Origin of the sequence: Campylobacter concisus (genome assembly GCF_002913545.1) — a bacterium.
GTDB classification, from domain to species: domain Bacteria; phylum Campylobacterota; class Campylobacteria; order Campylobacterales; family Campylobacteraceae; genus Campylobacter_A; species Campylobacter_A concisus_AV.
Genome location: NZ_PPBR01000012.1, coordinates 1 through 57671, shown reverse-complemented (window position 1 = coordinate 57671; position 57671 = coordinate 1). Strand labels below are relative to the sequence as shown.

The window sequence follows — 57671 nt, the reverse complement described above, 5'->3', positions numbered from 1 at the left end:
TACGCATATTGCAAATAGAGCTGTTTCGCTTCAGGATGCTGAAATTTGCGAGGATGGAGCGATATTATTAAATGGGGAAAAGGTATATTCGTTAAGATGAGCGAGATAATAACAATAGCTAACCAAAAAGGCGGCGTTGGCAAGACCACAACGGCCGTAAATTTAGCCGCATCACTGGCGGTTGCTGAGAAAAAAGTATTATTAATAGACATCGATCCACAGGCAAACGCGACGACTGGACTTGGTTTTAGCAGAAGCGATTATGAGTTTAACATCTATCACGTCTTAACAGATAGGAAAAAGCTCTCACAAATAGTGTTAAAAACTGAAATCCCAACGCTTTTTCTAGCTCCGTCAAACATCGGACTTGTCGGCATCGAGCAAGAATTTAACGATCAAAGCAAAGACTATAAACTAATCCTTAAAAACAAAATTTCAGAAGTTGTAGATGACTATGATTTTATCATCATCGATAGTCCTCCAGCGCTTGGTAGCATCACGATAAATGCTCTTAGTGCAAGCGATAGTGTGATCATCCCGATCCAGTGCGAATTTTACGCACTTGAGGGCTTGGCGCAGATCTTAAACACAGTTAAGATCATCAAAAAAACGATAAATCCAAAGCTAAATATAAAGGGCTTTTTGCCAACTATGTTTAGCTCGCAAAACAATCTCTCAAAAGAGACTATTGCAAATTTAAAGCAGCATTTTGAAAATAAGCTCTTTAAGAGCAAGGACGGCAAAGAGGAATTTGTAGTCGTTCCAAGAAACGTAAAACTTGCTGAAAGTCCAAGTTTTGGCAAGCCGGTTATACTTTATGATATAAAATCACCAGGCTCGATCGCATATCAAAATTTGGCGTATTGCATTTTAAACTAAAAAATAAGGAAAAAAATGGCGAAAAAAGGTGGATTAGGGCGCGGACTTAGCGCGATACTTGAAGATGTAGAGCAGGCCTACAGCAAAGAGATCGCAAATTTAAACAACTCTGAGATAGTCGAAGAGATAAACATAGATGAAATTTTACCAAACCCTTACCAGCCAAGGACGCATTTTGACGAAGAGGCTTTAAAAGAGCTAAGTGCCAGCATCAAAAGGCACGGTCTCATACAACCAATAATCGTCATCAAAAAAGATGACGGCTATATGCTAATAGCTGGTGAGCGTAGATACCGCGCCACAAAGATGCTCGGAGCAAGCAAGATAAAGGCGATCATCGCTGATATCAAGTCTCAAAATTTAAGAGAGCTTGCGCTTATCGAAAATATACAACGCGAAAATTTAAATCCAATTGAACTTGCAAAGTCATATAAAGAGCTCATAAATGAGTATAGGATCACACAAGATGGCTTAGCAAACATCATCCATAAGAGCAGAACCCAGATAACAAATACAATGAGGCTCTTGCTGCTTAGCGACTACACACAAAGACTTTTGCAAGAAGACAAGCTCACGCAAGGCCACGCTAAAGTCATCGTAGGACTTAGTAGCGAAGAAGAAAAAATGGTCGTTGATACGATCATCGGACAAAAACTAAGTGTTAGAGATACAGAAATTTTAGTAAAAAAGATAAAAAATAAAGAAGAAGTAAAAGAGCCAAAACCTCAAATTTCAGAGGAAATGAGCAAAAAATTGTCAAATTTACAAGAAATTTTTAAAAATTTAAAGATAAAGACGAAGGTAAAATCTAAAAATTTAATATTAGAATTTAGCGATATTTCACAGGTAGAAGAATTTATAGCTAAGCTAAAATAGAATTACAAATTTATTTTTATTTTTAGTATTTTATTGTAAAATCAGACTTTGATTTGAATATTAAACAAAACTTAATAACAAAATAAGGAGAGTGGATGTTAGAAATAGATGTGCCATTGATGCTTTTAACGGCTATCGTTTTCTTTGTCTTGATCGCCATTTTAAATCCTTTGCTATACAAGCCAATGCTTAAATTTATAGATGACAGAAATGCCTCTATAAAAAATGACGAAGAGAGCACTAGCAAAAATGCAAGCGACTTAAGCGTTCATGAAAAAGAGATCGAAGAGATCATACAAAATGCAAGATCTGAGGCTAACAAAATAAGACAAGAAGCCTTAAATTTGGCAAAAGAAGAGTCTTTAAAAGAGATAAATGCGGTAAAAAGTAGTTTAGAGGCTGATTATAATGAGTTTTTAAACGCTTTAAGCTCTCAAAAAGATAGCCTAAAGGCAGATCTATCAGCTAAACTACCTGAACTTAGAGCAGCTTTAAACGCTAAGCTCTCTAAAATTTAAAGGAAATTTATGAAGATAAAAATTTTATTTTTTCTAGCACTTCCATTTCTAGCATACGCTAGCGAGCATGGCGGAACAAACTACGACATAGTCGAGAGAACGCTAAACTTCTTACTTTTCTTTGCTATTTTGGTCTATTTTGCTGCCAAGCCACTAAAAGCTCTTTATCAAAGCAGGATCGATAGAATCGCAAATAAGCTTGAGAGTATCCAAGAGAAGCTTCGTGAGTCAAAAGCTAAAAAAGATGACGTTTTAAAGCGTGTAGAAGAGGCTAAGCAAAATGCAAATGCTCTAATCGAAACTGCGAAAAAAGAGGCTGTAAATTTAGCTGCTAAAGTTAAAAAAGAGGCTCAAAACGATATTGCAAATATCGAAAAAGGCTACAAAGAGCAAAAAGAATTTGAAGAGCGCAAGATGACAAAAGGCGTTGTAAATGAAATTTTGAGCGACATTTTCTCAAGTGATAGCCTAAAAGTCGATCAAAAAGAGCTTGTAAATATCATACTTAAAAAGGTTAGCTAATGAATGAAGTAGTAGCTAAAAAATACGTAAAGGCGATCTTAAGCGACGTAAAGTCTAATGAACTTAATGCATTTGTTGAAAATTTATCAGAGCTAGCTGCTGCTTTTGCTAGCGATAAATTTAAAAGCATTATAAGTTTGCCGACATTAAAGGCTTCACAAAAGGTTGAATTTGTACTATCTTTGGTTAAAAATCAAGATGTTAAATTTGCAAATTTTATAAAGCTTCTTGGTGCAAACAAAAGGCTAGAGCTTATACCTGCGATACTAGACGAGATGAAGATAGAGCAATCTTTGCTTGAAAATACATATCGCGGAGAGGTTGTTGGAAATTTTGATCTAAGCGCTGAGCAACTAAAAGCTTTGGAAGAGAATTTCTCTAAGAAATTTAACTCTAAGATCAAGCTTGATGGCTCAAAGAGCGATTACAACGGTGTAAAAGTTGAGTTAGACGATTTAGGTGTCGAGGTAAATTTCTCTATCGACAGACTAAAAAGTCAAATGAGTGAATATATATTAAAAGCAATTTAAAAAGGAGTGAAAGCGTGAGTGCAAAAATTAAAGCTGACGAAATTAGCACGATAATCAAAGAGCGTATTGAAAATTTTGATTTAAGTGTTGATGTAGAAGAGACCGGTAAAGTCATCTCAGTCGCTGATGGCGTTGCTAACGTTTATGGTTTGAAAAACGTTATGGCTGGTGAGATGGTTGAGTTTGAAAGCGGCGAAAAGGGTATGGCTCTTAACCTTGAAGAGAGCAGTGTTGGTATAGTTATCCTTGGAAAAACTAGCGGTATCACAGAAGGAAGCTCTGTAAAAAGACTTAAAAAACTTCTACGTGTGCCAGTTGGCGACGCATTGATCGGCCGTGTTGTAAATTCACTTGGTGAGCCAATCGACGCAAAAGGTCCAATCGAAGCTACCGAATCTCGCTTTGTCGAAGAAAAAGCAAAAGGTATCATGGCTAGAAAAAGCGTTCATGAGCCACTTCAAACAGGCATTAAAGCTATCGACGCACTTGTGCCAATCGGTAGAGGCCAAAGAGAGCTAATCATCGGCGACCGCCAAACTGGTAAAACAACAGTTGCTATCGATACTATCATCAACCAAAAAGGTCAAGATGTCATTTGTATCTATGTAGCTATCGGTCAAAAACAATCAACCGTTGCTCAAGTCGTTAAAAAACTCGAAGAGTACGGCGCTATGGACTACACAATAGTTGTAAACGCTGGTGCTAGTGACGCAGCTGCGCTTCAATACCTTGCACCATACGCTGGTGTAACAATGGGTGAATACTTTAGAGATAACTCTCGCCACGCGTTAATCATCTATGATGACTTGTCAAAACACGCGGTTGCTTACCGTGAGATGTCTTTGATCTTAAGAAGACCACCAGGTCGTGAAGCTTACCCAGGTGATGTTTTCTACCTTCACTCAAGACTTCTAGAAAGAGCAAGTAAGCTAAATGACGCACTAGGTGCTGGATCTTTAACAGCTCTGCCTATTATCGAGACACAAGCAGGCGACGTTTCAGCTTATATTCCAACAAACGTTATTTCTATTACAGATGGTCAAATTTTCCTTGAAAGTGACCTATTTAACTCAGGTATCCGCCCAGCGATCAACGTTGGTCTTTCTGTATCTCGTGTCGGTGGTGCAGCTCAGATAAAAGCTATCAAACAAGTATCTGGCACGCTAAGACTAGACCTTGCTCAGTACCGCGAACTACAAGCATTTGCTCAGTTTGCAAGTGACCTTGACGAGAGCTCAAGAAAACAACTAGAGCGCGGTCAAAAGATGGTTGAAGTACTAAAACAACCTCCATATTCTCCGCTTCCAGTTGAGAATCAAGTAGTTATTATATTTGCTGGTGCTAAGGGTTATTTAGATGACGTTGCAACTGCAAATGTAACAAAATTTGAAGCAGAGCTATATCCATATATCGAGGCAAAATACCCTGAAATTTTTGAGCAGATCAGAACTAAAAAAGTTCTTGATAAAGAAGTAGAAGAAATTTTACATAAAGCGTTGAAAGATTTTAAAGCGACTTTTGCCGCTAACTAGGGCTAAGATATGTCAAATTTAAAAGATATAAAACGAAAGATCAAGAGCGTCCAAAACACTCAAAAGACGACGCGCGCGATGAAGCTTGTCTCAACAGCAAAGCTTCGCAAAGCTGAAGAGGCTGCACGCTACTCTAGAGTTTACGCACTTAAGATCAATGAGGTTTTATCGGAGATAGCTTATAAGATCAATCAATACGCTTCAGTTATGACTGAGAGTAAATTTTTTAACACAACAAAGAGTGTAGAAAAGGTTGATATTATATTTGTTACCGCTGATAAAGGGCTTTGCGGTGGCTTTAATGTCCAGACTATAAAGACAGTTAGGCGCATGATCGATGAGCTAAAAGCCAAAAAGATCAAAGTTAGACTAAGAGCTGTTGGTAAAAAAGGCATTGAATTTTTCAATTTCCAAGGTGTTGAACTACTTGAGACTTATGTCGGAGCTAGCTCTTCTCCTACTTATGAAAAAGCTCAAAAGATCATAAAAGACGCTATTGATGATTTTACAAACGGCATAACAGATAAGGTTGTGCTAATACACAATGGCTATAAAAATATGATTTCTCAAGAGATTAGAATAAATGATATTGTGCCTATAGAGCCGTCTAAGATAGTTGCGGTTGAGACAAATTCTTTGATGGAATTTGAGCCAGAGGACAACTATACTAAGATTATGGATGAATTGCTCAATAAATATTTTGAGTATAGTATGTATTATGCTTTAGTTGACTCTTTAGCGGCTGAGCACAGCGCTAGAATGCAAGCTATGGATAATGCAACAAACAATGCTAAACAACGTGTCAAACAGTTAAATCTTGCTTACAACAAAGCAAGACAAGAGTCTATTACCACTGAGCTTATCGAGATCATCAGTGGTGTTGAATCAATGAAATAAAAGGAGTATGAATGAAGGGTGTTATTAGTCAAGTTATGGGCCCTGTGGTCGATGTTGACTTTAATGACTACTTGCCGAAGATCAATGAAGCTATCGAAGTTTTCTTTGAGGTTGAGGGCAAGAAACATAAACTAATATTAGAAGTTGCTGCTCACCTAGGTGATAATAGAGTTAGAACGATCGCTATGGATATGAGCGAGGGTCTGACTCGTGGCTTAGAGGCTAAAGCGCTTGGTGCACCTATAAGTGTGCCAGTTGGCGAAAAAGTTTTGGGTAGAATTTTTAACGTAGTTGGCGATTTGATCGACGAGGGCGAGGGTATAAATTTTGATAAGCACTGGTCTATCCACCGCGATCCTCCTCCATTTGAAGAGCAAAGTACAAAGAGTGAAATTTTCGAAACTGGTATCAAGGTAGTTGATCTTCTAGCTCCTTATGCAAAGGGTGGTAAAGTTGGTCTATTTGGTGGTGCTGGTGTTGGTAAAACGGTTATTATTATGGAGCTTATCCACAACGTTGCGTTTAAACATAGCGGTTACTCTGTATTTGCAGGCGTTGGTGAGAGAACTCGTGAAGGAAACGACCTTTATCACGAAATGAAAGAAAGTAACGTTTTGGATAAAGTTGCCTTGTGCTATGGTCAAATGAACGAGCCACCAGGAGCAAGAAACCGTATCGCTCTAACTGGTCTTACAATGGCTGAGTACTTCCGTGATGAGATGGGACTTGACGTTTTGATGTTTATCGATAACATCTTCCGTTTTTCTCAATCAGGTGCAGAGATGTCAGCTCTACTTGGACGTATCCCATCAGCTGTTGGTTATCAGCCAACTCTTGCAAGTGAGATGGGTAAATTCCAAGAAAGGATCACATCAACCAAAAAAGGTTCGATTACCTCTGTTCAAGCTGTTTATGTTCCAGCTGACGACCTTACAGACCCAGCTCCTGCAACTGTTTTTGCTCACCTTGACGCTACGACAGTTCTTAACAGATCGATTGCAGAAAAAGGTATCTATCCAGCTGTTGATCCACTTGATTCAACATCAAGAATGCTCGATCCTCAAATTTTAGGAGCAGATCACTATAAGGTAGCTCGCGGCGTTCAAGCTGTGCTTCAAAAATATAAAGATCTTCAAGATATCATCGCTATCCTTGGTATGGACGAGCTTAGCGAAGAAGATAAGCTAACAGTTGATAGAGCAAGAAAGATAGAAAGATTCTTGTCTCAACCATTCTTCGTTGCTGAAGTATTTACAGGCAGCCCTGGTAAATATGTAAGTCTTGACGAAAATATCGCTGGCTTTAAGGGAATTTTAGAAGGTAAATATGATCATTTGCCAGAAGCAGCATTTTATATGGTTGGAAATATAGATGAGGCTTTAGCTAAAGCTGAGAAACTTAAGGCTTAAATTTAAAAAGGAAGCGTAATGGATAAATTACATTTAGAGATCGTAACTCCTCAAGGTCAGATATTTAATGATGACGTGAGTAGTGTAGTGCTTCCAGGTAACGAGGGTGAGTTTGGTGTTTTGCCAAACCACGCCTCATTAATATCTCTTTTAAAAGCAGGTATTATAGATATAGAAGATAAGCATAAAAAGCATGATGTAGTTGCTATTAACTGGGGCTATGCAAAGATCGACGAAGGCAAAGTAGTTATACTAGCTGACGGTGCGGTCTATGTCTCTGGCAATAGCGAAAGTGAGCTTGCAAATTCATTAGAAGCTGCTAGAAATTTGATAGAGAGTATGAGCAGTGATACAAATGCTTTTGCAGCAACTATATCAAAAATGGAAAATGTAGTGAGAGCAAGATAAGTGGGCGGAATAGATATATTTTTAAATTACATTCAAAGAAGTAGTTTTATTACAATTATAGTTTTAACTTGGTTGTCAATATATTTTATAGTTAGTTTTACAATTCTTTTTTCAAGAATGGCTGGCATAGGGGCTTGGCAAAAACGCGAGCAAAATGCACTTGAAGCACTACTTATGGGCGCTAAAAATATACCAAATGACTCATCTTTAAAGAAGTGTGCAAGTGGTAGAATTTCGAAAGAAAAGCTAAATGTTTGCATAAGCATTGCCGAAAAGAATGCTACAAGTGGGCTTACATGGCTTAGCGTAATAGCTTCTACTTCTCCATTTATCGGTCTTTTTGGAACAGTCGTATCTATCTTGGAGACATTTTCACAGCTAGGAAATGGTGCAGGTTCATCTCTTGGAGTTATAGCCCCAGCTATTTCAGAAGCGCTTGTTGCGACAGGTTGTGGAATTTTTGTTGCGATCCCAGCATATACATTTAACTTGCTTATAAAAAGAAAAGCTTACGAATTAATGAGCGTTATCGAGCGTCAAGCTGACGTTATGATAGCACTTAAAAAAGATGACGAGACGTTATAGATGGCTCTTAAATTTGACGACGAAACACCAGAGTTAAACATAACGCCTCTTGTTGATATCATGCTTGTTTTGTTGGCTATTTTAATGGTTACAATGCCAACTATAACATATCAAGAAGATATAACATTGCCAGATGGCTCAAAGGCAAAAACATCTACGTCTAAACAAAAAGATCTTATAGTGTCTATAAATGCACAAGGACAAGTTAGAATAGATCAAAGTACAATGAGTCTTGCTGAACTTCCAGATAACATTGCACTAATGAGTGCAAAATATGACAAAACCTCGCCTATATACATAAAGGCTGATAAAAATTTAAAATACGATGATGTTATGTTTGTATTAAAGACTTTAAAAGGTGCTGGTTTTAATAAAGTAGCTTTAGAGACAAACGGTTAAGATGCCTAATAAAGTTAAATTTCCAACGCTTAGTTCATTTTTTGTAGCGTTTTGCATTTACATTATCATTGTGCTTGCTTTGTTTATAAAGCTTACTTTTTTTAGCGAACCCCCTAAAAAATATACCGATGACAAAGATGCTATTATGGATGTAGTTATGGTTGATAGAGAAGTTGATCAAACCATAAAAGCGCCAAAACAAGCAAAAGAGGTCGTAAAAGAGACAAAACCAGAACCTAAAAAAGAGTCAGAAGAAGATAAACAAGAGACTACAAATAAACCTGTTGTGCCAGATGAGCCACTGCCAACTCCAAGCTTGCCAACTCCTCCAAAAGAAGAGCCAAAGCCTGAGCCTAAAAAACCAGAACCAAAGCCTGAAATCCCAAAACCTAGTGAAGAGCCTAAAGAGGATGTTAAGCCAGAGCCAAAACCTGAGCCTAAACCTACGCCAAAGCCAGTTGAAAAGCCAAAACCAAAAGAGCCAAATATAAAAGATCTCTTTAGTGATATAGACTCGACTAAGCTTAAAAAAGATGATGGTATAAAAAAGGCTGAGAATAAAGTACAAAGCCGCAAAAAAAGCGAGGCTTCTAGCTCAAAAGCTGCAAAAGAGGCTAGCGACATCATCAAGAGCCTAAAGATAGATCAAAATCCAACAGCTCCAAAGTCACAAATGACAGGCACTTATGATCCGTTGATGGGAGCCATAACAAAGCAAATTCAAAGAAGATGGCAAAGCTATAAAGCTGACTCTGCAAATCTTGCCAAAGTAAAAGTCATGATAGATCAGAGTGGAAATTTTAGCTATGAAATTTTAGAGCTATCATATAATGAAGAGTTTAATGCAAAGGTTAGAGAGTGCCTGGAAAAGCTTACTGCAGAGAAATTTCCATTTAATCCAGACAAAAGTACTACTTTTAATTTAAATTTAGAAGATAAAATAAACTAAAATTTATAAATTTACGGAGTAGAGATGAAGAAAATTTTTCTTTTTTTGTGCGTTGCTCTAGGGCTTTATGCTGCTGATGCGACGATATCTGTTATAAACCAAGGTGTTGCTTTGCCAAAGATAGCTTTGCAAGATGCAACTACAGCTGTTAGTGATGCGGGCTTTAAAGATAAATTCTTTAAGATCATGCTAGGTGACTTGAAAGTTAGCTCTGACTTTGAGGTTATCGAAGATCACGTGCCTTCAACCTACGAGGGAACAGCAGCTACAAATACAATGAGCGACAAAGGTGTTGAGCTTATCTTTAGATATGCTCTTGAGGGTTCTATGGGCTCACCTCTTACTTTAAGAGTAAAACTCATCGATGCTAAAACAGCAACTACAAGGTATGAGAAAGTTTATACTATGCCAGATGGCGCAAAGTATCCGTTTTTGGCGCACAAAAGTATAGTTGAGCTAACAAATGAGCTAAATTTACCACCAGTTGGCTGGATGGAGAAATTTATCATCCTAGCAAAATACACTTCAGCTCGCCAAAGCTCTATTATAGTGGCTGATTACACACTTACATATCAAAAGACAATCGTAAGCGGTGGTCTAAACATCTTCCCTAAATGGGCAGGCGCTGATCAAAGTAAATTTTACTATACATCTTATGTAAATAACAGGCCAACTTTGTTTAGATATGATCTAAATTCAGGCACTAAAACAAAGATAATAGATAGTATGGGTATGCTTATAGCATCTGATGTTAGCAAAGATGGAAGTAAAATTCTATTAACTATGGCTCCAAAAGATCAACCAGATATTTTTATCTATAATACAGGTAGCAAAAAATTAACTCAGATCACAAACTATCCAGGCATTGATGTAAATGGAAATTTTGTAGATAATGACAGCAGAATAGTTTTTGTTTCAGATAGACTCGGATATCCAAACATCTTTGCAACACCTGCAACTTCAGGCGGAAGCGTTGAGCAAATGGTGTTTCACGGCAAAAATAACAACTCAGTAAGCACTTTCGAAAACTATGTAGTTTATTCAAGTAGAGAGGCTAGTGGTGGCTTTAATATCTATCTAATCTCAACTCAAACAGATTTTATTCGCCAACTTACAGCAAATGGTAAAAATAACTATCCAAGATTTTCAAGCGATGGTCAAAGTGTTGTTTTTATCAAAGAACTTGGCGGTCAAAGCTCGCTTGGCGTTGTTAGATTAAATGAGAACAGAAGTTTCCAATTTCCACTAAAAGTAGGTAAAATTCAATCTATTGATTGGTAATATTCTGGCAATATTTAAAAAAAATATGTTATAATTCGACCAAATTTTTCAAAAAGGATATGGAATGAAAAAAGTAGTTCTAGCAAGTGTTGCAGTTGCAACTTTATTGTTGAGCGGTTGTAGCTCTAAAAACCCTGAAGTTGATATGAATGCAAATTCAAATCAATCTGCAGATAACTCAGGTAGCATGAGTGATGCTGATAGATTAGCAGCTCTTATCGCTAACATCGAGAGCCAAGTTAAAAGTGTATACTTTGACTTTGATAAATTTAATATCAAAGCTGACCAACAAGGTGTTGTTAGCTCAAATGCATCAGTATTCAACCAAGCTGACGCTCAAGCTCTTTCTATAAAAGTAGAAGGTAACTGCGACGAGTGGGGTACAGATGAGTATAACTATGCTCTTGGTCTAAAACGTGCTAAAAGTGCTAAAGACGCTCTTGTAAGAAATGGCGTTAGCGCTGATAGAATCGCTGTAGTAAGCTTTGGCGAAAGCAACCCAGTTTGTACAGACAAAACAAAAGCTTGCGACGCTCAAAACAGACGTGCAGATTTCAAAGTACTTCCTTAATCTGTAAGTAATAATGAATAAAAAAATAATCATTGCGGCTCTTCTTGGAGCCGCTTTCTCTATAAGTTCAGCTCAAGAAGTTTCAGCATTTGATGCAGGCAATATGGATAGCGCAAATCCATATGGACTAACAGATGATGAAAAAGCAACTCTAAACAACAAAAGAAGTGTTCAAAATATCGAAGAAAATATGGATAATGTTTCAGAACAACTTCAAGGTTTGCAAAGCTTGATCGAGAGCATGAGTGCTAGGATGAATAAACTCGAGCAAAGAATGAACGATATCGAAACCAAAGTCAATGGCGGGATAAGCGATTCTGGTGTAAGTTTGACATCATTAAAAGCTTATATTGATGAGACTAGGGATATACAAGATAAAAACTATAAAAATATTACTGCTGCCTTAAATAAATTAGGCGCGATAATGGATAAAAACGCTGCTCAACCAAAGCAAAATGCAAATCCAAAACAACAAAATAAGCCAACTTCAAATTTTAGTGGCAAAAGCGACAAAGACATTTTAGCTGATGGCATTAAACTTTTAAATTCTGGCAATAGCACAGAAGCAGCTGAATATTTTGAATATTTAAATAAAAAAGGCTATAAAACTGGTGCTTCAAATTATTATCTAGGTGAAGTTGCTTATAGTCAAAAATCATACAGTACAGCCATACAATACTATAAAAAAAGTATACAAAGTGAAGATAAAGCTGATTACACTCCAAAACTTTTGTATCACACAGCTATAAGCTTTGATAAGATCGGTGATACTCAAAGTGCAAATAGGTTTTATAAGGCTTTAAAAGTAGGCTATCCAGATAGCAAAGAAGCTAAAGCCGCTCCTAACAGAAACTAAAATTTACTCTTTTTTAGATATAATCTCACATTAATCAAAACTAAATTCCAAGGAGATTATTGTGAGTAAAGATCAAGTTATAACAATGTTTTATGAGCTAAAAGACGCTAATACTGGCGAAATTTTAGAGTCAAATATGCAAGAAGGTGGTCAAATTTCTTTTATTACAGGACATGGCCACATTATAGAAAAGCTTGAAGAAGAAGTTAGCAAATTAAAATCAGGCGATAAAGCTACTATAAATATCAAAGCAGCTGAAGGTTGTGGCGAATACAATAAAGATGCCATCCAATCACTTCCAAAAGAGCAATTTGCTGGTATAGACCTACATGAAGGCATGGAGCTTTTTGGTCAAAATGAAGATGGCTCAAGCGTTCGCGTCATTGTTAAAGAGATCAAAGATGACGAAGTAACAGTTGATTTTAACCACCCATACGCTGGCAAAGACTTGCTATTTAATGTTGAAATTTTAGAAGTTAGAGACGCAACTGAAGATGAAAAAGCAACTGGCATGGTAGCAGGCGCTCACACTTGCGGTTGTGGAGGACATAATCATGATCACGAGCATGAGTGCTGCGGTGGCCATGGACATGGCGAAGGTGGTTGCGGTTGCGGTGGTCACGGACATCACCACCACTAAGAAGCCAAAATGAAAAAATTTGCTTTTATTTTTGCGGGTCAAGGCTCGCAAAGTGTTGGCATGGGGAAAGATTTTTATGAAAATTTCTCTTCGGCAAAACTTCTATTAAATGACGCTTGCAACGACACAGGCATTGATTTTGAAGAGCTTTTATTTACGCAAAATGACAAGCTAGATAAGACAGAATTTACTCAGCCTGCCATCGTTTTAAACTCGCTTATGAGCTATCTAGCTTTTAGTGAGCGCATAAAAGCTAAGCCAGAATTTAGCTTAGGTCACTCGCTAGGAGAATTTACAGCCCTTGCGGTTAGTGGCGCATTTAGCTTTGTTGAAGCGATTAGACTTGTAAATTTACGTGGTAAATTTATGCAAGAAGCCTGCATTGGCAAAGATGCTGGCATGATGGTAGTGCTAGGTCTTAGCGATGAAGTCGTTGAGGGGATTTGTAAGGAAGCGCAGAAAGAGGGCTTGCAAATTTACGCTGCGAACTACAATTGCGATGGTCAGATAGTTGTAGCTGGCGTGAGGGCCGACCTTGCTAAATACGAAGCAAAATTTAAAGAAGCAGGTGCAAAAAGAGCGATGCTTTTAAATATGTCGGTAGCTAGCCACTGCCCGATACTTGAGCCAGCTAGTGTTAAACTAGCAAACGAGCTTGAGGGCGTTTTGGCTGCGAATTTTGCCCCAGTCGTTTCAAATGTAAATGCAAAAATTTACACTGATAAAAACGAAGCGTTAGTGCTTTTAAAAGAGCAGCTAACGCATCCAGTTCGCTATAAGCAAAGCATCAAAAACTATGAAAACGAGGTTGATTGCTTTATCGAGCTAGGTGCTGCGACACTAAAAGGCATAAACAAAAAGATCACAGAAAAACCGACATACAGCGTCACTGACATGGCGAGCCTTGAAGAGGTTGTGAAGATTTTGGAGGAGAGATGATAGCGATACTTGGAGCGATGCAAGAGGAGATAACGCCGATCCTTGAGATGGTTGGCGAGTATAAAACAACCGAATATGCAAATAATAAATTTTATGAGGCAAACTACAAAGGCAAGGACCTAGTCATCGCCTACTCGAAGATCGGTAAGGTAAATGCGGCGATCACTGCGACCTTGATGATAGAGAAATTTAAGGCTTCAAAACTGCTTTTTACTGGTGTTGCTGGCTCACTTGATGAGAGCTTAAAGATAGGCGATATGCTATATGCCACTAGCCTTGTGCAGCACGACCTTGACATCACGGCTTTTGGACATCCATACGGCTTTGTGCCAGGGACAAGCATCTTTGTAAAAAGCGATGAGAGCCTAAATGAGCTAGCTAAAAATGTCGCTAGCAAAAAGGGCATGAGCCTAAATTCAGGTATCATCGCAACTGGCGATCAGTTCATCTGTGATAACGAGAAAAAAGAGTGGATCAAAAAGATATTTAACGCGAGTGCTACCGAGATGGAGGGTGCGAGCGTTGCGCTAGTTTGCGAGACGCTTGGCGTGCCATTTTTCATCCTTAGAGCCATCAGCGACGGAGCTGGCAATGAGGCTGAATTTGACTTTGATAAATTCTTACAAGACTCAGCAAACGTCAGCGCTAAATTTATCCTAGAAATGGTGGAGAGCTTATGATAGAGCTTAGCAAGAGACTGCTTAGGCAAGTTGGCCAGACAAATGCTAGATACAAGATGATAGAGGGCGGAGATAAGATATTGCTTGGCCTTAGCGGTGGCAAAGATAGTCTCGCGCTCGCTCACGTGCTAAAGCACATCCAAAATGTCACGCCTGAGAAATTTGAGTTTAAGGCGGTGACGCTAAGCTACGGCATGGGCGAGGACTACGCGTATCTTACCAAGCACTGCAACGAGCATGGCATAGAGCACGAGGTGATCGATAGCTCGATATTTGAGATATCAAAGGAGAAGATCCGCAAAAATTCTAGCTTTTGCAGTTTTTTCTCGCGCATGAGAAGGGGTTATCTCTACACCTACGCGCTAAAGCATGGCTTTAACAAGCTTGCGATCGCTCACCACTTGGATGACGCGGCAGAGAGCTTTTTTATGAATTTCACCTACAATGGCGCGCTAAGGACGCTTGCTCCAAAATACAAAGCAAAAAATGGCATCGTCGTGATCAGGCCATTTATCTTTGTGCGTGAGAGACAGCTTCGCGAAAATGCGATCAAAAATGAGCTAAGAGTTGTTGGTGATGAGGCGTGTCCTGCGATGAGATTTGACGTGAAGATGCCACACGCTAGATATGAGACCAAGCAACTTCTAGCAAATTTAGAAAAAGAAAATCCAAAGCTCTTTACATCGCTTAAAGCAGCATTTGAAAACATCCACACAGATACATTTTTTGGCATCAACGAAGGCAGTGAAGAGTAAATTTAACTCTTCATTTTTGCCATTAAAGCTAAATTTAAAACCAAATTTCTTACAACCACTCAAAAGCCACAACTCATTTTGAAGCTGGAACACTCCTTGCTTACTAAATATAAATTTGATAAGCAAGGATGAAAAATGAGCATTTTTAGTGTTAGCACGCAAAAGTATAGCTCAGTAGCTACTGAGGCAAAAGCAAGGAAACTTCAAAAAGAGCAGGCTGAAAGTGCCAAATTTCAAAACGCTCTTGCAAATAATGAAAAAACAAAAGACATTGCACAAAATTTACAAAGACTTGAGCTTACAAAAGATACACAGCAAAGCATTTATAGCGTGAAATTTAAAGATAAAAATGAGCTTGGCTATCAAAGCGACAAGGCTGGCTTTATGGACGCTAACTTTAATAAAGCAGCCGGCTTGCCGCAAGACTTTAAGCTTCACAAAAGCACATTGAAAGAATTTCTAAACTTCGCAACAAAGCAAAATAACATAAATAGCGTCCTTTACAGCAACGCAAGCGGCAAGCTTTTTGACAATGACGTCTTTGAAAATATCGACATAGCAGACACGATAGGTCAGTATTACGCTATCTTTTCTCAGGTAATGGGCAAGAGTTTAAACAAAGATAGTTTTACAGATAGCGACCTAGTAAATTTACCAAAAGGCTACATCTCGCAAGGTATGAAAGGCATTGATTTTAACGCAGATTTAAGCGATAGATCAAATATTGACTTTTTAAATAGTCGCAAAAACGAGGTCGTGACAAACATCTTTAGTAGCGAAGATGAAATGAAGCTCGCATCAAATTTAAGCGAAGATCTAGCAAAGCTAGGCATAAAAACGAACCTAAAAAAGCTAAATTTTGCAAATTTAGAGCAGGAAAACACTGGTGGCTTTAGTCCGGACCTCTCTTACTATAAAACGGAGTCTGGTTATAAAAAAGAGGCTTTGTTTATTAGCTTTTTAAAGTCTGAAAATCCTGCGATCCTAGAGGGCGGAGAGACTGCGCTAAAGCCTGAAGTCTTGCTAAATAACGCTTTTATCGCTGCCCAGACCAAAGATCACAGAAGCAAAAGCTTGAGCGATGTGGCTACTCTTAAAAAGCTAGCAGAAGATAGAGAAAATTTTAAAAATTTAGTGCTTGAGCTACTAAAAAACAGCGCCCTAAAGCCAAGCGAGGATAATATAAATTTAGCCTTTGATGAGCTAAATCAAATTTATGCCCTAGGCAGGCAAAAGTAGCTAAATTTACTAGGTAAATCTTTTCACAAAAAAGACGATATCTTTAGCATGAAGCTAAAAGGATATTAGATGATAAACGCACTTGGTAGCTACCCCTTAAATTTAGAGCAGAACATAAAGGTATCAACCAAAGTTGCCACCAACCAAACGAGCTCTCTAGTTTTAGGCTACAAGGTAGATAAAGATGGCTACTTTACAGATGAGTTTAACAAGCAAGCTGGCATACCAAGTGACTATAAAATTCACTCAAGCACGCTGGAGTCTTTAGTCAGGATAGAGACGCAGCCTGACTATATGCAAAGGACATTTGACAGCATCGATATACTAAAAACCGTAAATAATGCCTACAAAATCCTCTCACAAGTAGTTGGCGAAGACACGCTAAATTCAAAAGATAGCTTTAGCTTAGATGAGATAAGAAATTTCCCTCAAGGCTTTGAGTATAACCGCCAAAGTATGCAAGTAACCAAGATCCATAACTCCATTCATGAATTTGGCTCGGCTGCGGCTGATTTTAACGGCAAAGAGTCAAATAAGCAGATGATAAGCACGCTTTTTTTCAACCCAAGCTTTGATGGCGGAGACGGCAGGCAGCCATTAAAGCCAACAACAGATATCTTTAACAACAACAATGGTGGCAAAGAAAATACGGTCATTGGTGTATTTATGGATCCGCATGGAGAGAAATACACTAATAAAGATGGCTCAATAACTAAAGGCGGACTTTTAGCAGCTGCTATAAATAGCAACCTTGATGTGAGAGAGGGCGAGACAACAGCACAAGGCAAAAGAGAAGGCTATGATAAGAGCGTAGATAGTAAAGAATTTAATAGAGCATTTGAGCTGTTTGATCTAATGGGTGAGATGAAATTTGGACCTGGCTTTATAAATGCTACTGATAATGACATAGCTGGCATGCCTAAATATATGCAAGACTACATCAGATCTAAAAGAGACTTTGTCTATATCGACTTACAAAGTGGCTTTGTCAGCACTCCTGAAGATAGGCGTAGGGGATATGAAGAAGACGAACTCTCATTTAAAAAGATGATGGAGCATAATCTAAAAATGCTAAAGCTACTTTTTGGTGAGATAGATAAAGATGGCAAGAAGAGCAAAGACTTTATGGATAGCTTTTTGAAATTTAGCATGCCACCTTTAAATTTAGTAAAAGAGCTAAATGAAAATCCAGCTGGAAAATATCTAGTAGATATGCTTGGTATAAAAAGAGATGTTGATATAAAGGCGTAAAGGGGAAGTTAAAATGATAACTAGCATAAACGGACTTTAACACACCGATACAAGATAACACTATCCAAAAAGAAAATGTAGCCAAAGAAGGCAAGCAAGATAAAAGCGTCATCGAAGAAAAATTTGACTACTCAAAGTATATGTTTAGACCCTGGACTGATAATGTAAAAGAATTTATTGATATAGACCAAAGTAAAGAGGGCTGGATAACAGATACTATAAATCGAATAGATAATATGCTATCTGATTACCCCATGAAAGAAAGAAGAGCTTTAGCATCAAAATATCCTCCAGAAACTATGGAAGAATTTAGAGTTGGAGAGTTACAAAGCTATATGGATTGGCTACTTACAAACTCTGTTGATGGCAAGCCAACAATAATTGGCTTTATGATTGGTCTTGGCACAGCAGAAGAGGAGGCAGAACTAGAAGCCTTTGTAAAATCATTTCCAGAAGGCACTATGATGAGCAATGATGGTGCTGCATTGTTTGTTAGAGCTGATCTAAGCATAGAAGAGTTTAAAAAGCTTTATAAAGAAGATGTAGAAAAAACTACGAAAGAGCATAAAGAATTTCTAGCCAAACTACACAAAGAAGAACAAGAATACAATGCAAATTTAGCCAAAGAGCAAAGCGAGAAGAAATTTAAACCTATGCAGGTTAAGAAGAAGTATGAGACCTATGATATAAACAAGGATCAAAAATTTCTCTATGCAAGAGAGCTTTTAAATTTCAAAGAAAAAAGAGGCATAGATGTCTTAGAGCTTATGCAAAAGATAGATAAGAAGCAAATTTTAAACAAGATGGCTTGATAAATAAAGCAGAACGACCTTGTCATAGAGTAACTTAGTAGCGACTTGTGCTAGATATAAAGATAAATTTAAACCTTTTTATCGACAACCTTTTTGCCATTTTCTTCAAGTTTTTGCATGATACGAAGCACATCGATACCTCGTTCTCTCTCAAGTTCTTGAAGCTTAAGTAAATATGAAAATTTCTCATCCTTAGTAATGTCATAAGTTTCAGTATTTTTGCTTTCAGCTTGGATAGGAGTAAATTTTTTCTCTTTGGTATCGTCTTTTTCTTCTTCAACGCTCTCTATATCCTGAAGACCTTTTTCATTCATCTCTTTTAGTATATTGACAGCGTTTTTAGCATCTTCGCCAGATAAAGTTATATTAAACCGCTCTTTTAGTGCATATTTAGCCCACTCCTCTTTAAACTCATCAACGCTCATATCGCTATCAAGCAGATCAACAGTCCTTGAGTTTTGCATAAATAGCAACTGGCGATCGCCACGATATTCATTTAAAAATTCATTTACAGTGTATGGGGTATCTCTTAAAATTTTTGGCTTATCATTGTCTGGTTTTGCTTGCTGACCTTGTATGTATTCTACAAATAAACCCTTGCTTTCATTTATGAAATTTTTAAGATCTGATAGCTGCTCACTTGTAAAGTCAGGATCATAGCCTCTGAGCTTTCCTATGATAGTGACTTTTGCTTCATCGCCTTTTGTAAAGCCAGATAGTGGATATATATGTCTATCATAAGCTGCAGCTTGAGCTTTTCTATCAAGCCTTGCATATTTAGGAAAGCTCATACCATATCCCATATCGTTACTAAGTATTTCGTTTATATCGTTAAATTTAAACCCCATCTCACTAGCTATATGCTCTCTAGACAGATAAGGATATGGTGAGCTAGAAATTTGCATTTTACTATCCTTAGTAAATTTTAAATTACTCAACGATTTTTCAAAATTTGTTTGAGTGAAATTTTCTTAGTTTGTAAATCGTCTTTTAAACAATTTAGTTTATATATGATTTATCTCTACACAAAATGCTCCTCTGTTGATAAAAATTTTCGGCACAACTTTTGCTTACTCTTTGAAGCTAAATTTCAAGGAGTAAGCTATGAAAGTCTCTTATAACTCCATCTTAACAAAACAGCACTACCAAAAACATACAAAAAGCGAAGGCTTTGCAAATTTCTTGCCTAACACTCCAAATATAAATTCGATCAGCCAAACCACTATTCCTAAAAATGACTTTGTTTCATCTAGTAGTATCGACTCTCTTTATCAGGCTAAATTTACTTCACAAGAGGGTTATGGATATAGTGTAGATGCTAAAGGATTTATGGGGGCTGACTTTAACAAGGCTGCAGGCTTGCCGCAGGACTTTAAAATTCACAAAAGCACACTTGATGCGATAGTGCTACACAATCAAAAACATCCAAACTATACAAATTTTTCAATGAATACAAAAAAAGATAATGCTCTGTTTGGAGAGGATAGCTTTGCAAATATCGATCTAGCAGATACCATAAAGCAATACTATAAAATTTTTGATCAAATTTCAGCTGGAGTTATTAGCAAGGGTAAAGAGTTTTACTCAAATGAAGATCTAGCAAAGATGCCAAAGGGCTACTTTTCAAAAGATAAAAAAATAGATTATTCCGAATATCTAATGGATAGGATGACTAGCGATGAGATAGATGGGCTAACTGATAGAAGCAATGAAAAGGTAACTCATGTATTTAGAACAGCACAAGATGCAGACGATGCACGTAAATTAATGAATGATCTAAAAGATATAAATGTAGAAGTCAATGGAAATTTCCTTGACTTTTCTCCAGAAGTGATGACAACTGAGCATACTATCCCTTATATGTGGGTTAGTAGTGCTGGATATGACTTTAAACCTGATATGTCTGTATATGACAATGAACAAGGCTATACAAAGGAGCAAATCTTTGTAGCATTTTTAAAAAACGAGCAAGGTCTTGTGCTGCAAGGTGGCACAACAAGGATAACTGACGAGGCTCTTAATGTATATAGAGACACACTCATACTTACAAAACAAGATAGAAGCGAGATGGGCATACCAAAGGCTTATTATGATGAGATACTATCTGGCAAGAAAGATCTAAAAGATATACTAGCTAGGATTTTAAAGCTTAGAAATTTAGAGCTTAAAAAAGATCACACGCTCGAGGGGCTAGCAAGTAAGATAATGGATGTTTTAAAAGAATTTGATGAGAGGACGAAGGTAAAAGCCTAAAGTCCGTCAAGTAAAATCTTATAAAGGCGGTTTATCTCATCGTCGTTTAGCTCGATCGTGCTTTTTGTGTCAAATAAATTTTTGATCTTGCTAGCGTCAAATTCGCTCCTATCAAGGCAGTGCTTGTGAGAGGGCAAAAAGCCACGAGTTAAGCAAAGCTCGCTTTCTATCTCATCGTCGCAGATAAAGCACTCAAGCTCGCTGTGAAGCCTGCCTTCATACTCTAAAATTTTGACGTAGCTTTCGATGATGAGGCGTTTTGGATTTTGCAGCTGCATCTGTTTGGCACAGCGATCAAGCTCGTTAAAGTAAATTTCATCGAGCTGTTCGACCTCTTTTAGATGATCATAAAGTAGGCGCATAAACTGCTGCCAAATGATGAGCTTGTCACGCTCTAGCAGCCATTTAAAGCCAAGATGAAGTATGCTTCTAAGCTTTGGTAGAAATTTCGCCTCTTGCTCGAGCTCAAAGTCGATCTTGTAGCCAGTCATGATGTTTGAGTGTCGTGCGCCAAAAAATCTATACGACTTTACGAGCAAATTTGGCGTTAGCACAAAGACTAAAAGGTCCTCGTCTCTGACCTTTTGCACGCGCAGGATGTAGCCTTGCATCTAGGCAAAAAACTCCCTTATGCGCTCTCTCATCGCTACCATATCTTTGATGAAATTTACATCGTTTCTAAAGGTCGTTGCGCCGTCTATGCCCTTGCTGTACTGGTGGAGGTGCTTTCTAAATATGCAAAGTCCGTGCTCGCCGTAGTGCTCGATCATAGCGTCAAAGTGAGCTAGGATGATTTTTTGCTTTAGCGCCTTATCCACACTGGTTTTGGTCTTTATCTCGTGAAATATCCAAGGGTTGCCGATGCTTGCTCTGCCGATCATTATGGCGTCGCATTTTGTGAAATTTAAAATTTCATCTGCATTTTGTGCGTTTATATCGCCATTTGCGACGACTGGGATTTTTACGCTTGCTTTTACTCTAGCGATCGCTTCGTAATCAACCTTTGCGCTGTATCCGCCAGCTCTGGTGCGCCCATGCACTGCGATATAGTCTGCGCCGGCTTCTTCGCAGGCTTTTGCGATTTTCTCTTCATTTTTGTCGTTAAAGCCAAGTCTAAATTTAACGCTTAGGCTCTTCTTGTTTGAGGCGCTTTTTATGGCTGAGATTATGCTTTGAAGTTTGTCAAGATCATTTAACAAAGCCGATCCCGCGCCTTGTCTAACGACCTTTGGCACGGGGCAGCCGCAGTTTAGATCGAGCCCGTAAATCCCATCAAATTTATTGATTATCTGCACGGCTTTTTTTATATTTTCTATTTCACTACCAGCTATCTGGACGACGTAGGGCTCTTCGTTTGGGGGTTTTTTAAGCATTTCAAGGGTTTTGTCACTGCTCTCATAGACCAAGGCATTTGCGCTGATCATCTCGCTAACAGTGACATCGCAGCCAAATTTCTTGACGACGCTTCGTAACGGTAGGTCAGAAAAGCCAGCAAGTGGCGCTAAGAAAAGTGGCTTTTTACTAAAGTCTATCATTTAAAAAATAGCGAGCTAGGCACCATTTTGCCATTGTCTCGTAAAAATAGTAAAACCTTTATCTCTTTAAACTCATCAGGGTCGCTACCCTCGATGGCTTCTCTTACTTTGTCAAGCATCTGAAGCTCAAATAACGCATATACGTAGGCCTCATCAGCGTCAGCATGGATGCTTTTTAGCTTCTCAAAGATGCCGATAAATGCATCTGGTTTTAGCTTATTTTTAAGCATTATGGCTGCTTTGTCGTATTGTGCTTTTGTCACTTTTGCGTTGTTTAAAAGATCGAAAATTTCATCGCTGCTTAGGTCGATCTCATCATTTACAAAACGCGTGATAATGGTCATTATATCTTCGCTTGCTAACTCTGGATCAATTTTTTTGATCTCGCTAAATGAGGCTGTTTTTATGAGCTTGTTAAAGGCTGCCTTTTTAAGGCTCTCGTTTTGTTCTTGGTTTTTAAGCACGTCAAGATAGTAAGTAGGTAGCTGCTCGATCTTGTTTAGCTCATTTAGGATGTTTAGCTTGCTATCTTTTGCTAGCCTAAATTTCTTTAGATCGACGATCTCTTTGTTTTTTATGCTTTTTATGGTTTGTAAGATGTTGTTTATCTCGCCATCATCAACGCCAACATCTTTAAGCTCGCCTACTGGTGAGATAGAGCGAGTGAGCTGTGAGGCGATCTTGTAAGTGTCGGTTTTAAAGTCTTTGTTGCTCTCAAAGCCAAGAAGTGTCTCTTTTGCAAGGTCTTTGTAGAGCTGGCTATCTTTTTTTATCCATTTTTTATATCTATAAAAGGCGTATCCGTGATATGCGATGTGAAGTAGGGCAAGGAGTGCCAAAAGAGCTACTGGAAGTGCCACCCAGACAGCTACTGGCAAGGTTATGGCTTGACCTAAGAGCTCAAAGGTGAAGTCTGAACTATTAAGAGAATAGGTAAGTCCTGCAACAACTGCTGTATAGATGATGCAGTAGACGAGAAATTTTCTGGTTTTCATATTTTCTCCTTAGTTTTTTGCTGTTTTTTCTATTATCTCACGACAAGCTATGCAGTATTTTGCATGCGGTTTTACTTTTAGGCGAGGGACGCCGATCTCCTCTTCGCACATGTCACAAATTCCATAAGTCTTGTTTGCTATCTTTTCAAGCGCCTCGTCGATCTCGTGAAGCTCAGCTCGTTGCTGGGTTGAGATAGACTGCTCTATAAGCTGGTCGGTATTTACTGAAGCGATGTCAAATTCATCGCTTACGCCACTATCTCTTAAACCGCTTACTTCAACTGATGAGTCATAAATATTTTTTTTGATTTGTAATTTTCGCTCTTCAAGTAGCTTTTTGAAAAAATTTAGCTCGTTTTGAGTCATTTTATATTCCTTTATTTGTGATATGGGTGGTTTGCATTTATGCAAAGCCCTCTAAAAATTTGCTCAAAAAGTACGAGCTTGGCGACTTTGTGCGCCATAGTCATCTTGCTTAAGCTTACGACTTTTTGTGCCTTGTTTTTTAAATTTTGGCTAAGCCCATAAGCTCCACCTATGAAAAAATTGATCTGTGAATTTGAGTTTAAAATTTGAGCAAATTCCTGGCTGTCAAGCTGTGAGCCATTTTCATCAAGCATCACGCAAAAGCCTTTTAAATTTGGCTCGTAAATTTCATCATAAGCTCTTAGCGCATCGCTTCTGCCACTGCTTTGAGCCTTTGCTATCTTTTCATTAAATATGATTTTGTCGTTTATCTTGGCAAATTTTGCACTCATTTTTATATATTCTTGTATCTCGTTTTCAAAGTTGTCACGCGATGATTTTTGAATGCTAAAAACCGAAATTTCCAAACTTACCCTTTGGTTTTTAGCTTTAGTTCAAAGCCAGCTTCGCTAGGAGTTGTCACTTCACTTTTAGAGATCATAGCTTTGCTGTTTGTAAGAAATTTAACCATATCGCTTAGATATTTTTTGTGCTCGCTTCTTGGCACGATGTCATCTATGAGGCCATGCTCAAGCAAAAATTCAGCCCTTTGAAAGCCCTCTGGAAGATCAGCGCCTATGGTTTGTTTGATGACCCTTTGTCCTGCAAAGCCTATTAGTGCGCCAGGTTCAGCGATTATTAGATCTCCAAGCCATGCAAATGATGCACTAACGCCACCCATCGTAGGATCTGTAAGGATAGAAATATATGGGAGCCTTGCTTCATCAAGAAGTTTTAGGGCTGCTGAAGTCTTTGACATCTGCATCAAAGAAAATGTGCTCTCTTGCATTCTAGCGCCGCCAGATGCGCTTACGATGATTAAGGCTTGGCGTTTTTCGATCGCGCGTTTTATCGCTCTTACGATCTTTTCGCCCTCGACTGAAGCTAGTGAGCCGCCCATGAAGCCAAAGTCAAAAACAACTAGCTGGATCTCTTGCCCGTTGCATTTGCCTTCGCCACATATCACTGAGCTTGTGCGTCCTGTTTTTTCTTTATTTTCTGTGATTCTTTTTTTGTATGATTTTTTATCGACAAAATTTAAAGGATCTACTGGTTTTAAATTTGCGTCAAATTCTACAAAGCTACCTTCATCGCAGATCAAATTTATGCGATCATCAGCTTTTAATCTCATGTGGTAGCCGCATTTTGGGCATACATTAAAACAAGCTTCAACTTCTTTGTAATACATCAGTGAGTGACAGTTGTCGCATTTTACCCAGTGTGTAGGTGCTTCTTCTGGACGAGGTTGAGCTTTTCTTATCTTTGAAAAAATGTCTGAGAAATTCATCTTTTTACCCACTTATATTAAAAATTGTGGGATTATATCTAATGTTAGCCTTGCTTTTTCTTATATGATTTAAAGTTTGTTTGTTTGCGGGGGATTTAAGGGGCAAGCTAACCCCTTAAAAGTATCTTGTTAGAAGCGTCTTCCGATAGTAAATTCAAATGTATTTGTATCATCGCCCTCTTTAGGTTTAAGAGCTTTTGCGAAGATTAGTTGAAGTGGTCCGATCGGTGTTATCCACTCGATACCTGTACCAACTGATGATCTTTTTATCTCATTTAGGCTATTTTCGCCGATCATGCCATAGTCGTAAAATACAACGCCACGCATTTTGACACGCTCTATTATAGGGAAGCTCATCTCAACTGAGTTGTTAAATGATGTTTCGCCGCCGTATTCATAGTAGTCGCCATTATATTTTACTTTTGGAGATACGGTTCTGCTCTCGTAACCACGTAAGCTTCTTATACCACCAAGGTAAAGCCTTTCGTTGATAGGAGTATAGCCTCTCTCCCAAATTTTGCCAAAGCTTGCTTTATATCTTAAGATAAGATCGTAGTCTATGTACTCTCTAAGACCTAGATAGTAGTTGAAATTTGTGCGGTTTTTAACAAAATCCATATCGCCGCCAAGTCCTGCTATCTCAAATGATGTGCTAACTATGATACCGCGTCTTGGCAAGTAGTAATCATCAGTGTTATTATATGTTAAAGCCGGAGTTATAGCGCTTTTTATAGCCTTGCCTTCTCTATAAATTTCTTTTCCTGTGTCTTTATTTATATTTCTTAGTTTGTCATCTTTTAGAGTAACTTTACTTTGCTCGATGTTATAAGTAAGTGATGCACTTAAATTTCTGGTTAATTTTCTACCAAGCGTTGTGCTAAAGCCATAGCTTCTCTCTTTATATGTTCTCCAGTCATAGTCGTTTGCATAGAGTGTTCCGCCAAGGCTATACTCTGAGTCAAAAATTCTTGGATTTGTAAGACTTATCTGACCTGAAAGCTCTCTATCACTCTTATCTACGCTTACTTGTCCTTGAAGGCCAGAGCCAAAGATGTTTGTGTCAGAAAGTGCAGCATTTAGTAGCAAGCCATCACTACTTCCGTATCCGATACCGCCACTTATCGAGCCAGTTGAAGCCTCTTTTACTTTTACTTTTAGATCGACTGTGTTTTTATCAACAGGATCCTCTTCTATCTCGACATCATCAAAGTAGCTTGTTCTTTTTAGTGCGTCTTTTGAGTCTTGAAGGTCGGTTCTGCTATATAAATTTCCCTCAGTTAGATATAGCTCACGTCTTACGACACGATCAACTGTTCTATCGTTTCCTGAAATTTGAACGTTTCTTATATATACTTTTTCGCCAGGATCAACTTCGTAGTCGATATCAACTGTTTTATTTTCATCAAATTTATCAGTCTTTGGATAGACTTTGACAAATGCATAACCCTTGTCAGCGACCATATCGTCAAGCTTTTTCATATCTTGGCGAAGTCTTGCTGAATTCATCGTATCACCAGCTTCAAGCCTAAAGTCATCTATGATCTTTTTAGTATCAAGTCCTAGCTCTTCTGGTGCTGTGATGCTTACATTTGAAACCTTATAAGGCTCGCCCTCGTGGATGTAGTATGTAAGATCAGCTGTGTAGTTATCAAATGACGCATTTAGGTAAGGTGACGAAACAGTCGCGTCTAAATAGCCTTTTTGAAAATATTTATCTTGAATTCTTGCTGGGTCATTTTCAAGCTCGAAAAGTTTAACTTTTCCGTCGTTTCTGCCCCAAAGCCAACCCATAAATTCTCTACTTTTGTTTGCAACAACTGGCTCAATATCGTCATAGTCAAACTCTTTTGCACCGACTAAATTTACCTTTTTGATTATCATATTTTCGCCGCGGTTTATATTTAGAGTGATGAAAAGTGAGCTATCATTGTCTGCAACTGGCTGTTTTTCTACATCAACAACTGTGTCAAAGTAACCCTTTGACTCGTAATACTGGCGAATTCTCTCTTTTGTTTTTTCGATAGTTAGCTCATCATACATATTGCCAGGTTTTATGTTGATTAGCGATTCGATCGCAGTTTTGTCGTTTGTCACAACGCCCTTTAGATCGACTCTAGCTACGCTTGGCTTCTCTTTTACTTTTACTAAAAGATTGCCATTACCTGTATCTTCTATGTAGATATCATCAAAATAATTTTGCTTGTATAAATTTGTTATAGCCTTATCGCTAAGCTTTGGCGTTAGCTCTTGACCGACTTTTAGCCCCATTATCTGCGTGGCTACATCAGGAGAAAGGTGGATTAGACCTTTGAAATTTATTGACTGAATTGTTTGTGCATTTAGACCGCTTAAAGCTAGTGCTAGTAAAAATAATTTCTTTTTCATTAAATTTAACCTAGAGTTTTAGTATAAGTGCGTATAATATCATATTTTATTTTGAAAAAATTTAAATTTTATAATTTTAAGGGTTTTTTATGAAAATAGGTATCATCGGACTTGGTCTTATGGGTGGCTCACTTGGTCTTGCGTTAAAAGATGAAAAACTAATCTCATGTGTCAGCGGATATGATAAAGATGAAAATCACAGCAAAAAAGCGCTAGAACTTGGCTTGGTGCATGAAATTTTAAGCATCGATGAGATGAAAAAGAAGTGTGACATCATCTTTTTGGCTGTTCCAGTTGAGGCTATCGTAAGCATTGTGCAAAATTTAACTGACATTAGCGAAGATACGACGATCATCGATTTTGGCTCGACTAAGCAAAAGATCATCGAGGCCGTTCCAGAGAAAATTCGCAAAAATTTCATCCCAGCTCACCCGATGGCAGGTACTGAGTACTCTGGACCTGAGGCTGCATTTAAGTCGCTTTACACAGGGGCTACTGTCATAGTTTGCGACTTTGCTGAGAGTGCAGAAAAACATGTAAAAAGAAGCGTTGAGCTATTTTCTTGCCTTGGTATGAAGATCATTTTCATGAGTGCAAAAGAGCATGATCATCACGTGGGTCTTATCTCGCATTTGCCTCATGCTATTGCATTTTCGCTTGCTAGCGGGATATTAAAAGAAGAGGATAAAAGGCACATCGTTGCACTTGGCGGACCGACATTTAAGGGCATGATACGTGTCGCAAAGAGTTCGCCATTTATGTGGAGTGATATCTTTAAGCAAAATAAAAATAATGTCGTTGCCGCGATAAATATGTTTGAAAAAGAGCTAAATTTGTGCAAAGATCTCATAAAAGATGAACGCTGGGATGAGCTTTTTGATTGGATGAGCGAAGCTAGAGCTGTAAGAGAAATTTTGTAATTAACTAAAAATTTATTGATTAAATGTAAAATTTCGCAAATAAAATTTAAGGTAATAATATATGTATAGACGTGGAATAGGCGGTTTTGGTATTGTTGTAGTTTTACTTGTTTTGATATTAGCTGGTGGCTTTGGATATGCTTTGATGTCGAAAGACTTTGAGCGAAACGAGCCAATTATCGGCGTTGCTGATAAGGTTTATTGGAATCTTCGCTCGCCTATGAATATCAAATTTAAAGATGACAGCGGTATAAAATTTGTGCGCATCAGCATAAATGACGGCAAAAATGACCTAAATTTACTAAATCAAATCATACAAAATCCAAGCACTGAGCTTGATGTAAATTTAACCTTCCCAAAAACTGGCTTTTTTGCTCAAAAAGATACTTATGAGATGAGCATAGAAGCGGTTGATACTAGCAAATGGGGCTTTTTTACAGGCAATAAAGCAAGCAAAAAAGTTGAAGTCGTGCTTGATACCTCTAAGCCTGATCTTTACGTGCTTTCTCAGTCTTACTCTATCTCAAAAGGCGGTAGCGCAGTTGTTGTCTTTAGAGCGACTGACAATCAGCTAAAAGAGGTCTATGTCCAGACAAATTTTGGTAAGAAATTTAAGGCCGTGCCATTTTACAAAGAGGGCTTTTACGCAGCACTCGTTGCTTGGCCAGTGCAGGTTGAAAACTTTAGCGCTGAGGTCATCGCAAGAGACTTTGCGGGCAATGAAAGCAAATCTCACGTGAGATATTTTTATGAAAATGTAAAATACAAAACTTCAACCATTGCTTTAAATGATAGATTTTTAGACGGAAAGATCGTTGATCTAACAGATCAGTATGCCAAAGATCCAAACGCTCTTTCAAGGCTTGAGAAGATGAAATTTGTCAATGAAACACTAAGAAATTCAAACGAAGAGAAGATAACAGCACTTACTTCAAACGTCGATACTGACATCACGAATGGCTTTAATATAATTCCATTTTACCCGCTTAGAAATGGCAAGAAAGTAGCTGATTTTGCCGATCACCGTTTCTATACATATAATAACGAGCAAGTAAGTGAGTCATGGCATATGGGTATAGATTTTGCAAGCGTGGCATCAGCTCCGATAATAGCTAGCAATGCAGGTCGCGTTGTGCTAGCATCTGAGAATGGAATTTATGGTTTAAATATTGTGATCGATCATGGATTTGGACTTTACTCACTTTACGGACACTGCTCAAGTGCGAAGGTAAAAGAGGGCGACATGGTTGCTGCTGGCGATCAAATAGGCACAACTGGGACGAGCGGTCTTGCGCTTGGAGATCACCTTCACTTTGGAATTTTGGTCCAAGGCGAAGAGGTAAGGCCTCAGCAGTGGATGGATAAAAAGTGGATAAAAGACAATGTGACAAGCGTCTTAGATGCCGCAAAGGCAATGATAGATAAGAATTAAATTTGCAAATTTGATTTTTTAGTGCTATCATAAGCGAACAAAAAAATATAAGGAAAATTTTTGAAACAAACTACTATCGCAAGACGCGTTGAGACCGTTGGTATAGGGCTTCATAAGGGTGAGCCGATAAGACTTATACTAGAACCTCTTGATGCAAATTCAGGTATTATTTTGCACCGCGAAGATCTTGGTATTAGTTTTAAAGCTGAGCCTAAAAACGTTATAAATACGCAAATGGCAACCGTCGTTGGCAACGAAAAGGGCTTTATCAGCACGATAGAGCACCTAATGGCAGCTGTAAATGGATACGGCATTGATAATATTAGAATTTCAGTTGATGCAAATGAAATTCCTGTCATGGACGGCAGTGCGATAAGCTTTTGTATGTTGCTTGATGAAGCTGGTATAAGACATCTTGACGCTGGTAAAAAAGTCATCCTTGTCCGCCGCGAGGTCGAGGTGGTTGAGGGGTCAAAATTTGTGCGAACTTCGCCTTCAAGAAATCCAAAATTTGACTATACGATCAAATTTGACCACCCAGTTATCGGCGAGCAAAGATATGTTTTTGAATTTAGCAAGAGCTCATTTGTAAAAAATATCGCTCGTGCTAGAACTTTTGGCTTTTTAAAAGATTTGCAACGCTTGCAAGCTCAAAATTTAGCCCTTGGCGCATCTCTTGATAACGCCGTGGCTATCGATGATACGCATATTTTAAACCCAGAGGGTTTGAGATTTGAAAATGAGTTTGTAAGACATAAAATTTTAGATGCAGTTGGTGATTTGAGCTTGCTTGGAGCACCTTTACTAGGTGACTACACAGCATTTGCGGGCAGCCACGATCTAAACCACAAACTAACACTTGCTTTAATGGCAGATGAGAAAAATTATGAGATCGCAACGCTTAGTGGCGAGCTTTTAAAAGAGTATCAAAAGGTATTTGCATAAAAAATATTGAAATTTTAGTAGTCTCTTTATCGACTCCGCTTTTGGTTGGAGTCTATAAAGATGGCGTAAAATTTGATGAGATCACAACTGACGAGCATGTCAGCGAAGCTCTGATAAAAATCCTAGAAAATTTATCCTCTAAATTTAACATTACAAAGATCATCTACGCAAACACGCCAGGTAGCTTCATGGGGCTAAAGGTGGCCTACGTCATCTTGAAAACTTTTTCTTTGGCAAAGGGCTGTGAATTTTACGCGGTTAGTGGCTTTAGTTTAAATGGTGGCGAAGCGATCAGGGCAAATAAAAATTTAAGCTTTGTCTTGAAAAATGGCGAAATTTTGCTTGAAAAAGTTGAGCCTGTGAGATTTGTGTTGCCTTTAAATTTAGATGAATTAAAACTAAATTCAGATACACTTCCAAATTATATCATCCAAGCTGTTTAGGAGAAAATTTGAATATCTTAATCCCTGCCACAAGTGCAAATTTAGGACCTGGTTTTGACGCTTTAGGACTTAGTTTAAAGCTTTTTAATAGCGTAAAGATCGAACCATCTAAATTTAGCTCTGTCTCGATAAATGGCGAGGGAAGTGATAGCACAAATTTAAAAAGAAACAACATTTTTCTGAGCATTTTTAATGAAATTTTTTTAGAGCTAACCGGCAAAAATGAAAACTTCAGAATAGTTTTTGAAAACAATATCCCATTTTCAAGAGGGCTTGGCAGCAGCTCTGCAGTGATCGTTGGAGCTATAGCTTCAGCTTATGAGATGGCAGGATTTAAGGCCAGTAAAAGCGTTGTTTTAAATAAAGCTATCATTTATGAAACCCATCCAGATAATATCTCGCCAGCAGTTCACGGCGGATTTATTAGTGCGATCGTAAAAAACGGCAATGTTTATGCAAATAAAATAAATTTAAGCTATGACATAAAAGCAGTCGTCGTCATCCCAAATAAGCCTATGAGCACTGCATCATCAAGGCAAATTTTGCCAAAAAACTACACCATGAAAGAGTGTGTAAATAACCTCTCTCACGCTGCATTTTTGACATCTTGTTTTTATGAAAAAAGATATGATCTTTTGAGGATAGCAAGTGAGGATATGATGCACGAAGAGCACAGAATGAGCGCTTTAAAAGAGCTTTTTGAAGTGCGAAAGGTAGCTTATGAAAATGGAGCGCTAATGAGCACACTTTCAGGCTCAGGCTCAAGCTTTTTAAACATCGCTTACAAAGATGATGCTAAAAATTTACAAGATGTTTTAAAGAGTAAATTTAGTGATTTTAGAGTGGAAATTTTTTCATTTGATAACGATGGATACGAAATTACGCAAAGCTAAAAACAAGTTTAAAAAGGTATAATGAATAAAAATAATCCAGTAAGGACATGCGTCGCTTGCAAAGTTAAATTTTCTCAAAACTTGCTAAAAAGATACCGCTTGGTAGGCAAGAATTTAGAGTGCGGCAAAGGAGATGGCCGCAGTTTCTATCTATGTGATGGCTGTTTGCAAAAAGACGACAAAATTTTAAAAAAAATAATTGATAAACAAACTAAAGGTGCCCTCGGACTTGACGCACCGAAGTTAAAGGAGATACTCTTAAATGAGCAATGTTAGGATTTCAGAGATCGCAAATGAGCTTGGCTACCCAAGTAAAGAGATAGTAGAAAAAGCTCAAGAACTAGGCCTAAAGGTCAAAACTCACTCAAATGCTGTGAGCCTTGAAGAGGCTGAAGCAATATATGAATACGTTCAAACTGGCGTAATACCAGATAAATTTAAAAAGAAAAAGAGCGAGCCAAAGGCAAAAAAAGAGTCTAAAAAAGAGGCAGAAAAAGAGCCAGCAAAAAAAGAAGAAAAACCTAAAACTGAGCCTAAAAAGGCAGCTACTAAGGCTGAGCCAAAGCCTGAAAAGGTAAAAGCAGAGCCTAAAAAAGAGGTGCAAATTTCAGAGGAAAAGCCTAAAACTGAGCCTAAAAAAGAAGAGCCTGTAAAGGTCGAGCAAAATCCAGCAGAAGCGCCAAAACCAAAAGAGAGCTTGGCTGATGTGACCCAAAAAAGACGCGGCCTTGTGATAGTTAAAAAGAAAAAAGATTACGAGGCGTCAGCTCCTGTAAAAGAGGAGAAAAAGGCTGAGGCGGCTGTTACTAACATTAGCGATTTTAAGAGTATGTTTTCTGCTAGCGATGAAAATTTGGCTAGAAAAAAGAAAAAAGAGAAAAAAGTAACAGTTGTAAGCAAAAAAGATAGCGCTGAGAAGATGGACTTGCTCGGTGGAAGCGACTTTGGTGACATCGTGCTTGAAGATGAAGATGTGGTGGTGCTACCTGATTTTAGCTTTAAAACCCCAGCTCCAGCTCCGATGCAAAGGACAAAACAGCCAAGTGCGATGAAGACAACCGTCAATAACACGATAAATTCGTTTGGCGAGGGTGGCATACAAAGAAGAGCTAGAAAAAAACACAAAAAGCCTGAAAATAAACAAAATAGCGAAGCTGTAACTTCGATAAATATCCCAAAAGAAATTCGTGTTTATGAATTTGCTGAAAAGCTAAACAAACAGCCAAGCGAGGTCATAGGTAAGCTATTTATGCTTGGCATGATGACAACTAAAAACGACTTTTTGGATGAAGATGCGATAGAAATTTTGGCTGATGAGTTTAATGTCGAGGTAAATATCATCGACGATCAAAAAGAGTTTGACTACGTAGCAGCCTATGAGGAGGAGATAAAAGATGATGAAAATCTCCAGCCAAGAGCGCCAGTCATAACCATCATGGGTCACGTCGATCACGGCAAAACCTCGCTACTTGACTACATAAGAAAGTCTCGCGTAGCAGCAGGCGAGGCTGGCGGCATCACTCAGCACGTGGGCGCTTATATGGTAAATAAAAATGGCAGAAACATCACATTTATTGACACTCCAGGTCACGAGGCATTTACAGCTATGCGTGCAAGGGGCGCTGGTGTAACTGATATAGTTATCATCGTTGTTGCAGCAGATGACGGCGTAAAACCACAGACAAAAGAGGCAGTTAGTCACGCAAAAGCCGCCGGTGTGCCAATAATCATCGCAATAAACAAAATGGATAAAGAGTCAGCAAATCCTGATCTAGTAAAAACTGGTCTTGCTGAGCTTGATATCATGCCAACAGAGTGGGGTGGCAAGTATGAATTTGTGCCGATCTCTGCAAAAACAGGTATGGGCATAGATGATCTACTTGAGATCGTGCTTTTACAAGCTGATCTTTTGGAGCTAAAGGCAAATCCAAAGGCAAACGCAAAAGCTACTGTTATCGAGAGCTCACTTCAAAAAGGCCGTGGTCCAGTAGCTACCATCATCGTTGAAAACGGCACACTTCATGTTGGAGATACTGTCGTAGCAGGCGTTGCATACGGTAAGATAAGAAGCTTGCTTGATGATCATGGCAGGCCATTAAAAGAGATAAAACCAGGCGAATGTGGCGTGATAGTGGGCCTTAGCGAGATAGCAGAGGCTGGCGAGACGCTAATAGGCGTAAAAACTGATAAAGAAGCTCGTGAGTACGCACAGAAAAAGGCTGAATATATCCGCCAAAAAGAGCTTAGCAAGAGTACAAAGGTTAGTATCGATGAGCTTAGCGCTAAGATCGCTGAGGGCGAGCTAAAGACACTTCCAGTTATCATCAAAGCCGACGTTGGCGGCTCGCTTGAAGCGTTAAAAGCAAGTCTAGAAAAACTAGCAAACGACGAGATCAGGGTAAATGTGATCCACTCAGGTGTTGGTGGCATCACGCAAAGCGACGTTGCACTTGCAAGCGCAAGTAATGACTGTATCATCCTTGGCTTTAACATAAGACCAACTGGCGAGATAAAAGAGAAAGCAAAAGAGAGCGGCGTCGAGATAAAAACTTACAATGTTATTTATAACCTAATCGACGACGTGAAGGCGATTTTAGGCGGACTAATGTCGCCGATCATCAGAGAAGAGCAGCTTGGCCAAGCTCAGGTTCGCCAAGTGATCCACGTGCCAAAAGTTGGCACTATCGCTGGATGTATCGTCACTGAGGGCACGATAAACAGAGGGGCAAAAATTCGCCTTATTAGAGAAGGTGTGGTCGTTTATGAGGGCTTAGTTAGCTCACTAAAACGCTTCAAAGATGACGTAAAAGAGGTTGCAAAAGGCTACGAGTGTGGCGTTGGCATCGAAAATTTCAACGACATCAGAGAAAATGACTACATCGAAAGTTTCAAAGAAGTCAAGGAGAAAGCTACTCTATGAACGCTAACGAAATAAAGCGTATGAGAACAGAGAGTGTGCTAAAAGAGCTCATACCAGAGGCTCTAGCTACTCTTGAAGATAGCATTTTAAAGGGACTTTGTGTCACTGATGTCGAGTGCAAAAAGGGCAGATACGACGCCTTTGTCTATCTTGATAAGATGATGTTTGATGAGCGCGAGCAAGAGTATATTTTGGGGCATCTAAAGCGTGTTTGCAGGCATTTGCAAAACCACTGCATGGCGGCTGAGGGCTGGTATAGGTGTCCAAATTTTCACTTTAAATTTGACGATAGATTAGAGTATCAAAACCATATGGATAAGTTGTTTGATAAAATTTCAAAGGATTTAAACAAAAATGGATAATTTAGACAAACTAGTACGCGAATGTGGCGTTGAGCTTTACGACAGCGAGATCGCAAATGAAAATGGTAGGGCTATTTTTAGAGTTTATATCACAAAAGATGGTGGGGTGAGTCTTGATGACTGCGAAAAAGTGAGCCGTCTGCTCTCTCCTATCTTTGACGTGACTCCGCCAGTTAGCGGGGACTATAACCTTGAAGTTAGCTCGCCTGGCCTTGAGAGAAAGCTTAGTAAGCCATCTCATTTTAAAGCGAGCGTTGGTGAGCTTGTAAAAGTTCAAACCGAGGCTGAGAAATTTGCAGGAAGGCTTGTAAAAGCAAACGAAGAGAGCATCGCAGTAGAAAACGAAGAGGGAATTTTTGAGATCAACATCAGTGAGATAAAAAAAGCAAAAACATATTTGGAGTGGTAAAATGCTAAGCGACATCGAGATAACTCACCAAACGAAACTTGAACACATCAGTAAAGTTGCCGCAAGACTAGGCTTAAACGAAGACGAGCTTGAGCTTTACGGTAAATTTAAGGCCAAAATTTCCCCTAGACTTGAGCCATCAAATTCAAAGCTCATCTTAGTCACTGCGACTAATCCAACCCCGTATGGCGAGGGCAAAACGACTATGTCGATCGGCCTAGCTGACGCACTAAATTCACTTGGTAAAAAAGTCTGCCTAGCACTTCGCGAACCATCTCTTGGACCAGTTTTTGGCATAAAGGGTGGAGCAGCAGGTGGTGGCTACTCGCAGCTTGCGCCGATGGAGGATCTAAATTTACACTTCACTGGTGATTTTCACGCGATAACATCGGCAAATAACCTGATTTCAGCGATGATAGATAACAGCCTCTATCAAGAAAACCCACTAAAAATAGAGAAAATTTTATGGAAGCGCTGTATGGACATGAATGACCGCGCGCTTAGATTTATTACCGTGGGTCAGGGCGGCAGAACTGATGGCGTGCCAAGAGAAGATGGCTTTAATATAACCGCCGCAAGCGAGATCATGGCTGTGCTTTGTCTAGCCACAAGTCTTTCTGATCTAAAAGAGCGCGTGGCAAACATCATGGTCGCCTATGATAGCGATAAAAAGCCTATCTACGTGCGTGATCTAGGCTGCCAAGACGCTGTTTGCATACTCTTAAAAGATGCGATCAAGCCAAATTTATTTCAAACACTAGAGCACACACCTACGCTCGTGCATGGTGGCCCATTTGCAAACATCGCACACGGCTGCAACTCAGTCATCGCAACAAAAACAGCTCTAAATTTAGCCGACTACGTCATCACTGAAGCTGGCTTTGGCTCAGAGCTTGGCGCTGAGAAATTTTTAGATATAAAATGCAGGGTTGCTGAGATTAAACCAAGCGCTGTGGTGCTTGTAAGCACGATCAGATCGCTAAAATATAACGGCGAAGCAAACAAAGACGAGATCACAAAACCAGATATGAATGCCCTTAAAAAAGGCATCGAAAACCTTGGTGGGCATATCGAAAATTTAAAAGGTAAATTTGGTCAAAATGTTGTTGTGGCGCTTAATAAATTTGGCTTTGACACTGATGAAGAGATAAATTTCGTAAAAGAGTACTGCCGTGAGCTTGGCGTAGAAGTAGCAGTTTGCGAGAATTTCTTAAAAGGTGGCAAAGGTGCGCTTGAGCTTGCCGAACTAGTTTTAAAAGCGTGCGATAAGCCAAGCAAGATAAATTTCACCTACGAGATGAGTGACGATACGAAAACTAAAATCGAAAAGGTCGCTAAGGAAATTTATGGAGCTGGCGAGGTGGTCTTTGAAGAGGCTGCTCTTAAAAAGCTTGAGATGATAAAAGAGCTAAATTTGAGCCATTTACCAGTTTGTATCGCAAAAACTCAGTACTCATTTAGTGACGATGCGAAGCTTTTGGGTAGAGCAAAGGGCTTTACATTTAGTGTAAAAGACCTTGACATTAGAACGGGAGCTGGCTTTATCGTCGCGGTTTGCGGTAAGATCATGCTAATGCCAGGACTTCCAAAAGTGCCAGCTGCGGTCAATATGAAGATAGACGCAGACGGCAAGATCGACGGCTTGTCGTAAATTTATGAAAACACACTGGCAAAGGCTGGTGTGTTTTTTTAAAGAGGCATGGATGAACGACGAATTTTACATGGATCTTGCTTTAAGCGAGGCTTGGAAATTTCAGATCCTGACCTATCCAAATCCAGCTGTTGGGTGCCTTGTCCTTGATGAAAATGGGCAAATTTTATCTTGCAAGGCTCATGAAAAGGCTGGATATTTACACGCTGAACCGACAGCGATACTCTTTGCGCTTTTCAAAAAAAGTGAAAAATTTAAAGATGATTTTATAAAAGCGTATAACGCTAAATTTAGCTCTAATATAAAAGAGGGCGAATTTGGCCTTTTAGAGCCAAAATTTACCTATGAATTTATATTAAATAACCACTCAAATTTACTAAAAAATGCAAAAGCTTACGTCACACTTGAGCCTTGCTCGCATCACGGTAAAACGCCACCTTGTGCAAATTTGCTAAAAGAGCTTGGCTTTAGCGAGGTGATAATTGGTAGCTACGATGAAAATAAAATAGCAAGTGGCGGCGCTAATTTACTTAAAAGCACTGGAGTGAATGTTAAATTTGGCGTTTTAAAAGAGCGCTGCGATAAGCTTCTTGAGCCATTTTTGGCATACCAAAATGGTGGATTTAGCTTTTTAAAAATAGCCCTTAGTAAAAACGGCGTGACAAGTGTGGGCATCATCACAAATGAGCTTAGCCGCACGCATGTGCATAAACTTAGAAGCGTCATAGATACGTTGGTGATCGGTGGCAACACAGTGCGGACAGACCGACCAAGGCTCGATACCAGACTTATAAAAAACGGCAAAAACCCAGACGTCATAATCTACTCAAGAAGTGATAAATTTGATGAAACATTGCCACTTTTTAGCGTGCCAGATCGCAAAGTCAGCATTCAAAAAGAGCTTGATCTAAAAGGTCTTTGCATGTTTGAAGGAGCTGGCGAGTTTTTAAAACTTGCAAAAGAGGACAAGCTAGCAAATGTAAAATGGCTACTTATCTATCAAAGCTCAAATTTCAAAATTGGTGAAAATTTGAGCCTTGATCTAAATTTAAAACCACTTTTTAGTGGGAATTTTGGGGACGATAGTTACACTTGGTATGAAATTTTGGATTAAATATCTAGTCCAAAATAGTGTTTTACCAAAAAGCCGATGCCAAAAGAAATAATCGCAACACCAAAAGTTATCACGCACATCTCAATCACTCTTGGTAAAAATTTAAGCTCCTTTGCCACGCTTATATAAAAGTTGTAAGTGATGATGGCAACTAACGCAAAGAAAAACATCGACAAGACGGCGTAAAGACCGCTTGTAAAGATGAAAAATGGAAGTATCAAAAATGCCGTTGTTATGATGTACGAACCGCCTGTGTAGAGCGAGTAGGTAAGCGGTTTTATCTCGTCGCTTGGATTCTCTTTTGACTCGAGATATGCTGAGCCAGCCATAGAGAGTGCAGCTGCCACGCCCATGATAAGGCCTGTTGCGCCAACTGATTTTGTATTTGAAAATGCAAGCGCGATGCCGCTAAGTGTGCCTGTTAGCTCAACTAAAGCATCATTCATGCCAAGCACGATACCACCAGCATTTACGAGCTTTGTGTCTTTTAGCATGGATATTAGACTATTTTCGTGGTTCATCTCCTCTTCGTAAATATCACGAGCTTCAGGATATTCATCTACGATGTCAAGATAAAATTTCTCAGCATTTTCTTCGCGTGACTCCATAAATTTTAGGGTAAAAGATGTGCCAAAAATTTTAACAAGTATCGTATAGAAGATGACTTTAAATAAATTTGCGCTTCTACTCTCACCAGTTATCTTTTGGCAAAAAGCATAGTGGCGTCTCTCTTCGGTGATTAATTTTCGAAGTATTTTTTTGTTCTCTTCGACTTTTTCGCTAGCTTCAAGAAGAGAGTATATAGCAGCATCATCTGCTTCATTTTGTAATTGTTTTAAAGCACGTTTTTTATCTAACATAAAATTTTCCTTTTTTATAGCTTAGAAATTTAAGATTTTGATTTAGAAAGAGAGATAAGATGGTGCGATCAGCGAGACTCGAACTCGCACACCTAGCGGCACTACCCCCTCAAGATAGCGTGTCTACCAATTCCACCATGATCGCAGAAAAAACAAAAGCCCCAAAAGAGGGGCTAAATTTAAGCTTTACGCTTAGCCAAGCATTGGGTTTGCGTAAAGAACGATAAGTGTAATAACAAGTGCGTAGATAACTTGTGCTTCGATCATCGCAAGAGCGATAAACATTGTAGTCATAAGTTTGCTACCTACACCTGGGTTTCTAGCTGTTCCGCTGATAGTTGCAGCAGCTGTGTTACCCATACCTATAGCACCGCCAAGAGCTGCAAGGCCAAGGCCGATACCGCCAGCGATAACTGAATATGATCTGATCATCTCGCCGTCAGCGCCAAATGCGAATGCAGCAAGACCAAGAATTAAAAACACGATCTTTTTCATCGTTGCTCCTTTAAAATTTTAAAGCTCTTTCGGATCTGTCCCCTACTTAAACTTTATGAGCCGTAATATTACAAAAACAAAACTTTGTTTCAAATAAAAACACTAAAATTTTAAATTGCCTATAAAAAATTCTTGGCTTAGAAAAATGAAAGTTTTTTTATGCTATCTTTGAAAGAATTTAATTTATTCTTAATCTTAGGTTTTCAATGATAAACGAGAAATTTTCAAAGATAGGCTTTGTCCTTGCTATGGCTGGTTCTGCTGTGGGTCTTGGCAATGCCTGGAAATTTCCTACGATGGTGGGAAATAACGGCGGTTCGGCATTTATTATTTTATATTTGCTTCTTACATTTGCTATCGCATTTGTGGCGTTTTTAGCAGAGCTTAGCATCGGCAAACTTGGCGAAAGCGACATCGTAAGCTCACTTTACAAACTCGCTCCAAAAAATAAAAAAGCTTGGTCGCTCTCTGGTTTTTTCATGATCGGCGCGATACTTATTGCTTCATTTTATATGGTTGTTATTGGTTGGATTTTAAAGTATATCTATCTTAGTTTTTCGCCACTTTTATCTGACACAAAAGCTGCAGGCGAGCAGTTTAACACGCTTTTATCAAATGATCTAAGCAGTGCCGTGCTTTGCTTTAGCCTAGTCTTTTTGATGGTCTTTTTTGCCGTTTCAAAAGGCGTAAAAAGCGGTATAGAAAAGCTAAATATATGGATGATGCCAAGCCTTTTTGTATTGCTAGTTTGTATGCTTTTTTACGCGCTTAGTATGGGGGATGGCTTTGTGAAGGCGGCTAAATTTTTATTTGTGCCAAATTTTAGTGCGATCACGCCAGATGTTGTCTTGCAAGCTCTAGGTCTTGCGTTTTTCTCACTATCTATGGGCGTTGGCGTCATACCAACATACGCTGCAAATTTACCTGAGAAGACAAATTTAATAAAATCAACGCTTTCTATCATCTTTATAAACATCTTAATAGGCATTATGATGGGGCTTGTTGTATTTACCTTTATATTTGCTTATGGGGCTGACAGCACGGCAAGTGGCCCAGGCCTTATCTTTATCTCGCTTGTCACGCTTTTTGCAAAGCTTGGCATCGTTGGCAACGTCATGGCGGTAGCATTTTTCGTATCGTTATTGTTTGCTGGTATCACGAGCGCGGTTTCGATGATCGAGCCTTTTGCTTATTATTTGGTTAGAAAATTTGAAATTTCAAGAAAAATGGCGCTTCTTTACATCGGCGCCTTTGTCTATATCTTGGGCATCTTTTGCATACTTTCATATTATTCAGACACTTCAAGTGCTTTTAGCGTTTGCGGTAAGCCATTTTTTGACGCGCTTGACTTTCTCACATCAAATATCATGATGCCAATAGGCGCTATCGTATTTAGCTTTTTTGTTGGTTATAAACTTAAAAAAGAGAGTTTGTATCTGCTCTTTGGCGATTTTATGGGAAGAGCATTTTTTGAAATTTGGTACTTTTTCTTAAGATATGTCGTGCCAGTTGCCATTTGTGCGATAATGATCTACCAGATGGCAGGTAAATAATGGCAGAGAGATTTAGTAAAATTGGTTTTGTCTTATCGATAATTGGAGCGGCTATCGGCCTTGGTAATGCGTGGAAATTTCCATACATGGTCGGCAGTAACGGCGGTTCGGCATTTATCCTTATATATCTATTTTTTGCCTTTGCTGTTGGTCTTAGCATATTTTTTGCTGAGATGGCGATGGGTAAAATTTCACGTCTTGATACGGTTGGAGCGTTTAAAAGTTTAGCTACAAAAGGGGCAAGCTCTTGGAAATTTGCTGGCATCATAATGGTAACAGGGCTATTTATCGCTTCGTTTTACACGCTCATCATTGGCTGGGTTTTAAAATACGTCATTTTAAGCTTTGGCGAGCTGCCTAAAGATATGGCAAACTCAGAGACGCTTTTTGTAAATTTCACTTCAAATGGCATAAATGAACAAATTTTATACTTTAGCATCGCATTTTTTGCCTACTTTTTCATCCTTACAAAAGGCGTAAAAAGTGGCATTGAGCGCATAAATGTCTATCTCATACCAGCTCTTTTTATCTTGCTTTTGCTTATGCTTGGCTACTCTTTTGGCATGGAGGGCTTTGATAAAGCGGCTAAATTTCTACTAGTGCCTGATTTTTCAAAGATAGATCAAGCAGCTGTTTTAAACGCTCTTGGGCTTGCTTTTTTTACGATGTGCGTTGGTATCGGCTGCATCCTTACCTACTCATCAAGCCTAAGTGATGATACAAATTTATTTACCTCTTCGCTCTACGTCGTCTTTGCGAACATCATCATAAGCGTCATCATCGGCCTTATCGTCTTTACATTTACATTTGAGTTTGGCTCAGAGCCATCAAAAGGCGCAGGGCTTGCTTTCATCTCGCTACCAACGCTATTTGCTAAGCTTGGCTTGCTTGGAAATTTCTTGGCATTTACATTTTTTATATCACTATTTTTTGCTGGCATCACCTCGGTTATCTCGATGGTTGAGCCATTTATTTTTTTCTTAAGCAAAAGCTTAAAATTTAGTAGAAACAAAGCGATCTTTATCGTTGCTTGCGTGGTTTATATCTTAGGAATTTTATGTGCATTAAGTGGCACAAGCGAATTTAAAGATGCGCTTACATTTTTTGGTAAGAGCTTTTTTGACCTGCTTGATTACCTTAGCTCAAATATCATGCTCCCACTTGGTGGCATCTTGTTTGCTATCTTTGTTGGCTACTTTATGAAATTTGAGCTTTTAAAAGAGCTATTTGTGCCTTATATGGGCAAGGTTGTATTTAAAATTTGGTATTTTTTAATTAGATTTGTGGCTCCACTTTTAGTTCTGGTGGTGTTAATAAGGGAGATCTCATAATATGGCAAAAGAACAATTTTCTAAAATAGGCTATGTCCTAGCAGTCGCTGGATCGGCTGTCGGACTTGGCAATGCATGGAAATTTCCATACATGGTTGGTGAAAACGGCGGTTCGGCGTTTATTATCCTATATCTTTTGATAACTTTTCTAGTCGGCGTGCCTATCTTTATGGCAGAGCTTAGTATCGGCAAGCTTAGCGAGAGCGACAGTGTAAATGCTTTTAGAAAGCTAGCAGCTAAAAATAAAAATTTATGGCAGCTGGTTGGAATTTTAGCCATGGTCACAGCAGCTATCATCTCGTCATATTACATCGTGATAATCGGCTGGGTCTTTAAGTATTTTGTCCTATCTTTTTCTGGCTTGCCAAGCGATATAGATAGCTCAAAAGTGATATTTAACGATCTTTTGACGCATGGTCTTGGAGAGCAGACGCTATATTTTGTTATAGCATTTGCAGCTTGCTTTTACATCCTTTCAAAAGGCGTAAAAAGTGGCATAGAAAAGCTAAATGTTTGGATGATGCCAAGCCTATTTATCATGGTTTTGATCATGCTTTTTTACTCTATGACGATGGGCGGCTTTGTAAAATCAGCCGAGTTTTTACTCATCCCTGACTTTAGTAAAATTTCATTTAACTCGCTCTTGCTGGCTCTTGGACTTGCATTTTGGACACTATCTCTTGGCATGGCAGCGATCATCACCTATTCAGCTAGCTTAAGCGATGATACAAATTTAGCCACTTCAACGCTAAGCATTGTCTTTATAAACATCGCGCTTGCTATTATGATAGGTCTTGTTATCTTTACCTTTATATTTGAATTTGGCGCTACTCCGTCTCAAGGACCAGGACTTGTCTTTATCTCGCTGCCAACGCTCTTTGCTAAGCTTGGTGTGATAGGTCAAATTTTAGCGGTGGCGTTTTTTGCTGCGCTTATCTTTGCTGGTATCACTTCAGCGATCTCTATCGTTGAGCCATTTGCTTTTTTCTTGATCAGAGAGTATGGCATGAGTAGAAGAAAGGCTCTTAGCATAGTTGGAGCTGGGATTTTCATAGTGGGATTTTTATGCCTTTTATCAAATATAGAAAATGTTGGCGATAAATTTATGCTCTTTGGTAAAAATTTCTTTGATTTTCTTGATTTTACCGCTTCAAATATTTTGCTACCAATTAGTGGTATCGGCGGAGCGATATTTGTAGGATATTTTATGAAAAGAGATGCTTTATATGTGCTATTTAGCCCATATATGAGCGATTTTGTATTTAATGCTTGGTATTTTTTACTAAGATATGTAGCACCAGTTTGTGTGCTCATTATCATGATAAATGAACTATTAAAGGTTTTTAATGGATAAGATTGAGAGATTTTTTGACAAGGCTGGCGATATAGTCGGCTATATTTGTATGTTTATTATGGCTTTGATGATAATAGACGTATTTTTTAACGTTGTGGCAAGATACTTTTTCTCTTACGGAAATGTTGCTTTTCAGGAGCTTGAGTGGCACTTTTTTGCTGTGATATTTCTACTTGGCATGAGTTATGCTCTAAAAGAGGACGCGCATGTTAGGGTTGATATCTTTTATGCTAAATTTTCAGAAAGACAAAAAGCCCTTGTAAATATGCTTGGCACTATATTTTTTGTCATACCATTTGCGCTTTTGGTTTCAAATTTATCATTTGGATTTGTAGGTGATGCTTATAGCTCAGCAGAAGCTAGTGCTGATCCAGGCGGTCTTACTCACAGATGGATCATAAAAGCGATGATCCCTTTTTCATTTTATGTGCTTGTATTTTTTGCGATCGGCTTTTTTATAAAAAATTTAAATCGCTATAAGAAGGCTAGTAAGGAGAAAATATGGCGGGATTAATAATGTTTATAGCCGCACTATTGATGCTTGGCATTGGCTTTCCAGTGGCATTTACCTTTGGTGCGGTTGCGATGATATTTGGCATGGTTGGTAGCGTTGTAGAGAGCCTTAGCGACGGCGATGGACTACTTGGCAGTATAGAAGTATTTAAAGATATGTTTAACTTCATGCCTTATAGGATTTTTTCTATCATGGAGAGTAGAATTTTTATAGCAGTTCCACTCTTTGTCTTTATGGGCGTCGTGCTTCAAAAGTCAAAGCTAGCTGAGAGACTACTTGAGAGTATGGGTATGCTCTTTGGAGAAATTAGAGGTGGTATCGCTATTAGCACCATTTTGGTTGGCGCGCTTCTTGCAGCATCAACTGGCGTCGTAGGAGCTAGCGTCGTTGCTATGGGCGTTATAAGCTTACCTGTAATGCTAAAGTATAAATACGATCAATCTCTTGGTTGTGGCACGATATGCGCTGCTGGTACGCTTGGTCAGATCATCCCTCCTTCTATCGTGCTTATCATCTTGGGCGATATCTTTTCGGTGCCAGTTGGCGAGCTTTTTCACCAAGCCATTGTGCCAGGACTTACGCTAGTTGGAGTTTATATAGTTTATATTTTGATAGTTGCTTATCTTAAACCAGAGGTTGCTCCTATCGTAAAAGATGAGAGTGGCGTTAGTAAATTTAAGCAGACCATTAGAGCGCTAACTGCGATCTTTCCTCCACTTTTGCTAGTTATTTGTGTGCTTGGCTCTATCTTTGCAGGTATCGCTACGCCGACTGAAAGTTCAGCATTTGGCTGCGTGGGTGCTATTATCCTTGCTATGTTTTATAGGACATTTTCATTTTCTATGATGAAAGAGGCTTTGGCTGAGAGCGTAAAAACTACAGCTCTAGTCTTTGCCATACTTGTTGGTGCGACTGCCTTTTCTATGGTCTTTAGCTACACTGGGGGCGATGAGATAGTTGAAAATTTCATGACAAATTTACCAGGTGAGAAGTGGGGCTTTATCATCTTTAGTATGGCTGTTATCTTTGTGCTTGGCTTTTTTATAGATTTTGTTGAAATTTCATATATCGTGCTTCCTATCTTGGTGCCAATCGCCGCAAAACTTGGCATAAACCCAGTCTATCTAGCGATCTTGGTTGCTATGAATTTACAAACTTCATTCTTGACACCTCCATTTGGATTTAGTCTATTTTTCTTAAGATCAGTCGCACCTGCTGAGATAAAAACAGCTGCTATTTATAAAGGTGTGGTGCCTTACATCATCATCCAAGTGGCAGTTTTAGTCTTTTTCTGCGTCTTTTTAATGGAGATAAAGCCGATGCTTGATGCGAGCCACGGCGGATTATTTAACTTCTTACTCTCACTTTTTAAATGATATAAAAGTTTTTGGTTGTAAAATACCAAAAACAAGCAAAATGGCTAATTTGAGTTTCTGCCCAACTTAGCCATTTTTATGACCGCTTTTTAGTAAATTTATAAATTTAATGAGGTGAAATATGGCAAAGAAATTTATCGATGTTATGGATACGACCTTTAGAGATGGCTTTCAGTCGGTTTATGGCGCTAGAGTGCTTATGAACGACTTTTTGCCCGCGCTTGAAGCAGCCAAAGAGGCTGGCATAGAGCATTTTGAATTTGGCGGAGGAGCGAGATTTCAAAGCCTTTATTTTTACCTAAATGAAGACGCTTTTGCGATGATGGATAAATTTAGAAGTATCGTAGGACCAAAAGCAAACCTTCAAACCTTAAGCAGGGGCGTAAATACCGTCACACTTGATACTGGTAGCCGCGAACTAATCGACCTTCACGCAAAACTTTTCAAAAAACATGGAACCACTACTATTAGAAATTTTGACGCACTAAATGATGTTGAAAATTTAAAATATTCAGGCGAGAGGATCGCTCATCACGGGCTAAAACACGAAGTTGTCGTTACTATGATGGATCTTCCTAGCGGCTGTGTGGGAGCTCATGATGTTAAATTTTATGAGAAAATTTTAAGAGAAATTTTAGATGCAAATATCCCTTATCACAGTGTTTGCTTTAAAGATGCAAGTGGCACAAGCAGCCCACAAAAGGTCTATGAAACCATAAAAATGGCTAGAAAGCTACTCCCAGAAAAAACTCACATCAGACTTCACACACATGAAACTGCAGGCGTAAGTGTCGCTTGCTACCTTGCAGCGCTTGAGGCTGGCGTTGATGGCATAGATCTAGCCGCAAGCCCAGTAAGTGGCGGCACAAGTCAGCCAGATATCCTAACCATGCTTCATGCAGTAAAAGGCAAAAACTACGATCTTGGCGGCCTTGATGTGGAGAAAATTTTAAAATACGAAAGCGTTTTGAATGATTGTTTAAAAGAGTATTTCTTACCGCCTGAAGCTGTGCAAGTAAGCCCTCTAATACCATTTTCACCGATGCCTGGTGGCGCGCTCACTGCAAATACTCAGATGATGAGAGATAACAACATCTTAGATAAATTCCCAGAGGTCATCCTTGCTATGCGCGAAGTGGTGCAAAAGGGCGGATACGGCACTTCAGTGACCCCTGTTAGCCAGTTTTACTTCCAACAAGCCTTTAATAACGTGATGTTTGGCAAGTGGAAAAAGATCGCTGAGGGATACGGCAAAATGGTGCTTGGCTACTTTGGCAAGACCCCAGTTACGCCTGATAAAGAGATTATTAAGCTTGCTAGTGAGCAGCTAGGGCTAAAACCAACTACAAAACATGCAGTTGATATAGCTGATAAAGATGAGAGCAAGTCACTTGCGCATGTAAAAGAAATTTTAAAACAAAACAAGATCAAAGTTACCGAAGAAAACGTCTTTATCGCAGCAGCTTGTAAAGAAAAGGGCATCGCGTTCTTAAAAGGCGAAGCCAAAGTAAATGTAAGAAAAATCGATCCAAATGCTAAAGCAAATGAGGGCAGACAAACTCAAAGCGGCAGATATAGCGTCGTCGTAAATGGCAGCCGCTACAATGTCGAAGTAAGCGAAGGTTTTAACGACAGCATCCAAGTAAAATCAATCACTGAAGTTGAAGGTAAGAGCGTAAAAAGTGCCAAAAATGCAGTAGCAGGCGCAACAGAAAATGACATCGTCGCAAGCTTGCCAGGCGCTGTGCATAAAATTTTAGTAAGCGCAGGAGACCATGTCAAAAAAGGTCAGGCCATAGTCGTGCTTGAAGCGATGAAGATGGAGATAGAGGTCAAAGCTCCAAAAGATGGCATCATAGGCTCTATCGAGGTTAGCAAAGGTCAAAGTGTCGCGAACAATCAAGTGGTGGCTAGATTTAAATAAATTTGCCACTTTTAAAAAGATAGTGTTAAGCGAAATTTGATTAACATTTTGATGACTTTTAGGTCAAATTTATAAAGAAACGAAAATTTAAAAGGAAACAACATGATAAATAAGCTAGACGAGCTAGGTCTAAAAGAGATCAAAAAGATAAATCATAATCTAAGCTACGACGAGCTTTTTGAGCTTGAAAAGGAAAACAACGAGGGCAGAGTCTCAAGTAACGGTACATTTATGGTTGATACTGGCATCTTTACTGGTAGAAGCCCAAAAGACAAGTACTTTGTCAAGCAAGATCCAAGCCAAAAATATATCGCTTGGGGCAAGATCAATCAGCCTATCACAAAAGAGCTATTTGACAAGCTTCTTAAAAAAGCAAAAGAGCAGCTTAGCGGCAAGGAAATTTTCATCCAAGACGCATTTTGTGGAGCTAGCAAAAAGAGCCAAAAATCAGTCCGCTTCGTCACTGAAGTAGCGTGGCAAGCGCACTTTGTAAAAAATATGTTCATCCGCCCAAGTGAAGCGGAGCTAGCCAAATTTGAGCCTGACTTTGTAGTATATAACGCTTGCAAGACAAAAAACGAGGACTACAAGGCTGATGGGCTACACTCAGATGTCTTTGTCATCTTTAACGTCGAGGAAAATGTCGCAGTGATCGGTGGCACATGGTATGGCGGCGAGATGAAAAAGGGCATTTTTTCTATGATGAACTACTGGTTGCCACTTGAGGGCAAGCTAAGCATGCACTGCTCTGCAAACGTAGGCGAGAATGGCGATACGGCGTTATTTTTTGGACTATCTGGTACTGGTAAAACGACACTTTCAACCGATCCAAAACGCAAACTAATAGGCGATGACGAGCACGGTTGGGACGATGATGGCGTGTTTAACTTTGAGGGCGGCTGCTACGCAAAATGTATAAACCTTGATCCAAGCAGCGAGCCAGAAATTTACGCAGCGATCAGGCGTGATGCGCTACTTGAAAATGTTGTGGCTGACGAAAACGGCGTGGTTGATTATAAAGACGGCTCAAAGACCGAAAACACACGCGTGAGCTATCCGATCTATCACATCGACAACTACGAGCCAAGCTCAAGCGCTGGCCATCCAAAAAATATCATCTTTTTAAGCGCTGACGCTTTTGGCGTGCTTCCTCCAGTTGCAAAGCTAACAAAAGAGCAGGCGATGTATTATTTTTTAAGTGGCTACACAGCAAAAGTTGCTGGCACAGAGCGCGGTATCACCGAGCCAGTCGCTACTTTTAGCGCTTGCTTTGGCGAGCCATTTATGCCGCTTCACCCAACTGTCTATGCAAAATTGCTTGGCGAGAAGATCGATAAGCACGGTGTTAATGTCTATCTTGTAAATACAGGCTGGAGCGGCGGTGCTTACGGCGTTGGCAAGCGTATGAGCATAAAAGCAACACGTGCTTGCATAAATGCGATCTTAGACGGCAGTATCACAAAGTGCGAGTTTGAAAATTTTGATAAATTTAACTTCGCCATTCCAAAAGAGCTTGATGGTGTAGAGACAAAACTGCTAAATCCAATAAATACATGGACGCACCCAGCTGAGTACAATATTTCACGCGACAAGCTTGCTAAAATGTTTGTTGAAAATTTCAAACGCTATGAAGATGTAAAAGAGGGCGTTGAGTACGCCAAAGCTGGTCCAAAAGCTTAAATTTATAGCCTTGTGGGTAAATTCCTGCAAGGCTTTTTAAATTTAAACTATCAAATAGCAAAAATTTTAGAGCTATAAAATATAGCTCTTTTTTAAATTTCTAATATAAAATTTAAAACATTTTGCGAAATAGCTCGGTTAAATTTAACGAGACTTTTTAAATTTTTCTCACCAAAAAAATTACTCTTTATAAATGCTCGAAAAATTTAATCACCTGACATCAGAAATTTTAATACAAACGATCTTTGTAGTTAGAACTAAAATTTAGTCAGAACACTCCAGCTAAATTTAAATCAAAATACTAAATGTCACTAGATTTTCTAAAGCTTCTCACTATAAAACCACACTTATTAAGCTCTAAAAATCACCCTTCAGATATTAAAAAATTTTAATTTAAGCAATCTTTACAGTTAGAGCTAAAATTTAGCCAGAATACTCCAGCTAAATTTGATATCAAATTTCTACTATAAAAGTCGCTGTTGTATTTAGTGTAAGTTGCAGTTAAAACAAAAATTTAGCCAGGTATCTGGCTAAATTTAATCAAAACACTCTCTTTTCTAAGCCAAATTCTACGCCAGCTTTTGCTAGCTCAAATGTTGCATCTATAAATTTATACTCGCTGCTGATAAATGGCAAAAACATCGGTATCTCGGTGCAACCTGCGATATAAACGTCAGCTTCAATGTTTGAAAGCACTTCGTAAAATACCGGCACATACTCTTCTAGCTTGCCAGCTTTGACGCCTTTGTAGATGCACTCCATGATGACATCTTGCGTCTCTTTGCTAAAATCCACACTTTTTAGCCCGCGCTCTTTTAAAATTTGATCATAAACGCCAGCCTTTTTTGTGCCACTTGTTGCGATGACAGCGATATTTTTAGCGTGTGGATATTTTTTTTGCAAGGCATCTATGGTAACTTTTGCAATGTGTAAAATTTTCACTCCAGCCTCTTTTTCGATGCTTGGGGCAAAGTAGTGAGCTGTATTACAAGCCATTAGCATCGCCTCGCATCCTGCATTTTTTAATAGCTTAGCACTTTGAATCAGCTTTGGAAGCGGACTTTCTCCCTCGCCCATGATAAATTTTGTCCTATCTTCTATCTGTGCGTATGAGTCGATAACGATGTGTAGATGCTCTTGATCGCAAGTTGCTGGGGTTATATCGATGATCTTCTTGTATAAATCAGCCGTGGCAAGTGGTCCCATGCCGCCTATGATGCCTAATGTCTTCATAACTCCTCCAAATTAAAATTTTCAATAATTATAATATTAGTTTCTATATTTAAAAATAAAATTTCTAAATTTTTATTGAACATTGTAAAAATAGGGGATAAGCACTTTAAGTTTTAAAGTAAATTTTAAGATAAAAAGGGGCGATTTGCCCCTTAAAAATTCTATTATGAGTGGAAGTGAAATTCGTCTGGATGATCTAGTGCGTATCTAAATTTCTCCATATCGACCTTTTTATCCCAGATAGATACGATCATGCAGCCAACGGCATTACCGCAAAGGTTACCAACAGCACGCATCTCTGACATAAATTTATCAACGCCAAGTAGCACGGCCACGGTGACGACTGGTATGCCAGTGCTTGGAAGTGCGCTTAGTGTGCCAGCAAGGACGACAAAGCCAGATCCTGTAACGCCAACCGCGCCTTTGCTTGTGATCATTAGCACGATTAGTATGCTTATTAGGTGCTCAAAACTTAGCGGGATATTAAACGCTTGAGCTAAGAAGATAACGCTTAAGCTTAGATAGATGTTGGTGCAGTCAAGGTTAAATGAGTAGCCAGTCGGGATGATAAGGCCTACTGCGCCTCTATTTATGCCAGCTGCTTCTAGCTTTTGCATAAGTGGTGCAAGAGCTGTCTCGCTCGAGCTTGTCGCAAAAACGACCAAGACCTCTTTTGAGATAAAGCGCATAAATTTAAAGACATTGACCTTGGCAAAGTAGCAAATGACGCCAAGTACGACAAAGATGAAAAAGCAGCTTGCAAGCGCCATAACAACAAGAAGCTCCATCATACCAAGAAGCGTTCCGATGCCAAATTTACCGATCAAATAAGCCATCGCCGAAAAGGCAGCCACTGGGCTAAATAACATAAGCCAAGTAAGTAGCTTTAAGACGTAGTGCTGGATAAATTCAAGCGGTTTTAGACAAGCTTGCTTTTTATCATGAGCAAGTAGTGAAAGCACGATGGCAACGACTATCGCCATGAAAAGCACTTGAAGTGTGTTTGACTTTATAAATGGATCAAGTATATGCACGTAAGGGAAGATGTCATCTACTGGCACAGCGCCTCTTAAAAGATGAAGCGTATGTGCTAAAAAGCCGCTATTTGCGTCCATATTTCCAGCTTGAGATGTAAATTTAGCCACGCTTGAGGCGTCAAGCTGAGTGTAGTCAAGGTTCATTCCATGTCCTGGACGAAGCGTCTCGCCAAAGATGATACCAACAGCAAGAGCGAGCGTACTAACTATCTCAAAGTAGATAAACGCCTTAAGTCCGATGGTGCCAAGATCTTTTAAGCTCTCAAGTCCGACGATGCCTGAGACGATTGTTAAAAAGATGATAGGGCCGATTAAAATTTTAAGGGCTTTTATAAAATAATCAATGCCCGGCTTGCTCGCTATGCCAAGCTCAGGTGCGACCATACCGACGATAACACCACCAACTATACCTATCACAACCCAAATGGCGAGATTGGTAAATAGTCTCACAAAGAGACTCTTTTGCGTTTTTGCACTCTCCATAAATTCCCCTTTTATAGGCTCTCTTTGATCTCTGCTGAGAGGATCTTGTCGCCTTGTCTGATAGCATCAAGCACCTTTAAACTCTCGTCATCAACGCACTTTCCAAAGACTGTATGCACGCCGTCAAGATGAGGTTGCTTGCTGTGGCAGATGAAAAACTGCGATCCGCCAGTGTCACGGCCTGCATGAGCCATGCTAAGGCTGCCACGCTCGTGTTTTACCTTTTGGTTGTCGCATTCGCATTTTATCCTCCAGCCAGGACCGCCTGTGCCTGTGCCATTTGGGCAGCCGCCTTGGATGACGAAATTTGGTATAACTCTGTGAAAATTTAGGCCATTATAAAAGCCTATTTTTATCAAATGGACAAAATTTGCAACAGCTTGTGGTGCATCCTCGGCAAAAAGCTCAAGTTTGATATCGCCTTTTTCTGTCTTTAAAACTGCAAATTTATCTTTTTTTAGCTCGTCTAAATTTATATCATAAACTTTTAACTCGTCAAAACGCATGTTGCTCCTTTTTACTCGATATTTGTATAAACTGCTTGGACGTCATCGTCGTCTTCTAGCTTGTCAAGAAGCCTCTCAACCTCAAGCATTTGCTCTTCATCTAGGCTCACGGTTTGATTTGGTAAGTACTGAAGTGAAGCTTTTTTAACTACTAAATTTAGCTTCTCGATGCCTTCATGAAGTGTGCCAAAATTTGCGTAATCGCCATAAACAAATAGCGCATTTTCGTCTTCTTCGATGTCACTTAGACCATAATCAATGAGCTCAAGCTCGATCTCTTCGATGTCGGCACTTGGCTTTTCAAGCTCAAAAACGCTCTTTCTTGTAAACATAAAGCTAAGGCTGCCACTTGGCAAAATTTCTCCGCCATTTTTGCTAAATATCGCTTTTACATTTGCAACTGTTCTTGTTGGGTTGTCAGTAGCGCACTCAACGATGATTTGCACGCCGTGAGCTGCTTTGCCGTCATAAAAGATAGTCTTGATATCAGCGCTATCTTTGCCATTTGCTCTTTTTATAGCCGCATCGATGTTATCTTTTGGCATATTTTCAGCTTTTGCTGCTGCGATGGCTGCACGAAGTTTTGGGTTCATATCTGGATCACATCCGCCATCTTTTGCCGCTACTGTTATAGCTTTTGCAAGTTTTGGAAATACCTTGCTCATCTTATCCCATCTAGCTTCTTTTGCTGCTCTTCGGTACTCAAATGCTCGTCCCATAAATATCCTTAAATAAATTTTTTACGGATTATAACTAAAAAAATTTTATACTTTTTTAAAACATTTTTAGTTTGCTAGTTAAAGCGCCTAATTTGTAAATTTGAGAATAATATTTGATAAAAATTTAAGCTAAAGGCATATAATCATGCCATGATAAAAAATGCTCAAAAACAAGATGCAAAAATCTGCATAAAACTACTAAATTTAGCGATGGAGGATATCGCCTACAAGCTAAGTGGCTACGACGATCCTGCAAAAAGCGACGAAATTTTAGAGAAATTTTTTAAAAGCGAGACAAATAGACTTAGCTATAAAAATGTCTATGTCTATAAACGTGACGACGTGATCATTGCTGCTATGTGTGCTTATTTTGGTGGCGACGCAGCGCAGCTTGATAGTGAAATTTCACAGCATCTAAAGGCTCTTGGCAAAGATGCCCAGATAGAAAAAGAGTGCTTTGATGATGAGTTTTATATAGATAGCATCGCTGTGAATGAGAAATTTAGAGGTCAAGGGCTTGCAAAAGAGCTCATCATACACTCATTTACCAAAGCAAAAGAGCTAGGATATAAAAAGGTCTCGCTGATAGTTGATGTAAATAAGCCAAAAGTTCGTAAATTTTACGAGAGTCTTGGCTTTAAATTTAACACCAAAAAGATCATAAATTTACACGAATACGACCACATGATAAAGGAGATAATATGAAAACATTTGAGGTAAATAACGTGCATTGCCAAAACTGCGCAAATACTATAAAAAACGCACTTGAAGATGACTTTGGCGAGATAAAAGTCGATCTTAGCAAAGAGCCAAGGCAAGTAAGCGTCGATATAAAAGATGGCGATGTTGAGAAATTTAAATCAGAAATGGCTGATCTGGGATTTGACGTGATAAAAGAGCTTTGATATGCCTTTAAAAGTCAAGCTAAATATAGCGGGAATGAGCTGCGTAAACTGCTCAAACGCTATCGAGAAGGTTTCTAAAAAGATAGATGGCGTGCTTGAAGCAAATGTAAATTTTGCAAATGCAAGCGGTGAGTTTGTCCTAAAAGACGCCAGCGTGCGTGAGGTTTTAGAGCAAAAGATAAAGAAGCTTGGCTACTTTGTGGCGACAAATATCGATGAATTTGAAGCCAAAAGAGACGAGCATATAACCTCGATAAGAAACAAATTTATATTTGCATTTATCGCAAGCGTCGTGATAATGGCACTTGAGATGTTCGCACCTCACAGCTTGCTAGTAAATTTACTCATGCTAGTTTTAGCATTTTTGGTGCTAGCTTTTAGCGGCAAAGACTTCTTTGCTCACGCCATAGAGGCTGTCAAAAACAAAAACTATGATATGAACGTGCTTGTTGCTCTTGGAAGCGGCAGTGCATTTTTATACTCGCTTTTTGTTGTGATCTTTTCAAATTTTATCCCAGATGATCTAAAAAACGTCTATGTCTCAGGCGTAGCGATGATCATAGCCTTTGTTTTGCTTGGCAAGTACCTTGAAGAGCGCTCAAAGGCAAAAGCAGGCGACTACCTAAAGACGCTACTTAAAATTTCACCAAAGACCGCCTTTTTGGTCATGCCAGACGGACAGAGCAAAGAGGTAAATGTAAATGAGCTAAAAGTAGGCGATATCGTCATTGTAAAAAATGGCTACAACGTCCCAAGCGATGGCGTGATAGTCCAAGGTGGCGCTGAGATCGATGCTTCGATGCTTACAGGAGAGAGCTTGCCTGTTTATAAAGAGGTAGGCGATAGCGTATTTGCCGGCACTCTAAACACAAATGGCTACATAAGCGTCAAGGTAACAAAGAGTTCTTACGAGAGCTTACTATCTCAAATTTTAAGCCTTCTAAGTGACGCTAGCTCCAAAAAGATGCCTATCGGACGGCTGGCTGATAAGATAGCAAACATTTTTGTGCCAAGCGTCGTGGCGATCTCAGTTCTTACATTTTTGATATGGATAATTTTTAGTGGAAATTTCGCCTATGCGATCTCTTGCGCTATCTGCGTGCTTATCATCTCATGCCCGTGCGCACTGGGACTTGCTACGCCAATAGCAATAGTTAGCTCCCTTGCACGCGGCGCAAAAGCTGGAATTTTGGTTAAAAACCCAGAGGTTTTAGAGCTTATAAAAGATGCTAAATTTGTAGCATTTGATAAAACTGGCACACTAAGTAAGGGACTAATCAGCGTCAAAAGCTCAAATTTGAGTGAAAAAGAGTTAGAGCTAGTGGCGTCTGCTGAAAATTTAAGCGAGCACCCGATCTCAAAAGCGATCGTAAGATATGCAAAACAAAATTGCATAAATTTACAAAAGCTAAATGGCAAATTTCAAAACGTAGTTGGTCAAGGCATCGTCTATGAAGATGAGAGTGAAAAGATAATAATAGGCAATGAAAAACTGCTCGCAGCAAATAAAATTTTGCTAAATGAAGCTGACAGTAAAGCGATAAAAGAGGCTACAAGTGATGGAAGCGGCGTCATACTTTGCGCGGTCAATCAAAAATTTAGTGGCTTTTTAACGCTAAGTGATGAGCTAAAAAATGAGGCAAATAGCGTTATAAACGAGCTTTCAAGGTTAAATTTACAAAGTGTGATCCTATCAGGTGATGATAAAAAAGTAGTGGCAAATATCGCTAGCAAACTAAATGTGAGCGAATACTACGCAAATATGCTACCTGAGGATAAATTTAACAAGGTAAAAGAGCTAATGAGCCGAGGTGGCGTGATCTTCGTGGGAGATGGTATAAACGACTCGCCATCGCTTAAAGAAGCAAGCGTTGGCATCGCTATGAACTCAGGCTCAGACATCGCTAAAGGCGCCGGCGATATCGTGCTTGTAAAAAATGACTTGCGTGGCGTGAGCGGGCTTGTAAAGCTTGCAAATGCGACTATTGCTAACATAAAAGAGAATTTGTTTTGGGCATTTATGTATAACGCCATTTGTATACCAGCAGCTGCTGGAGTGCTCTATCCAGTATTTGGACTGCTTCTAAGTCCAGTTTATGGCTCGATGGCGATGTGCTTAAGCTCGGTCACTGTCGTGCTAAATGCGCTTAGACTTAGATATTTGAAGCTTAAGGATTAAATTTGAGACTTGGAGAGCTTTACAGTGTAGTAGCGGCTGCACTTGCTACAAATTTTAACGGCATCTTGGGTGTCTCGTCTTTTATGCGTATCAAAAAGACAAATGCGTGGATAACGCAGACAAAGAGCGATGCGAACATAAAAGGAAATGAGCTTTACGCTAAATTTATCAAAGATGAGAGTAGTGCGGCTCTGTGTGATGATTTTGTCATTTTGAAGTCAAAATTTGAAGCAAGCTACTATTTCTCAAGCGCAAAAGATGATTTGGCGCAATTTTACAAGGCTATAAATTTTGAGCCGAAAATGGGTGAGGTTGATAGCATATCAAATCAGCTCATTTTGATAGCAAATATCTTAAAAAAAGAGGCGACAAAAGAATCTATGCAGCTTCTTGCTGCTTTTAGCCTCTCATTTTTCTTGCCTTATGCCGAGCTTCTCGCAAAAGAGCTTGAACAAAATGCTAGCAGTAACTTCTATAAGTCAATGGGATACTTTTTAGAGGATTTTTGTTTGGTTTTAAAAACTATTATCGGTAAGGCTTAGTCTTAAGCCTGTACCATTTCTGTCATCTGAGTTTTAATACTTAAAATGTTATTCTGAATGCTTGATTGTTCTAAATTTAGATGATGAAGCATCTGCATAGAATCACGATCTTTCAGGTGCTGGATGCTTGAAATTTGATCAGCTATATCACTTCTTTGATCTTGTAATTTTTCTAAATTTTTTTGTAACTCTGTGACATCTTCTTTTCTAATAATTGTAGGTTTTTGTCTAACTTCTTCTCTTTGTTCGACATGCACATCATTGCTTCTAACGATATCTTTTGTGCCATAGCCAGAAGATACTAATATGCTGGTTTTAGCGCTACTTGATGATAAAGATGCAAAACCATCATGATAAAAAATATTTGAACTTATATTAGCATCTATTTGCATATTATTTTTCCTTAAGCTATTAAACTTTTATTCATTGCTTTATATAAAAT

The 57671-nt window shown here is 39.0% G+C and carries 61 protein-coding genes and 1 tRNA gene (1 of these 62 running past the window's edge); 46 read left to right on the top strand and 16 right to left on the bottom strand.

Annotation, left to right across the window (positions count from 1 at the left end; all coding sequences use genetic code 11):
• The 23 genes from CYP05_RS01300 to CYP05_RS01190 all read left to right on the top strand — a co-directional run.
• Window positions 1-100: the final stretch of a biotin--[acetyl-CoA-carboxylase] ligase gene (locus CYP05_RS01300; protein ID WP_009294349.1), read on the top strand. 536 nt of this gene lie to the left of the window's left edge; only the last 100 of its 636 coding nucleotides appear in the window; its start codon lies off the left edge, out of view; its stop codon occupies window positions 98-100.
• Window positions 97-879 carry a ParA family protein gene (locus tag CYP05_RS01295; protein ID WP_002939402.1) on the top strand — a complete coding sequence of 261 codons (783 nt, stop codon included), beginning with the start codon at window positions 97-99 and terminating at the stop codon, window positions 877-879. Before CYP05_RS01300 ends, CYP05_RS01295 begins: the two co-directional genes overlap by 4 nt.
• A 15-nt stretch (window positions 880-894) precedes the next feature.
• A complete protein-coding gene (locus tag CYP05_RS01290) occupies window positions 895-1755 on the top strand; it encodes a ParB/RepB/Spo0J family partition protein (protein ID WP_103641759.1) in 861 nt (286 codons plus the stop codon).
• A gap of 95 nt (window positions 1756-1850) precedes the next feature.
• Window positions 1851-2273: a FoF1 ATP synthase subunit B' gene (locus tag CYP05_RS01285; protein WP_002939425.1), complete on the top strand. Its 423-nt coding sequence runs from the start codon at window positions 1851-1853 to the stop codon at window positions 2271-2273.
• Window positions 2274-2282: 9 nt separating this feature from the next.
• Window positions 2283-2795, top strand: a complete 513-nt coding sequence (locus tag CYP05_RS01280; protein WP_012001332.1) for a F0F1 ATP synthase subunit B — start codon at window positions 2283-2285, stop codon at window positions 2793-2795.
• Entirely contained in the window at window positions 2795-3325 is a 531-nt protein-coding gene (locus CYP05_RS01275; RefSeq protein ID WP_103578919.1) for a F0F1 ATP synthase subunit delta, read from the top strand. The genes CYP05_RS01280 and CYP05_RS01275 overlap by 1 nt, the downstream gene beginning before the upstream one ends.
• A gap of 14 nt (window positions 3326-3339) precedes the next feature.
• Window positions 3340-4857: a F0F1 ATP synthase subunit alpha gene (atpA, locus tag CYP05_RS01270; protein ID WP_009294343.1), complete on the top strand. Its 1518-nt coding sequence runs from the start codon at window positions 3340-3342 to the stop codon at window positions 4855-4857.
• Window positions 4858-4866: 9 nt separating this feature from the next.
• Window positions 4867-5754: an ATP synthase F1 subunit gamma gene (atpG, locus tag CYP05_RS01265; protein ID WP_103641758.1), complete on the top strand. Its 888-nt coding sequence runs from the start codon at window positions 4867-4869 to the stop codon at window positions 5752-5754.
• A gap of 11 nt (window positions 5755-5765) precedes the next feature.
• Entirely contained in the window at window positions 5766-7163 is a 1398-nt protein-coding gene (atpD, locus tag CYP05_RS01260; protein WP_002939420.1) for a F0F1 ATP synthase subunit beta, read from the top strand.
• 18 nt (window positions 7164-7181) lie between these two features.
• Window positions 7182-7571, top strand: a complete 390-nt coding sequence (gene atpC / locus CYP05_RS01255; RefSeq protein WP_103641757.1) for an ATP synthase F1 subunit epsilon — start codon at window positions 7182-7184, stop codon at window positions 7569-7571.
• Entirely contained in the window at window positions 7572-8156 is a 585-nt protein-coding gene (locus CYP05_RS01250; RefSeq protein WP_009294341.1) for a MotA/TolQ/ExbB proton channel family protein, read from the top strand.
• On the top strand, window positions 8157-8555 hold the full coding sequence (locus tag CYP05_RS01245; RefSeq protein WP_002939405.1) for a biopolymer transporter ExbD: 399 nt from the start codon (window positions 8157-8159) through the stop codon (window positions 8553-8555).
• Window position 8556: 1 nt separating this feature from the next.
• Window positions 8557-9504, top strand: a complete 948-nt coding sequence (locus tag CYP05_RS01240; protein ID WP_002939376.1) for a TonB C-terminal domain-containing protein — start codon at window positions 8557-8559, stop codon at window positions 9502-9504.
• Between the two features lie 24 nt (window positions 9505-9528).
• Window positions 9529-10785 carry a Tol-Pal system protein TolB gene (tolB, locus tag CYP05_RS01235; protein ID WP_103636621.1) on the top strand — a complete coding sequence of 419 codons (1257 nt, stop codon included), beginning with the start codon at window positions 9529-9531 and terminating at the stop codon, window positions 10783-10785.
• 64 nt (window positions 10786-10849) lie between these two features.
• Window positions 10850-11356: an OmpA family protein gene (locus tag CYP05_RS01230; protein ID WP_002939415.1), complete on the top strand. Its 507-nt coding sequence runs from the start codon at window positions 10850-10852 to the stop codon at window positions 11354-11356.
• A 13-nt stretch (window positions 11357-11369) separates the two neighbouring features.
• Window positions 11370-12212, top strand: a complete 843-nt coding sequence (locus CYP05_RS01225) for a tetratricopeptide repeat protein (protein WP_103641756.1) — start codon at window positions 11370-11372, stop codon at window positions 12210-12212.
• A 55-nt stretch (window positions 12213-12267) separates the two neighbouring features.
• Window positions 12268-12852 (top strand): FKBP-type peptidyl-prolyl cis-trans isomerase, encoded by a 585-nt coding sequence (locus CYP05_RS01220; RefSeq protein WP_258031484.1) that lies wholly within the window; start codon window positions 12268-12270, stop codon window positions 12850-12852.
• A gap of 9 nt (window positions 12853-12861) precedes the next feature.
• On the top strand, window positions 12862-13791 hold the full coding sequence (gene fabD, locus CYP05_RS01215) for an ACP S-malonyltransferase (RefSeq protein WP_103641754.1): 930 nt from the start codon (window positions 12862-12864) through the stop codon (window positions 13789-13791).
• Entirely contained in the window at window positions 13788-14471 is a 684-nt protein-coding gene (locus tag CYP05_RS01210; protein WP_021093455.1) for a 5'-methylthioadenosine/adenosylhomocysteine nucleosidase, read from the top strand. The genes fabD and CYP05_RS01210 overlap by 4 nt, the downstream gene beginning before the upstream one ends.
• Entirely contained in the window at window positions 14468-15226 is a 759-nt protein-coding gene (locus CYP05_RS01205) for a tRNA 2-thiocytidine biosynthesis TtcA family protein (RefSeq protein WP_002939418.1), read from the top strand. The genes CYP05_RS01210 and CYP05_RS01205 overlap by 4 nt, the downstream gene beginning before the upstream one ends.
• A 135-nt stretch (window positions 15227-15361) precedes the next feature.
• The gene (locus CYP05_RS01200) at window positions 15362-16465 is read left to right on the top strand and encodes a Cj0814 family flagellar-dependent secreted protein (protein WP_103641753.1); all 1104 of its coding nucleotides are present in this window, start codon (window positions 15362-15364) and stop codon (window positions 16463-16465) included.
• A gap of 69 nt (window positions 16466-16534) precedes the next feature.
• Window positions 16535-17716 carry a Cj0814 family flagellar-dependent secreted protein gene (locus CYP05_RS01195; protein ID WP_103641752.1) on the top strand — a complete coding sequence of 394 codons (1182 nt, stop codon included), beginning with the start codon at window positions 16535-16537 and terminating at the stop codon, window positions 17714-17716.
• 140 nt (window positions 17717-17856) lie between these two features.
• Window positions 17857-18528: a cell surface protein gene (locus CYP05_RS01190; RefSeq protein ID WP_258031483.1), complete on the top strand. Its 672-nt coding sequence runs from the start codon at window positions 17857-17859 to the stop codon at window positions 18526-18528.
• A gap of 68 nt (window positions 18529-18596) precedes the next feature.
• Here the strand turns inward: CYP05_RS01190 and CYP05_RS01185 are convergent, their stop codons facing one another.
• Window positions 18597-19433: a polyribonucleotide nucleotidyltransferase gene (locus tag CYP05_RS01185; protein WP_103641751.1), complete on the bottom strand. Its 837-nt coding sequence runs from the start codon at window positions 19431-19433 to the stop codon at window positions 18597-18599.
• 199 nt (window positions 19434-19632) lie between these two features.
• On the opposite strand from CYP05_RS01185, the gene CYP05_RS01180 reads away from it, so the two are divergent.
• Window positions 19633-20781, top strand: a complete 1149-nt coding sequence (locus CYP05_RS01180; RefSeq protein ID WP_103641750.1) for a Cj0814 family flagellar-dependent secreted protein — start codon at window positions 19633-19635, stop codon at window positions 20779-20781.
• Here the strand turns inward: CYP05_RS01180 and recO are convergent.
• The 7 genes from recO to bamA form a co-directional block, all read right to left on the bottom strand.
• The gene (recO, locus tag CYP05_RS01175) at window positions 20778-21392 is read right to left on the bottom strand and encodes a recombination protein RecO (RefSeq protein WP_103641749.1); all 615 of its coding nucleotides are present in this window, start codon (window positions 21390-21392) and stop codon (window positions 20778-20780) included. The two genes, CYP05_RS01180 and recO, sit on opposite strands and share 4 nt — an antisense overlap.
• Complete coding sequence (locus CYP05_RS01170) at window positions 21393-22316, bottom strand: tRNA dihydrouridine synthase (RefSeq protein ID WP_103641748.1); 924 nt, start codon at window positions 22314-22316, stop codon at window positions 21393-21395. It lies immediately after the preceding gene.
• Window positions 22313-23311, bottom strand: a complete 999-nt coding sequence (locus tag CYP05_RS01165) for a hypothetical protein (RefSeq protein WP_021087570.1) — start codon at window positions 23309-23311, stop codon at window positions 22313-22315. The genes CYP05_RS01170 and CYP05_RS01165 overlap by 4 nt, the downstream gene beginning before the upstream one ends.
• 9 nt (window positions 23312-23320) lie before the next feature.
• Window positions 23321-23677, bottom strand: a complete 357-nt coding sequence (dksA, locus tag CYP05_RS01160; RefSeq protein WP_103580980.1) for an RNA polymerase-binding protein DksA — start codon at window positions 23675-23677, stop codon at window positions 23321-23323.
• Window positions 23678-23688: 11 nt separating this feature from the next.
• On the bottom strand, window positions 23689-24144 hold the full coding sequence (locus CYP05_RS01155) for a 23S rRNA (pseudouridine(1915)-N(3))-methyltransferase RlmH (RefSeq protein ID WP_009294328.1): 456 nt from the start codon (window positions 24142-24144) through the stop codon (window positions 23689-23691).
• Between the two features lie 2 nt (window positions 24145-24146).
• Window positions 24147-25064 carry an acetyl-CoA carboxylase, carboxyltransferase subunit beta gene (accD, locus tag CYP05_RS01150; RefSeq protein ID WP_103641747.1) on the bottom strand — a complete coding sequence of 306 codons (918 nt, stop codon included), beginning with the start codon at window positions 25062-25064 and terminating at the stop codon, window positions 24147-24149.
• A 129-nt stretch (window positions 25065-25193) separates the two neighbouring features.
• Window positions 25194-27449, bottom strand: coding sequence for an outer membrane protein assembly factor BamA (bamA, locus tag CYP05_RS01145; RefSeq protein ID WP_103641746.1), 2256 nt, complete (start codon window positions 27447-27449; stop codon window positions 25194-25196).
• Window positions 27450-27538: 89 nt separating this feature from the next.
• Between bamA and CYP05_RS01140 the strand changes: the two genes are divergently transcribed.
• The 11 genes from CYP05_RS01140 (at window position 27539) to ribD (ending at window position 38538) form a co-directional block, all read left to right on the top strand.
• Window positions 27539-28369, top strand: a complete 831-nt coding sequence (locus tag CYP05_RS01140) for a prephenate dehydrogenase (RefSeq protein WP_009294324.1) — start codon at window positions 27539-27541, stop codon at window positions 28367-28369.
• 61 nt (window positions 28370-28430) lie between these two features.
• Window positions 28431-29801 (top strand): M23 family metallopeptidase, encoded by a 1371-nt coding sequence (locus CYP05_RS01135; protein WP_004317224.1) that lies wholly within the window; start codon window positions 28431-28433, stop codon window positions 29799-29801.
• Window positions 29802-29861: 60 nt separating this feature from the next.
• Window positions 29862-30746: a UDP-3-O-acyl-N-acetylglucosamine deacetylase gene (gene lpxC / locus CYP05_RS01130; RefSeq protein ID WP_004317248.1), complete on the top strand. Its 885-nt coding sequence runs from the start codon at window positions 29862-29864 to the stop codon at window positions 30744-30746.
• Between the two features lie 41 nt (window positions 30747-30787).
• Window positions 30788-31189, top strand: coding sequence for a glycoprotease (locus CYP05_RS01125; RefSeq protein ID WP_103641745.1), 402 nt, complete (start codon window positions 30788-30790; stop codon window positions 31187-31189).
• 8 nt (window positions 31190-31197) lie between these two features.
• On the top strand, window positions 31198-32082 hold the full coding sequence (gene thrB / locus CYP05_RS01120; protein WP_103641744.1) for a homoserine kinase: 885 nt from the start codon (window positions 31198-31200) through the stop codon (window positions 32080-32082).
• 21 nt (window positions 32083-32103) lie between these two features.
• The gene (locus tag CYP05_RS01115) at window positions 32104-32358 is read left to right on the top strand and encodes a hypothetical protein (protein ID WP_004317260.1); all 255 of its coding nucleotides are present in this window, start codon (window positions 32104-32106) and stop codon (window positions 32356-32358) included.
• Window positions 32345-35002: a translation initiation factor IF-2 gene (infB, locus tag CYP05_RS01110; RefSeq protein WP_103641743.1), complete on the top strand. Its 2658-nt coding sequence runs from the start codon at window positions 32345-32347 to the stop codon at window positions 35000-35002. Before CYP05_RS01115 ends, infB begins: the two co-directional genes overlap by 14 nt.
• Entirely contained in the window at window positions 34999-35364 is a 366-nt protein-coding gene (gene rbfA, locus CYP05_RS01105; protein ID WP_004317240.1) for a 30S ribosome-binding factor RbfA, read from the top strand. The genes infB and rbfA overlap by 4 nt, the downstream gene beginning before the upstream one ends.
• The gene (rimP, locus tag CYP05_RS01100; protein ID WP_087581120.1) at window positions 35357-35773 is read left to right on the top strand and encodes a ribosome maturation factor RimP; all 417 of its coding nucleotides are present in this window, start codon (window positions 35357-35359) and stop codon (window positions 35771-35773) included. Before rbfA ends, rimP begins: the two co-directional genes overlap by 8 nt.
• A 1-nt stretch (window position 35774) precedes the next feature.
• The gene (locus CYP05_RS01095) at window positions 35775-37424 is read left to right on the top strand and encodes a formate--tetrahydrofolate ligase (protein WP_103641742.1); all 1650 of its coding nucleotides are present in this window, start codon (window positions 35775-35777) and stop codon (window positions 37422-37424) included.
• A 52-nt stretch (window positions 37425-37476) separates the two neighbouring features.
• The gene (ribD, locus tag CYP05_RS01090) at window positions 37477-38538 is read left to right on the top strand and encodes a bifunctional diaminohydroxyphosphoribosylaminopyrimidine deaminase/5-amino-6-(5-phosphoribosylamino)uracil reductase RibD (protein WP_103641741.1); all 1062 of its coding nucleotides are present in this window, start codon (window positions 37477-37479) and stop codon (window positions 38536-38538) included.
• On the opposite strand, the gene CYP05_RS01085 is transcribed toward ribD, so the two are convergent.
• The 3 genes from CYP05_RS01085 to CYP05_RS01075 all read right to left on the bottom strand — a co-directional run bounded on the left by CYP05_RS01085 (window position 38535) and on the right by CYP05_RS01075 (window position 39893).
• Window positions 38535-39398 (bottom strand): VIT1/CCC1 transporter family protein, encoded by an 864-nt coding sequence (locus tag CYP05_RS01085; RefSeq protein WP_021093109.1) that lies wholly within the window; start codon window positions 39396-39398, stop codon window positions 38535-38537. The two genes, ribD and CYP05_RS01085, sit on opposite strands and share 4 nt — an antisense overlap.
• 60 nt (window positions 39399-39458) lie before the next feature.
• A tRNA-Leu gene (locus CYP05_RS01080) sits at window positions 39459-39543 on the bottom strand.
• A gap of 47 nt (window positions 39544-39590) precedes the next feature.
• Window positions 39591-39893 carry a F0F1 ATP synthase subunit C gene (locus CYP05_RS01075; protein WP_004317263.1) on the bottom strand — a complete coding sequence of 101 codons (303 nt, stop codon included), beginning with the start codon at window positions 39891-39893 and terminating at the stop codon, window positions 39591-39593.
• Window positions 39894-40099: 206 nt separating this feature from the next.
• Between CYP05_RS01075 and CYP05_RS01070 the strand changes: the two genes are divergently transcribed.
• From CYP05_RS01070 to pckA, 7 genes are all read left to right on the top strand, one after another.
• Window positions 40100-41446 (top strand): sodium-dependent transporter, encoded by a 1347-nt coding sequence (locus CYP05_RS01070; protein ID WP_103610959.1) that lies wholly within the window; start codon window positions 40100-40102, stop codon window positions 41444-41446.
• Window positions 41446-42777, top strand: coding sequence for a sodium-dependent transporter (locus CYP05_RS01065; RefSeq protein ID WP_103641740.1), 1332 nt, complete (start codon window positions 41446-41448; stop codon window positions 42775-42777). Before CYP05_RS01070 ends, CYP05_RS01065 begins: the two co-directional genes overlap by 1 nt.
• Window position 42778: 1 nt before the next feature.
• Window positions 42779-44131 (top strand): sodium-dependent transporter, encoded by a 1353-nt coding sequence (locus CYP05_RS01060; RefSeq protein ID WP_103641739.1) that lies wholly within the window; start codon window positions 42779-42781, stop codon window positions 44129-44131.
• On the top strand, window positions 44124-44645 hold the full coding sequence (locus CYP05_RS01055) for a TRAP transporter small permease subunit (protein WP_103641738.1): 522 nt from the start codon (window positions 44124-44126) through the stop codon (window positions 44643-44645). The genes CYP05_RS01060 and CYP05_RS01055 overlap by 8 nt, the downstream gene beginning before the upstream one ends.
• A complete protein-coding gene (locus tag CYP05_RS01050) occupies window positions 44633-46021 on the top strand; it encodes a TRAP transporter large permease (protein ID WP_103641737.1) in 1389 nt (462 codons plus the stop codon). Before CYP05_RS01055 ends, CYP05_RS01050 begins: the two co-directional genes overlap by 13 nt.
• A 121-nt stretch (window positions 46022-46142) precedes the next feature.
• Window positions 46143-47945 (top strand): biotin/lipoyl-containing protein, encoded by a 1803-nt coding sequence (locus CYP05_RS01045; protein WP_103641736.1) that lies wholly within the window; start codon window positions 46143-46145, stop codon window positions 47943-47945.
• 105 nt (window positions 47946-48050) lie between these two features.
• The gene (pckA, locus tag CYP05_RS01040; RefSeq protein ID WP_181001142.1) at window positions 48051-49625 is read left to right on the top strand and encodes a phosphoenolpyruvate carboxykinase (ATP); all 1575 of its coding nucleotides are present in this window, start codon (window positions 48051-48053) and stop codon (window positions 49623-49625) included.
• A gap of 540 nt (window positions 49626-50165) precedes the next feature.
• Here pckA and CYP05_RS01035 read toward each other — a convergent pair.
• From CYP05_RS01035 to CYP05_RS01020, 4 genes are all read right to left on the bottom strand, one after another.
• On the bottom strand, window positions 50166-50858 hold the full coding sequence (locus CYP05_RS01035) for an aspartate/glutamate racemase family protein (RefSeq protein ID WP_012001368.1): 693 nt from the start codon (window positions 50856-50858) through the stop codon (window positions 50166-50168).
• A gap of 164 nt (window positions 50859-51022) precedes the next feature.
• Window positions 51023-52378 (bottom strand): cation:dicarboxylate symporter family transporter, encoded by a 1356-nt coding sequence (locus CYP05_RS01030; protein WP_021084182.1) that lies wholly within the window; start codon window positions 52376-52378, stop codon window positions 51023-51025.
• An 11-nt stretch (window positions 52379-52389) separates the two neighbouring features.
• Window positions 52390-52884 (bottom strand): peptidylprolyl isomerase, encoded by a 495-nt coding sequence (locus CYP05_RS01025; protein ID WP_103641734.1) that lies wholly within the window; start codon window positions 52882-52884, stop codon window positions 52390-52392.
• 11 nt (window positions 52885-52895) lie between these two features.
• Complete coding sequence (locus tag CYP05_RS01020) at window positions 52896-53603, bottom strand: YebC/PmpR family DNA-binding transcriptional regulator (RefSeq protein WP_021093135.1); 708 nt, start codon at window positions 53601-53603, stop codon at window positions 52896-52898.
• 150 nt (window positions 53604-53753) lie between these two features.
• On the opposite strand from CYP05_RS01020, the gene CYP05_RS01015 reads away from it, so the two are divergent.
• Genes CYP05_RS01015 through CYP05_RS01000 form a run of 4 tightly spaced genes read left to right on the top strand, consistent with a single transcriptional unit; the run spans window position 53754 to window position 57229 of the window.
• Window positions 53754-54308 (top strand): GNAT family N-acetyltransferase, encoded by a 555-nt coding sequence (locus CYP05_RS01015; protein WP_103641733.1) that lies wholly within the window; start codon window positions 53754-53756, stop codon window positions 54306-54308.
• Window positions 54305-54508 (top strand): heavy-metal-associated domain-containing protein, encoded by a 204-nt coding sequence (locus CYP05_RS01010; protein WP_009294304.1) that lies wholly within the window; start codon window positions 54305-54307, stop codon window positions 54506-54508. The genes CYP05_RS01015 and CYP05_RS01010 overlap by 4 nt, the downstream gene beginning before the upstream one ends.
• Window position 54509: 1 nt before the next feature.
• On the top strand, window positions 54510-56687 hold the full coding sequence (locus tag CYP05_RS01005) for a heavy metal translocating P-type ATPase (RefSeq protein ID WP_103641732.1): 2178 nt from the start codon (window positions 54510-54512) through the stop codon (window positions 56685-56687).
• Window positions 56688-56689: 2 nt separating this feature from the next.
• Window positions 56690-57229 carry an oxidoreductase gene (locus tag CYP05_RS01000; RefSeq protein ID WP_103641731.1) on the top strand — a complete coding sequence of 180 codons (540 nt, stop codon included), beginning with the start codon at window positions 56690-56692 and terminating at the stop codon, window positions 57227-57229.
• Window positions 57230-57231: 2 nt separating this feature from the next.
• Here the strand turns inward: CYP05_RS01000 and CYP05_RS00995 are convergent, their stop codons facing one another.
• Window positions 57232-57621 carry a hypothetical protein gene (locus tag CYP05_RS00995; RefSeq protein ID WP_009294301.1) on the bottom strand — a complete coding sequence of 130 codons (390 nt, stop codon included), beginning with the start codon at window positions 57619-57621 and terminating at the stop codon, window positions 57232-57234.
• Window positions 57622-57671 lie beyond the last annotated feature (50 nt).

Coding starts and splice junctions, on each gene's coding strand:
- atpG (WP_103641758.1), top strand. CDS start 4,867: ATGTCAAATTTAAAAGATATAAAACGAAAGATCAAGAGCGTCCAAAAC.
- recO (WP_103641749.1), bottom strand. CDS start 21,392: ATGCAAGGCTACATCCTGCGCGTGCAAAAGGTCAGAGACGAGGACCTT.
- CYP05_RS01190 (WP_258031483.1), top strand. CDS start 17,857: ATGTTTAGACCCTGGACTGATAATGTAAAAGAATTTATTGATATAGAC.
- CYP05_RS01115 (WP_004317260.1), top strand. CDS start 32,104: ATGAATAAAAATAATCCAGTAAGGACATGCGTCGCTTGCAAAGTTAAA.
- CYP05_RS01015 (WP_103641733.1), top strand. CDS start 53,754: ATGATAAAAAATGCTCAAAAACAAGATGCAAAAATCTGCATAAAACTA.
- fabD (WP_103641754.1), top strand. CDS start 12,862: ATGAAAAAATTTGCTTTTATTTTTGCGGGTCAAGGCTCGCAAAGTGTT.
- accD (WP_103641747.1), bottom strand. CDS start 25,064: ATGAATTTCTCAGACATTTTTTCAAAGATAAGAAAAGCTCAACCTCGT.
- CYP05_RS01050 (WP_103641737.1), top strand. CDS start 44,633: ATGGCGGGATTAATAATGTTTATAGCCGCACTATTGATGCTTGGCATT.
- CYP05_RS01275 (WP_103578919.1), top strand. CDS start 2,795: ATGAATGAAGTAGTAGCTAAAAAATACGTAAAGGCGATCTTAAGCGAC.
- CYP05_RS01075 (WP_004317263.1), bottom strand. CDS start 39,893: ATGAAAAAGATCGTGTTTTTAATTCTTGGTCTTGCTGCATTCGCATTT.
- CYP05_RS01280 (WP_012001332.1), top strand. CDS start 2,283: ATGAAGATAAAAATTTTATTTTTTCTAGCACTTCCATTTCTAGCATAC.
- CYP05_RS01030 (WP_021084182.1), bottom strand. CDS start 52,378: ATGGAGAGTGCAAAAACGCAAAAGAGTCTCTTTGTGAGACTATTTACC.
- CYP05_RS01085 (WP_021093109.1), bottom strand. CDS start 39,398: ATGTTAGATAAAAAACGTGCTTTAAAACAATTACAAAATGAAGCAGAT.
- CYP05_RS01210 (WP_021093455.1), top strand. CDS start 13,788: ATGATAGCGATACTTGGAGCGATGCAAGAGGAGATAACGCCGATCCTT.
- CYP05_RS01065 (WP_103641740.1), top strand. CDS start 41,446: ATGGCAGAGAGATTTAGTAAAATTGGTTTTGTCTTATCGATAATTGGA.
- tolB (WP_103636621.1), top strand. CDS start 9,529: ATGAAGAAAATTTTTCTTTTTTTGTGCGTTGCTCTAGGGCTTTATGCT.
- bamA (WP_103641746.1), bottom strand. CDS start 27,449: ATGAAAAAGAAATTATTTTTACTAGCACTAGCTTTAAGCGGTCTAAAT.
- CYP05_RS01285 (WP_002939425.1), top strand. CDS start 1,851: ATGTTAGAAATAGATGTGCCATTGATGCTTTTAACGGCTATCGTTTTC.
- CYP05_RS01185 (WP_103641751.1), bottom strand. CDS start 19,433: ATGCAAATTTCTAGCTCACCATATCCTTATCTGTCTAGAGAGCATATA.
- CYP05_RS01070 (WP_103610959.1), top strand. CDS start 40,100: ATGATAAACGAGAAATTTTCAAAGATAGGCTTTGTCCTTGCTATGGCT.
- rimP (WP_087581120.1), top strand. CDS start 35,357: ATGGATAATTTAGACAAACTAGTACGCGAATGTGGCGTTGAGCTTTAC.
- CYP05_RS01055 (WP_103641738.1), top strand. CDS start 44,124: ATGGATAAGATTGAGAGATTTTTTGACAAGGCTGGCGATATAGTCGGC.
- CYP05_RS00995 (WP_009294301.1), bottom strand. CDS start 57,621: ATGCAAATAGATGCTAATATAAGTTCAAATATTTTTTATCATGATGGT.
- CYP05_RS01180 (WP_103641750.1), top strand. CDS start 19,633: ATGAAAGTCTCTTATAACTCCATCTTAACAAAACAGCACTACCAAAAA.
- atpD (WP_002939420.1), top strand. CDS start 5,766: ATGAAGGGTGTTATTAGTCAAGTTATGGGCCCTGTGGTCGATGTTGAC.
- CYP05_RS01035 (WP_012001368.1), bottom strand. CDS start 50,858: ATGAAGACATTAGGCATCATAGGCGGCATGGGACCACTTGCCACGGCT.
- ribD (WP_103641741.1), top strand. CDS start 37,477: ATGAACGACGAATTTTACATGGATCTTGCTTTAAGCGAGGCTTGGAAA.
- infB (WP_103641743.1), top strand. CDS start 32,345: ATGAGCAATGTTAGGATTTCAGAGATCGCAAATGAGCTTGGCTACCCA.
- atpC (WP_103641757.1), top strand. CDS start 7,182: ATGGATAAATTACATTTAGAGATCGTAACTCCTCAAGGTCAGATATTT.
- CYP05_RS01170 (WP_103641748.1), bottom strand. CDS start 22,316: ATGATAGACTTTAGTAAAAAGCCACTTTTCTTAGCGCCACTTGCTGGC.
- CYP05_RS01060 (WP_103641739.1), top strand. CDS start 42,779: ATGGCAAAAGAACAATTTTCTAAAATAGGCTATGTCCTAGCAGTCGCT.
- CYP05_RS01245 (WP_002939405.1), top strand. CDS start 8,157: ATGGCTCTTAAATTTGACGACGAAACACCAGAGTTAAACATAACGCCT.
- CYP05_RS01045 (WP_103641736.1), top strand. CDS start 46,143: ATGGCAAAGAAATTTATCGATGTTATGGATACGACCTTTAGAGATGGC.
- CYP05_RS01240 (WP_002939376.1), top strand. CDS start 8,557: ATGCCTAATAAAGTTAAATTTCCAACGCTTAGTTCATTTTTTGTAGCG.
- rbfA (WP_004317240.1), top strand. CDS start 34,999: ATGAACGCTAACGAAATAAAGCGTATGAGAACAGAGAGTGTGCTAAAA.
- dksA (WP_103580980.1), bottom strand. CDS start 23,677: ATGACTCAAAACGAGCTAAATTTTTTCAAAAAGCTACTTGAAGAGCGA.
- CYP05_RS01225 (WP_103641756.1), top strand. CDS start 11,370: ATGAATAAAAAAATAATCATTGCGGCTCTTCTTGGAGCCGCTTTCTCT.
- CYP05_RS01140 (WP_009294324.1), top strand. CDS start 27,539: ATGAAAATAGGTATCATCGGACTTGGTCTTATGGGTGGCTCACTTGGT.
- CYP05_RS01025 (WP_103641734.1), bottom strand. CDS start 52,884: ATGCGTTTTGACGAGTTAAAAGTTTATGATATAAATTTAGACGAGCTA.
- CYP05_RS01095 (WP_103641742.1), top strand. CDS start 35,775: ATGCTAAGCGACATCGAGATAACTCACCAAACGAAACTTGAACACATC.
- CYP05_RS01010 (WP_009294304.1), top strand. CDS start 54,305: ATGAAAACATTTGAGGTAAATAACGTGCATTGCCAAAACTGCGCAAAT.
- CYP05_RS01230 (WP_002939415.1), top strand. CDS start 10,850: ATGAAAAAAGTAGTTCTAGCAAGTGTTGCAGTTGCAACTTTATTGTTG.
- CYP05_RS01200 (WP_103641753.1), top strand. CDS start 15,362: ATGAGCATTTTTAGTGTTAGCACGCAAAAGTATAGCTCAGTAGCTACT.
- CYP05_RS01135 (WP_004317224.1), top strand. CDS start 28,431: ATGTATAGACGTGGAATAGGCGGTTTTGGTATTGTTGTAGTTTTACTT.
- CYP05_RS01290 (WP_103641759.1), top strand. CDS start 895: ATGGCGAAAAAAGGTGGATTAGGGCGCGGACTTAGCGCGATACTTGAA.
- CYP05_RS01195 (WP_103641752.1), top strand. CDS start 16,535: ATGATAAACGCACTTGGTAGCTACCCCTTAAATTTAGAGCAGAACATA.
- CYP05_RS01295 (WP_002939402.1), top strand. CDS start 97: ATGAGCGAGATAATAACAATAGCTAACCAAAAAGGCGGCGTTGGCAAG.
- CYP05_RS01005 (WP_103641732.1), top strand. CDS start 54,510: ATGCCTTTAAAAGTCAAGCTAAATATAGCGGGAATGAGCTGCGTAAAC.
- CYP05_RS01205 (WP_002939418.1), top strand. CDS start 14,468: ATGATAGAGCTTAGCAAGAGACTGCTTAGGCAAGTTGGCCAGACAAAT.
- CYP05_RS01020 (WP_021093135.1), bottom strand. CDS start 53,603: ATGGGACGAGCATTTGAGTACCGAAGAGCAGCAAAAGAAGCTAGATGG.
- CYP05_RS01165 (WP_021087570.1), bottom strand. CDS start 23,311: ATGAAAACCAGAAAATTTCTCGTCTACTGCATCATCTATACAGCAGTT.